Here is a 57,671-nt window from a genome sequence, read left to right as displayed (position 1 = left end):
TGCATATGATTTACTGGAATTGCGTGCCAGCATTGAGCCGCGCTATGAACTGAAAGAACTGGTACATTGGTGGGCAGAATTTCAACAGTCAACGCCTCCCCAACAACGCTCAATGATCTCAGAGCTGGGCAATGAAATCATGCGCCGCAGAACACGTCCCCGCCGTGTTGGACGCATTCGCCAGAATAGGAACAATAGCTAATATGACGCGTGTTTATATCGCTATTGGCAGCAATATGTCCTCTCCTTTGCAGCAAGTCGATAACGCTCTTGCTGCTCTGACAATGATCCCTGACACTACTTTTGTTGCTCGATCATCTTATTATCGAACTAAACCAATGGGACCACAGGATCAACCAGATTTCCTCAACCTTGCCGTCGCACTGGATACTCAATTACCGGCAGAAACATTGCTTGATCACACTCAGGCAATCGAACTGGCACAGGGCCGGGTTCGCAAAGATGAGCGTTGGGGACCAAGAACACTCGATCTGGATATCATGTTGTTTGGTGACTATATAATCAATACTGAACGCCTGATTATTCCCCATTATGGTTTAAAACAGCGTGAATTTATGCTTTATCCACTCGCAGAAATTGCTCCAGACCTTGTATTCCCCGATGGAGAAATATTGGCAGAACGATTAAAGCAAGTTCCGGAAAATGGCCTGACTTTTTGGGTGGATACCCAATAAATTTCGAATAGCGGCACAACCAACAACAAAGTAACAACTTGAAAAATAATGGGGATAACTATTTATGGGGTAACTATTTAGAGGATAACTACTCAGAGGGTAACTATTCAGGGGATAACCACTCAGGAGAATGTAATGAAACCAACAACCCTGGCTGACCTGCGCCAGCTAAAAAAAGAAAAACACAAGTTTGCGACTATCACCGCTTACGATGCCAGTTTCGCCCAGCTTTTTGCCGAACAGGGTATTAATGTCATGCTCATTGGTGATTCACTCGGTATGACCGTACAAGGATTTGACTCTACCTTGCCTGTCACCGTTGAAAATATCTCTTACCATACCCGAAGCGTTCGCGCTGGTGTCTCTCACGCTTTTCTTATCGCAGATATGCCCTTCATGAGTTATGCCACCCCAGAACAAAGTTTTGACAATGCGGCAGTATTAATGCGGGCAGGAGCCAATATGGTCAAAATTGAGGGTGGAGACTGGCTGTGTGATACCGTTAAGATGCTGACCGAGCGTGCCGTTCCCGTCTGTGGACACTTGGGGCTGACACCACAATCGGTCAATGTACTTGGTGGTTATAAAGTTCAGGGACGCAGTGACGATTCTGCCCAGAAATTACTTAATGATGCTATTGCATTGGAAAAAGCGGGTATACAGTTACTCGTACTGGAATGCGTTCCGACCGAATTGGCAAGACGTGTTACCGAAGCGCTGGAAATTCCGGTCATTGGCATTGGGGCCGGTAACCTGACTGACGGACAAATTTTAGTTATGCACGATGCTCTGGGTATCACTGCAAGATCACCTAAATTTGCCAAAGATTTCCTCAAAGAAACGGGTAATATACGGGATGCCATCCGTCTGTATATCGAACAGGTAGAAAGCGGTATCTATCCCAGCGAAGAACACTCATTCAAATAATTATCCCCAGCATGACTGCTAATTAAAGGAGTAGAGCAATGCTGATTATAGAAACCATCCCTCTTTTGCGTCGTGAAATCCGCCGTTGGCATCAGGCAGGCAAACGTATAGCCTTTGTTCCTACTATGGGTAATCTGCATGATGGCCACATGGCACTGGTTGATACCGCCAAAGCACAAGCCGATGTCGTTATTGTCAGTATCTTCGTCAATCCGATGCAATTTGACCGAAAAGACGATCTGGTTAATTATCCACGAACTTTGCAGGAAGATTGCGAAAAATTGAACCTTCGCAAGGTTGAACTTGTTTTCGCTCCCGGTGCCAGTGAAATGTATCCCAATGAATCAAATGACAGCCAGACTTTTGTCGAAGTACCGGAGCTTTCTTATATGCTCGAAGGTATCAACCGCCCGGGTCATTTCCGCGGTGTCACCACGGTTGTTAGTAAATTGTTTAATCTGATCCAACCTGATCTCGTTTATTTCGGTGAAAAAGACTTTCAGCAATTAAAAATTATCCACCAAATGATTGCAGATATGGCTTACGACATTACGCTGGTTCCCGTGCCTATTGTCCGTGATAAAAACGGATTGGCATTGAGTTCACGTAATAATCTCCTGTCTGATGAGGAGAAAAAAATTGCACCTTTGCTGAATAAAATTATGCGGTTTATCGCAGAAAAATTGCAGCATGGTGAACAAAATACAGAACAATTAATTGAATTGGCATCTGTACACCTGCGGGAAGCAGGTTTTATGCCGGATGAGTTGTTTATCCGCGATGCAAAAAATCTGGCTCCACTGACAACACAAAGTAAAAAAGCCGTGATCCTGATGGCCGCATGGTTAGGGCAAACACGATTGATTGATAATCAGCAAGTTGATTTGACTATCTGATTTTTCATGGTGGAATATGTATATACCCAATGGATTTCGGGATATAACGCGACGGTAAGAGAGCGACAAATTCGTCGGGAACGAATTTGCCCAGCCAAAGGCTGGCCTCTGGTGAGAGGCAGGAGCCTCTTATTAATTCCCAGTCAAATAGCTAACTATGTGACTGGGGTGGACGGAATATTACATTTTTATTGTTAAGTTCTCAAACCCCGGCCAGATTCAATTAAATACCAAGCCAACCCATAGAATCCGATAATAAATGCACCCAGCATGCCTAACGTCATCCCCAGTGAAACATCAGCAATACCGAGAAAACCATAACGAAAGCCACTGACCATATAGACTATCGGGTTCAGCTTCGATACAACCTGCCAAAAGGCAGGCAACAGTGTAAGTGAATAAAATACACCACCCAAGTAAGTCAGAGGAGTCAGAACAAAGGTGGGGATAATGCTGATATCATCGAAGGTCTTCGCAAAAATAGCATTTAACAACCCAGCCAACGAAAATAGAATGGATGTTGCCAACAAGGTAATGACAACCATTCCCCATGAATGCATCTGTAGTGGTATAAACAATAGAGAAACCAGTGTCACCAATATTCCAACAAAAATACCACGCGCCACTCCGCCACCAACAAACCCAACAATAATAATATGGGTTGGAACCGGCGCAACCAGCACTTCTTCAATACTGCGCTGAAACTTAGCACCAAAGAACGAAGAAGAGACATTTGAGTAGGAGTTGGTGATCACTGACATCATAATCAACCCTGGCACAATAAACTGCATATAATCAACCCCACCCATTTCACCAATCCGGGAACCAACCAAATTACCGAAGATGACAAAATAAAGGGACATGGTGATCACAGGCGGCAACAATGTCTGTACCCAGATACGCCCAAAGCGGGTGACTTCTTTAATCCAGATGGTTTTCAGGGCCACCCAATACAGTTGGATCATGATCTCTCTCCTTGATTATTATTGGTCAAACCAACAAACAGTTCTTCCAGGCGGTTCACCTTATTACGCATACTGCTGATTTGAATACCCTGCGTATTCAGTTGGGAGAAAATATCATTCAACCCCTGCTCACGTTTTACATCCACTTCCAGTGTTGCGGTATCGACCAGACGATAATCGTAACCTTCAATGACAGGTATTGCTCCTTTCTCTGCTAAATCGAACAAGAATGTCTCCACTTCGAGTTGGCTGAGCAGATCTTTCATGCTGGTATTCTCGACCAATTCACCATGCTGAATAATGCCGATATTTCGGCACAGCATTTCGGCTTCTTCCAGATAATGAGTCGTCAGAATAATAGTAGTTCCCTGCGCATTCAGATCTTTCAAATACTCCCACATAGATCTGCGCAGTTCGATATCGACCCCCGCCGTAGGTTCATCAAGGATCAGCAACTTCGGTTGGTGCATAAGAGCACGGGCAATCATCAGGCGCCGTTTCATGCCGCCAGACAAACGGATGGCCCGTACGTTACGCTTCTCCCATAAATCCAGTTGAGTAAGATAAGTTTTAGCCCGATCCTGCGCCACATGACGCGGAACGCCATAATATCCCGCCTGATTCAGTACAATTTGAATCACTGTCTCGAATGGATTGAAATTAAATTCTTGTGGAACAAGACCAAGTTGCCGTTTGGCATTAACGAGATTTGTATCAATATCGTAGCCAAATACTTTGGCCTGACCGCTGCTCTTATTAACCAATGAACTGATAATACCAATTGTGGTGGATTTCCCAGCGCCATTTGGCCCCAAGAGCGCGTAGAAATCTCCCTCTTCGACACGCAAATCAATTCCCCGCAGTGCTTTCACCCCCCCTTCATAGGTCTTCGTGAGCTGCGTTAATTCCAGTGCATAAACCATAAGTAAAAGACACCTTTATTCTTTACTATTTTTGAGTGTAAGATGGAAATTATGCCATTATTTTTCCTGTATTTCTTTGCAATGACAGGGATCAAATAAAAAACATTCTTCAATTAAATATTAAATTCTCAATTAATGTTGTATATGATTCTATCTCAAAACCGTTGCCAGGCTATTAGTTATGATGAGAAAAATTGAAGATTTGTTTGCCAGGAACAAACAGTGGTCACAATCCGTAAATAAAGAAAATCCTCATTTTTTTAAGGAATTATCAAAAGTACAAAAACCTCATTTTCTATGGATAGGCTGTTCTGATAGCCGAGTTCCTGCTGAAAAATTGATAGATGCCGCACCTGGTGATCTTTTTGTTCACCGAAATGTCGCTAATCTGGTTATCCATACCGATTTAAACTGCTTATCAGTTGTACAATATGCTGTTGATGCTTTACAGGTTGAACACATCATTATTTGTGGTCACTATGGCTGCGGTGGAATTGAAGCTGCTGTGAATGGCACTGAATTAGGTTTAATCAATAACTGGCTGCTTCACATTCGTGATTTATGGTACAAGCATAGCTCTATGCTTGGTGAACTATCACCCAACGAACGATTGAATCGCTTGTGCGAATTAAATGTGATTGAACAAGTTTATAACCTCGGTCACTCAACCATTATGCAATCTGCGTGGAAACGTGGGCAGAAGGTAATGATTCACGGGTGGGTATATGGTTTAAAAGATGGCGAGCTGCATGATCTGGATATTACAGCTGACAGCCGTGAAAAACTGGAGCTCAATTACCGTCAGGCTATTTCCAAACTTTCTCAAATCAAATGACAACCTGTACCCTTCATCTTTCAGGTTGCAATTCAAAATCCCTTGGTTATGGAATAGTAGGTTAGTTTAAAAAACAGATGGCAGCTCTCCGCTGCCATTTGCTCACCACTTTAAAAATGATGTCTTCTACCTTCTACTACAAAATCAATCTTCCAGCAGAGTAACGTGCCCAATATAAGGCAGATGACGGTAATGCTGTGCATAATCAATACCGTAACCGATTACAAACTTATCTTCAATCGAATAACCAACCCACTCAACTGGAACATCGACTTCACGACGGGATGGTTTATTCAGCAAAGTACAAATTGCCAGTGAGTTTGGCCCACGCAGTTTCAAAATCTCACGGATTTTTTTCAGTGTATTGCCTGAATCGATAATATCTTCAACAATCAACACATCTTTACCACGAATATCTTCATCCAAATCTTTGAGGATTTTCACATCGCGGGTAGAACTCATCTCATTGCCATAGCTGGATGCAGTCATAAAATCCACTTCGTGAGGAACCTGTATTTCACGGCATAAATCTGCCATAAAGATAAACGATCCCCTCAACAGGCCAACCAGAACGAGTTCACGATCGCTATTGCGATAGTGTTCTGTAATTTGTTGTCCCAGCTCAGCAATACGCTGCTTAATCTCCTGTTCGGAGATCATAACTTCTACAATATGTTTCTTCATCAAGATAACCAGTTGATTTATTTTTGAATAATTACAAATTAAATCATAAATATATGTAATTATTTACACACCGCTCAATACCATAAGCTCATCAAACGCATAAAATAACATTCTATGCTATCAGAACAAACCCCATTCATTAATGCACCGTTAAATTTTTTAATGACATAAAAAATGGTAATTTTCCCAAAACTAAGGAAATAAAGCTTAGCTAACTGAGATATTAATATGTTAATTTAGGCAAAACAGTAGAAAATCAGTATATACCCAATGGATTTCAAGATGCAGCACGACGGCAAGGGAATGAACCCCCAGGAGCATAGCTAACTATGTGACTGGGGGTGAGTGAGCGCAGCCAACAAAGCTGCAACTTGAAAGACGACGGGTATAATAGAAATTATGCAAAAAATTGCCTTACTCACATACATTCTGGTTTTGTTTGGTTTCGCGCAACCCGCACATGCCCTAACCGAAAATGAAGCTGAAGATCTAGCGGATCTGACGGCGGTCTATATGTACCTGAAATATGACTGTGGCTATAGCCAAATCCCAGATCGTGAGATCAGACGCACAATTATCTATTTTGCCCAACGTAACAAGCTGGATCTCAGTAATTATGATGGCCAGTTAATGGAGAAACTGAATCAATCAGGATACAACGACTTGAAAGGAATAAATCTGCCCCATGAGGTTAAATGTCGTTCACTTGCACGGCATTCTCTTAGTCTACTCGCCTATGTAAAATAGTTCCCTTTTAAGGGCATTCATTTCATGCAGGAAGTTTTTCCGCCAGTGCTTCGACAACTTCAGCATCCCATGTTCCCTCTAAGGCATATTTTCCCCAAATATCTATTTCCCGATCATTTCAACTCATTACTAAACCCTGTAGAATCATCTACACTTTCTGGGTATGTCACACCGCAAAAAGACCATTAATTTCACTTCTAATAATAGGTTTTCACAATGCATCAGTCTGATGTTGTTGATCGCTCGCTTTTTTCATTAAGCTGGCCAATTTTCATTGATATCTTTCTGCATATGGCGACGTTATTGATCAATACATATATGGTCAGCCATATTTCTTCTTCTTATCTCGCTGCAATGGGTGTAGGTAATCATGTTTTTGATCTCTTTATTACTATTTTCAACTTTATTAGCGTGGGTTGCAGTGTTGTCATTGCACAATATCTGGGCTCAGGAAAACGTGATAAAGCCAGTCAGGCAATTCATATTTCCATTGCGTTTAATTTTGTGCTGGGTTTCAGTTGTGCGCTGATCACGGTTTTTTTCGGTTATAAGATCCTGCATATCATGAATCTGCCGGAAAATCTGAGAGAAGATGGATTCGCGTATTTGCATATTCTCGGTATCTGCCTGATACCTGAAGCTATTTCGATTATTCTGGCGGCCTGTTTACGGGTTTATGGCAAGTCAAAAACAGCCATGTATGTCACGTTAATTGCCAACTTGCTCACTATTGTCGGCAATATAATCGTTCTATATGGATTCTTCGGATTACCTCAATATGGGCTGGAAGGCGTGGCATGGTCTACGGTATTTGGTCGTACTGTTGCGGTTATTTTACTTTGCGGGTTACTGTTCTACGGCCTGGGAATCAAACTAGAGTTCAAATTGCTTATATACTGGTCTAGAAATATACTGAACAAAATCCTGCATATCGGTTTGCCTGCCGCTGGTGAAAACCTGGTGTGGATACTGCAATATATGACTGCACAGGCATTTATCGGTTTGATGGGAGAAACTTCTCTGGCAGCGCAAACGCTATATTTTCAGCTATCGCTGTTTATTATGCTGTTTGGTATTTCAACCAGTATCGGCAATGAAATTATGGTTGGTCACCTTGTCGGAGCAAAACGCTTCGAGGATGCTTATATTAGAGGACTAAAAAGCCTGCGGATAGGTGTTATTGTTACCGTTGGTGTTGTTCTGGCGTTCTGGATTTTCAGGGAGCCTCTCCTTGAGATCATGACGGAAGACAGGAAGATTATCGAGCTTCTGCTGCCACTGTTCCTGCTTTCCGTCTTTCTGGAGCCGGGGCGTACTTTCAATATTGTGATGGTCAATGCCTTGCGTGCTTCTGGCGATGCCCGTTTCCCACTCTATACCGCGATGATTTTTATGTGGGGTATCTCTATTCCTGTCGGTTATTTTCTCGGAATTACGATGGGCATGGGAATCTTGGGGATCTGGATCGGATTTTTCTGCGATGAATGGATTCGAGGATTAGTTAACGCCTGGCGCTGGAAATCTAAAAAATGGCAAACCAAGCGATTGGATGTTTGATTTAAACACCATAGTAAAATCCACCTGCATAGCAGATGGTTTTGACACTGCCCCCTAAAAGGGGGCTTACTGATGACTATTCCAGCCCTGGCTGATATTGTCTTTCCGATTCCTCTTTCGATACCTTATTTTGATTATGACGATATCATCCAGGAGGTAGTTCTTCGTTATTGAAGAGGTTGTTCTCTCAAAAGTCGTATCAGATGGAATGGTGAGGGGAATTTTTTCTCCTCAGCATATTTCCTATCAACACACGATAATTTCATTACTAAAAAAATGGTTATTGAGCGTTTACGTGCTGTATTTCTCCCTGTATCTATTCAATACCTATTACAACACCAAAGATGTAAACAAGAGCTATTATGAAAACAGCAAAAAAAAACAATGATGTCACCCCCCGCTTATCTCTGGCTGCCAAACGAGCCAATTTGACAGAAGACGAATGGAGAAAAGCGATACTATTCGATCGTATCGATATGGGCTGGGTCATCATGAGTATTGGCATGGCTATCGGGGCTGGAATTGTTTTCCTGCCTGTCCAGGTTGGGTTGATGGGATTGTGGGTTTTCCTGCTCTCTTCCGTTATTGGTTACCCCTCCATGTATCTTTTTCAGCGACTTTTCATCAACACCCTCGCAGAGTCACCGGAATGCAAGGATTATCCCAGTGTTATCAGTGGGTATCTCGGTAAAAATTGGGGCATTTTATTGGGAGTGCTCTATTTTGTTATGCTGGTGATCTGGATGTTTGTTTATTCCATCGCCATAACTAATGATAGTGCGTCTTATCTGCAAACATTTGGCGTTACCGATGAATTAATGTCTAAAAATCCATTTTATGGGTTGGTGTTAATCTGTGTTTTAGTCGCTATTTCCTCTCGAGGTGAACAATTACTGTTCAAGATATCCAGCCTGATGGTGATGACAAAATTATTTGTTGTCGCATCATTGGGATTATCCATGACAGGCATGTGGCATTTATATAATATCGGGGCATTCCCCCCTCTCGGGCTATTGATAAAACAAGCCATTATTACATTACCTTTTACACTTACCTCCATTCTGTTCATTCAAACGTTAAGTCCGATGGTGATTTCTTATCGCAATCGTGAACAAAATCGCGAAGTTGCCCGCCACAAAGCACTGAGAGCGATGAATATTGCCTTTGGTGTCCTGTTTTGTACCGTGTTTTTCTATGCAGTCTCTTTTACGCTGGCAATGGGGCATGATGAAGCCCTCAAAGCCTATGAGCAAAATATTTCTGCACTGGCGATTGCGGCTCAATTCTTTCCTGATGGCTGGGTCATTGGCGTTAGTGTCATGCTTAATATCTTCGCTGTGATGACAGCTTTCTTTGGTGTTTATCTCGGTTTCCGCGAGGCCAGTCAGGGCATCGTCATGAATATTCTTAGCCGCCTGATGCCTGTCGAAAAAATCAATGAAAAATGGGTGCAAAAAGGCATCATGATTTTTGCCATCTTGTTGGCATGGTGTGCCATTATCCTGAATGCGCCAGTGTTGAGCTTTACTTCCATTTGTAGCCCAATATTTGGCATCGTTGGCTGCCTAATTCCTACCTATTTGGTCTACAAAATCCCTGGTCTTCATCACTACAAAGGGGTATCACTCATCTTGATCATCTTTACCGGGATCTTATTATGCATCTCCCCTTTTCTGGCCTTTTCCTGATACAGGACAGCTTCATATATAAGAAGGTAAATGTCTGAAAAAACCAATTACGATCAGTTTTTTATTAAGGTTTATTTATGTGATTCAGAAACAGAACACACGGTTGTGGAGTCATTTTATCCGTGCAATAAACTGATATACAAATCATCGAAATTACGGTGCACAAGGTAATTTTTACTGAAGTAATCTGATAAGGCCAAAAAATTTTCTGTTTGTGGATTTTTTGGCCTTATCCCTGCCATATTCTGCAACACTTAATTCAACAAATAATCATTATAATAATGAAATTATATTTAATTAATCATGGCAGTAATCTATTGAATTAAACTTGGTTAATTCAATAAAAAAACGATACAAATTTAACTTAAATTAAGCACCTTACGATAATCCATTTTCCAGCATTTCTCTTAAATTACCTAAGACTCTTTCTTTGATTATGCGTTCACCTCATGGCATTTAGAATAAAAACCCATTTAATGATTGAAAACTAAAATATTACACTAAAAACAATATAAGAAAGATATCTTTCAATCAAATGTAGCGTGTTATCTAAACAACTTAGATAAATCATTTACTTTTTTAGCTAAATGCAGTAAAAATACAAACTCAATACACCTAAAAGGAACTTTTAGAGAATAAAAAACTAAAAACAAAATCAACCTGAACAATTAGTTGTAAAGTTCAATAGATAAGTTTTTTTATGTGGAATTATATTTATGATTGTCCCATTCTGTACATCAAGGATTACATATCACGCATTTATACAAACTTAATTAGTATGTTCATTTTAAAATAATGACAAACAGAAGCAGCAAATTTTTATTTGCAGTATTTCAATTAAATTAATCTGGTATTTTGCCAATCATATTCAAAGAACACTGATGGATTATTGTATTCAGTTGGTTTAAATACCTTGCTATTTACAATTAATCTAATTTGATGTCATAGGAATGATAATTTCATGAAGCAACGTAAATTTTTAACCCGATACGAAATAGACGCAATTTTGGCAGAAACAAAACAAGGGCGTCACGCAGAAAGGGACTACTGCATGCTATTAATGTGTTTTATTCATGGATTTAGGGTAAGTGAGCTGTGTAATCTGCGTTTATCTGATCTCGATCTAAACTCAGCGATTATTCATATCAGACGATTAAAAGGTGGTCTTTCAACCACACATCCTTTGATTCCAGAAGAAATTGAAGCATTAAAGAAATGGCTTAATATTCGCCAAAAATGGCGGGAAGCGGATTCTCCTTGGGTATTCCTCTCGCAAAAATCCGGGCCAGTTTCACGGCAGCAAGTTTATGGATTACTAAAACGTTATGGAAAAAAGGCTTCAGTCAGTGTCTCTCCACATCCTCATATGTTAAGACATGCTTGTGGCTATGCATTAGCAGATCTCGGGCGGGATACACGTTTGATTCAGGATTATCTTGGGCATCGCAACATTTCACATACTGTGATTTACACCGCCAGTAATGTGAAGCGTTTCTCCAGAATTTGGGAGACTCAATCTAAATAAATATTTATTTTTCTCTACTTCTTTTACTAACATGACTTGTTATTGCAACAATCTCCACTTATTACTCTGTGGAGATTGCAGGTGGATACAATAGACTATTTCACCATGACCTAACGTGAGTCAGTATTTTATACTTATGATAAATTTAGTTTATGGATAGGTTTTATTTTTATTGCTTTATATTTGTTAAAATACCCGTTGGATTTTTACATAAAATTAAACCTAATAACTAGAATATATAATATAAGTTTCTATTTAAACACGAGCAGCGAATTTATACAGGCTATTTCACTGCTCAATAAATGAATAAAAAATGAGCAATTATAATTTGGTAATCAATGATCTACACATCATTATTCTACAAACAACTCCGCAAATTTTTCACGAATTTTCTGTTCAGGCAGCTCCATGCCAATAAAAACCAATACACTCTCACGGACTTCATCAGTACGCCATTCCCTGTCCCAATCTGCACTATACAGGCGTTGCACCCCCTGGAACAGTAATCGGCGAGACTCATCTTTGATGGCAAGTATGCCTTTGTAACGCAGTAAATTGTCCGCGAAGCTCAGTAACAACTCTTCCATCAAGTCCGAAATGTCGGATAACTCAACTGGGTTAGGCAAGTTAACAATAATTGACCGAATAATGTTTTGCTGTTCAGGTACAAATCGGTATACCGGTGTCGAAACAGTCAGCTTATCATTCAGTATGAAGCCTTCAATATCGAACAGTATGTTTAGATCTGCATCACCTTGAATGACTTTATGAATAGGTGCTCTGGCGTTGATTCTCTGCAAACGTTCAATTAAGGCATCATGGGCTGGAGCAATATCTGTTTTCGTCAGAATAACCCTGTCGGCGTATCCTACCTGAGCTTGCGTAATGGAGAAGCGATCTAATTGTTGTTCTGCATGGGCTGCATCCACCAATGTGATAACTCCATCCAATAAAAAACGCTGGCACAGTACTTCATGGGAAAAAAAAGTTTGGGTAATCGGGCCGGGATCAGCCATACCGGTACATTCAATCATCAGACGGTCAAAGTAGATTTGCCCTTTATCCATGCTATCCAGTAAATCCAGCAGGGCATCTTCCAATTCACTTGAACGACTACAACAAATACACCCATTGCTTAATGTTTTGATCTGGGTTGCTCGATTGCCAATCAACTCATTATCGATAGGAACTTCACCAAATTCATTTTCAATAACGGCGATTTTATAACCATGATTGGCATTGAGAATATGACGCAGTAGCGTCGTTTTGCCTGAACCCAAAAAACCGGTCAGGATTGTAACTGATATTGGTTGCATTGTAGTTTCCCACTGGTTATTCGTTTTTCTTTTTGTTCATGGCACTATCCGTGTTTATTAACAACAGCGCATACCCCCCTTCCCATCACCGCCATAGCGGGCATTCTGACGTTCACGGAAAAATTCCTCATAGGTCATATAAGGTTGATCAGGATGATTTTCCTTCATATGCTGTACATAAGTGTCGTAATCAGGGACGCCCACCAACATGCGGGCAGCCTGCCCCAAATATTTGCCAGCCCGGCCAAGATTACCAAACATAATCACTCTCCAAAAAAATACCCCACATAATACAAAGCTGATTATGCGGGGTACATACCCTTCGTCTTTCAAACTGTAGCTTTGTTGGCTGCAACCCGAAACTCATTAGGTATAACTATTACTGATTCACTTGGTCAGAATCAACTTAAGTATCAAATCAGTGCGCAGAAGAAACTTTTACTCCACCTTCTGGAATGGGAATATAAGGAGTTTCGTTATCAGTGCGCTCTGGATTTTTACTCGCTTTTATCGCAGTTTTGATACCATAAATAATGATGCTATACACTACCACAAAGAACAGGATACTTAAGCCCGCATTAGTATAGTTGTTCACAACAATATGGTTCATGTTACTGATTTGCTGAGCAGTCAATTCTGCGCCACCTTCTGCAATCCGTTGCTTATACTCCTTCGCCAGAAATAAGAAACCTTCGAGCCGTGGGTCATCGCTGAATAATTTCAGCCCCAATGCCCATGTTGTACAAATCAGCAGCCAGACCGCAGGGATCACAGTTACCCAAATGTATTTAGTGCGTTTCATCTTGATCAGTACAACAGTTCCCAACACCAGCGCAACGGCTGCCAACATCTGGTTAGAGATACCAAACAGAGGCCACAGGCTCTTAACGCCGCCCAATGGATCAACGACACCTTGATACAGCAAGTACCCCCAAAGCCCCACACAACCTGCGGTACCGATAATACCGGCAATCAGGGAATCAGTTTTTTTCAGGAATGGTACAAAGTTACCCAAAAGATCCTGCAACATGAAACGACCAGAACGTGTACCTGCATCCAGAGCTGTCAGAATAAACAGCGCTTCAAACAGAATACCAAAGTGATACCAGAATCCCATATCCGCTGCCGGGATAATCTGGTGGAAGACGTGTGCGATACCCACCGCCAAAGTTGGTGCGCCTCCTGCACGGTTCAGAACAGAGGGTTCACCAATGTCTTTTGCCGTTTGCAGAATTTGCTCAGGTGAAATAACAAAACCCCAAGAACTTACAGTCGCTGCCGCATGGGTTGTTACTTCTTTCAAAGATTCCATGATCATCGGAGCTTCTGCTGTGCCCAAATTATGCAGATCAGGCATGGTGATACCCAACGCTGCCGGAGGTGTATTCATGGCAAAGTACAGACCCGGCTCGATGATAGATGCAGCAATCAATGCCATGATCGCAACAAATGATTCCATCAACATCGCACCATAACCAATGAAACGTGCATCTTTTTCGTTTGCCAGCAATTTAGGTGTCGTTCCCGAAGAAATCAGAGCATGGAAACCAGATACCGCACCGCAGGCAATGGTAATGAACAGGAATGGGAACAGTGTGCCTTTCCAGACTGGCCCTGTACCATCAATGTATTGTGTTACGGCAGGCATTTTCAGCTCAGGGTTCAGGATAACAATCCCGATCGCAAGGCCAACAATCACCCCAATTTTCAGGAACGTCGCCAGATAGTCACGCGGTGCCAAAATTAACCATACTGGCAACAATGCAGAGATAAACGCATAACCAATCAACGCATAAGTAATGGTAGTATCTTTGAAAGTCAGCGCAGGCCCCCAATAAGGGTCAGCCGCAACAACACCACCAAACCAAATAGCAGCAACCAGCATGATAATGCCAATCACGGAGACTTCACCCACACGCCCCGGACGGATATATCGCATGTAGATCCCCATGAAAAGCGCGATCGGTACCGTTGAGCAAACGGTAAATACGCCCCATGGGCTTTCCGCTAATGCTTTCACGACAATCAAGGCCAGCACTGCCAAAATGATGATCATAATTAAGAAGCAGCCAAACAAGGCTATTGTACCCGGTACACGCCCCATTTCTTCTTTGATGATCTCACCCAATGATGCACCATTGCGGCGGGAAGAGATAAACAGCACCATAAAGTCCTGTACCGCGCCGGCAAGCACCACGCCAGCCAATAGCCACAAGGTTCCCGGCAGATATCCCACCTGTGCCGCCAATACAGGCCCTACCAACGGCCCCGCACCTGCAATGGCTGCAAAGTGATGACCAAACAAGACATTTTTATTGGTGGGAACGTAGTTCAATCCATCATTATTAACGACAGCAGGGGTTGCCCGTGTGGCATCCAGCTTCATCACTTTGGTTGCGATATAAAGGCTGTAATACCGATAAGCAACCAAATAAACCGCTACGGAAGCAACAATGATCCATAAGGCACTAACGTGTTCCCCCCGACGGAGCGCAACAACGCCAAGACAAAATGCGCCAATTATCCCCAATATCATCCAGGGGATATGTTTTAACAATTTATTATTGTTCATAACACTTCCTTTCCAAGGTAAGACGAACAGCAAGTCATCATTTAATTTTTACTTCCTTTTCCATAAACCGACTATCTGATAGCCGGAAGGAAGCCATCCCCATGAAGGGCATATACTCCTCGCCACATTGCACCATGATATAAAACTCTCCCTGCAATTATAGAAAGGATCTGAGCCAGCGGTTGAATACTCTATTAAACGGTCAGAATCCTTCTATTAGTGGTTCTTGCAGTGGTTCTTGCTGAGGAAAAACGAATCAGATTTTGTGAGATAACTCACTGTCTATAAACCGGGATCAATCCTTGGTTAGAAAGCCAGTAAGTTTCAAATCCCACTTTTTTAGCCAGTGAAATGATACTGTTATTCAATTGAGTTTCATTTACTGTACTGATTGCCAAAGAATTCGTCAGTGATAAGATAGTGTTTTCGCCCAGGATGAGATTTATTAGTGTGCCATCCTTAGCTGATTATACCCAATGGATTTCAAGATGCAGCGCGACGGCAAGGGAATGACAAATTCGTCGGGAACGAATTTGCCCAGCCAAAGGCTGGCCTCCGGTGAAAGGCAGGAGCCTTTCATTAATCCCCAGGAGCATAGCTAACTATGTGACTGGGGTGAGTGAGCGCAGCCAACAAAGCTGCAACTTGAAAGACGACGGGTATATATTTAAGTTTTGTCATTTAGATGGGTTGACTGAGCATTGATGGCCCAACGGAGTCAACAGGAATAGTAAAATTGAATCAAATCAATATGAAAGGATCACCAGCAAAGGATTTAGATAGCCATACTCCCATGATGCAGCAGTATCTGCGCCTGAAAGCACAGCACCCGGATATCCTGCTGTTTTATCGAATGGGGGATTTTTATGAGTTATTCTATGACGATGCCAAAAAGGCCGCGAAGTTATTGGATATTTCCCTAACCAAACGTGGGCAATCGGCAGGTCAGCCCATTCCTATGGCGGGCGTTCCTTATCATGCGATTGAAAACTATTTGGCAAAGTTGGTACAGCTGGGTGAATCGGCGGCGATCTGTGAACAGGTCGGAGATCCTGCCAGCAGTAAAGGCCCTGTTGAACGTAAAGTTGTCCGTATTGTAACACCCGGCACAGTAACTGATGAAGCCTTGCTACAGGAGCGACAGGATAATCTTCTGGCTGCTATCTGGCATGATAATCAAGGTTTTGGTTATGCGACTCTGGATATCACTTCTGGTCGCTTCCAGATTTCCGAAATGGCTGACCAAGATACTATTGCCGCAGAATTGCAACGTACCCGTCCCGCAGAACTGCTCTATCCCGAAACGTTTGGTCATATGACGCTGATTGAACGCTGTCATGGGCTGCGTCGACGCCCAATGTGGGAATTTGAACTGGATACGGCAAGACAGCAACTGAATTTACAGTTTGGTACTCGTGACCTGATTGGCTTTGGCGTGGAAAAAGCGACGCTTGCCCTGCGTGCAGCTGGCTGTTTACTGCAATATGTAAAAGACACCCAGCGCACCAGCCTGCCCCATATCCGCAGTATTACGATGGAGCGTCCGCAGGAAACAGTCATTATGGATGCCGCAACCCGCCGTAATCTGGAATTGACGCAAAATCTATCAGGCGGCATCGAAAATACTCTGGCATCTGTACTCGATCAGTGTGTGACTCCGATGGGCAGCCGTATGCTAAAACGTTGGTTGCATACGCCAATTCGCAATAAAGATATACTGGAAAATCGCCAGCAAGCCATTTCTGCATTACAAGATATTGGTTATGAATTGCAGCCGTTTTTGCGTCAAGTTGGTGACTTAGAGCGTGTACTCGCCCGTCTTGCACTCCGTTCGGCCCGTCCCCGTGATCTGGCCAGAATGCGTCACTCTTTCCAGCAATTGCCAGATATTCACCAAATCATGGAGTCCTCTGAGTCCCCTTATATTCAGGCGCTACAGCAACGCGTGGGGAATTTTGATGAGTTACAGGTGCTATTGGAAAAAGCAGTTGTCGAAACACCGCCTGTTCTGGTGCGTGACGGGGGCGTGATTGCTACTGGCTATAATGCTGAGCTGGATGAGTGGCGGGCACTGGCAGATGGTGCCACCGATTATCTGGATCGACTGGAGATCCGCGAGCGTGAAAAACTTGGCATTGATACTTTGAAAGTCGGCTTCAATGCCATACATGGTTACTATATCCAAGTCAGCCGCGGACAAAGTCATTTAGTGCCAATGCATTATGTCCGCCGTCAAACACTGAAAAATGCAGAACGCTATATTATTCCTGAGTTAAAGGAATATGAAGATAAGGTTCTGACCTCCAAAGGCAAAGCGCTTGCTATTGAGAAAGCCCTGTATGAAGAACTGTTTGATTTGTTACTGCCGCATCTGGCCGAATTACAAACCAGTGCTGAAGCGCTGGCAGAACTCGATGTGCTGTCAAACCTTGCCGAACGCGCAGAAACCCTGAATTACACCTGCCCAACCCTGACAGATAAAGTCGGTATTCAAATCACTGGCGGTCGTCACCCCGTTGTTGAACAAGTGTTGAGTGAACCCTTTATTTCTAACCCATTGATGCTCGCGTCACAACGTCGCTTGCTTATCATCACGGGGCCAAATATGGGGGGTAAAAGTACTTATATGCGTCAGGCAGCTTTAATTACGTTACTGACATATATCGGGAGTTTTGTACCAGCCGAGAAAGCGGTTATCGGCCCGGTAGATCGTATCTTCACCCGTGTGGGCGCTTCCGATGATCTGGCATCAGGCCGTTCTACGTTTATGGTGGAGATGACTGAAACCGCCAATATTTTGCACAACGCTACCGAATACAGTCTGGTTCTGATGGATGAGATCGGGCGTGGTACTTCAACTTATGATGGCTTATCGCTTGCCTGGGCTTGTGCCGAAAGTCTGTCTAACCGCATCAAGGCAATGACTCTGTTTGCGACCCACTATTTTGAACTGACAATGTTGCCGGAAAAACTGGAAGGCGTCGTCAATATTCATCTGGATGCCGTTGAGCATGGTGACACAATTGCTTTCATGCACAGTGTACAAGAAGGTGCTGCCAGCAAAAGTTATGGACTGGCAGTAGCTTCTTTGGCAGGTGTTCCCCGTGATGTGATTAAGCGCGCGCGGCAGAAACTAAAAGAGCTGGAATCACTCTCCAATCATGCAACGGCAAACCATGTCGATACACCACAATTAACCTTGCTGGCAGAAGATACATCTCCGGCAGTTGAAGCATTGGAAAACCTGAATCCAGATACACTAACCCCACGTCAGGCACTGGAATGGATTTATCGTCTGAAGGATATGGTGTAGCCTTGGAAGGCATAGCAAGGGATGGGGTAACGCTAAAACTTGATAGTAACCTGTTAGCGCCCATTTATCAGTTTCTACAAGAGTGAATTATTTCGGCCGTATTGAAGCAGAACTTATTCAATCCCCTGATCATGATTTTAAATTTCATAACGGTATTCCCATTAATTACTATTAATGGGAATGGATAAATAAAAGGTGAGTCTAATGTTGCCAAAAAAAGCACAAGAACTGGCTACACGGCTGACTGATAATTTTCAGCTTTTAAAATCTGCATCTTCAAGTTAATTGCGTATATACCATAATAAACACCTAGAGTTTCCTTAAATTAATCAGAGGATTTTTAGCAAAAACTATCCATAAATTGCTCGGTACAATACCCAAAAAACTTCTCTCAGTAGGATTTTGGATACAGAATGAATTTCTTTCTCACCTTAAATAATCTTTTTGCAATAGACTGAAATAGAACTATTAATTACCAAGCGCTGCATCAATTGTGATATGTGAACCCGAATGCCCTAATCAGGCCATCACAATTTTAGCTTTCCAATATCACCGTTGCACAAGCATAACGACGCTCATCCGCCAAAGTGACATGCATGGATCTTACATTCAATTTGTTAGCTAATATGCCAGCTTCCCCATGAAGTTTTAATGTGGGTTTTCCCAGTTGATCATTAATCACTTCAAATTGATTAAAGGCCAGACCATTGCGAATGCCTGTACCAAGCGCTTTAGCTGCCGCTTCCTTGACAGCAAACCGTTTTGCAAGGAAGCGGATTGACTGGTTATGTTGTTTATATTGAGACCATTCCCCATCGCTCAAAATTCGTCTTGCCAGACGTTCTCCAGAACGCCCGACAATCTCCTCAATACGGGATATTTCAACAATATCAGTACCTAATCCAATAATAGCCATTAACGGTGTGCTTCCCGCAGCAACGTTTTCATGTCAGCTACAGCCGCAGATAAGCCGCTGAATACAGCACGGCCTATGATGGCATGACCAATATTCAATTCATAAATCTCAGGTAAGGCGGCAATACGCTGTACATTATGATAGGTTAAACCGTGACCTGCATTGACCTTAAGGCCTTTTCCTGCCGCGTACGTTACCGCTTCTTTAATGCGCCGGAATTCTTTTTCCTGCTGTATCTCATCCTCGGCATCGGCATATGCACCAGTATGGATTTCAATAAATGGTGCTCCGACTTCAACAGCAGCATCAATTTGCTGCGGATCTGCATCAATAAACAGAGAAACCAGAATGCCTGCTTCTGATAAGATCTTTACTGCCTCAGCAATGTGCTCTTTTTGTCCAAGCACGTCCAATCCTCCTTCTGTTGTTACTTCCTGACGTTTTTCAGGAACCAAGCAACAAAAAGCAGGTTTGATTTGAGTCGCAATACCAACCATCTCGTCGGTTACTGCCATTTCGAGATTCATGCGAGTTTGAATCGTTTTTTTTAATAATTGAACATCTCTATCAGTTATATGGCGGCGATCTTCGCGCAGGTGAATCGTTATACCATCAGCTCCCGCCTGTTCTGCTATAAATGCAGCCTGAACGGGATCGGGATATTTTGTCCCACGGGCATTACGTAAGGTCGCAATGTGATCAATGTTGATACCTAGCAATACCTCAGCCATTTTTATCTCCTGCAATAGTATAAGATTAAGTAAAGTTTATATTCTTCATTACCGAGAAGTGACTTACTTTAATTTTCGTTTTTTTTGTTGGGATTATCAGTTTTTTTACGCACGAATTGACGAAATAGTTCACGGCTTTTTAACGGTTTTCCCCCCAAATAAGGCTTCAATGCAATGCGGGTAAAACGTTTAGCCGATTTCAATGTAGCATAGTCAGGAAACTCACCGACTGATAACGCTTTTAGTTCATAACCAGTAAAGCTGTAGTTATCAATAATCAGACTAGCAATAAACCCTTTTTCTTCACGATAACGATAAGTCATGGTATCTGTTACAGGCTCACTACTGCCTGCGCAGTGAAGATAATCAACACCGTATCCCATATTGGTAAGTAAAGCTAATTCAAAGCGGCGTAAAGCATACTCTGGCGTGTATTCACTCGCCGCGAGCACTTGTAAGCATTGGAGATAATCGAAAAAAAGTGCAGGATACGCTGTTCCTTGTTCAAGAACTCTGGACAAAAGTTCATTCACATACAATCCACTGTAAAGCACGCTTCCCGTCAAGGGAAGAGCTAGCGAAATAGGCTCTGCATCTCTTAGCGTTTTGACTTCACCCCGTCCGCTCCAACGGATGAGTAACGGGGTAAAAGGTTGTAAACAACCTTTTAGGTGGGAACGACGGCTGCGTGCTCCTTTTGCTAAGACACATATCCGACCCTCGTTTTCAGTAAAAAAATCCAACAGCAAACTGGTTTCACTGTAAGGGCGTCCATGAAGCACAAAGGCTCTCTGCCAGCCGTCCACAAATCAGCCTTATAAGTCGTCAATGTAACCGAGGCTGCGAAGCGCTCGTTCATCATCAGCCCAACCAGCTCTAACTTTTACCCACAATTCCAAATGGACTTTGGTATCAAACAGCTTTTCCATATCTTGACGGGCTTCTGTACCAATTGTCTTGATTTTACTGCCTTTATTACCAATAACCATTTTCTTCTGGCCATCACGTTCGACCAGAATCAAACCGTTTATCGTATAACCACCACGTTCATTGGCAGCAAATTGTTCAATTTCCACAGTCACGGAATACGGCAGTTCTTCACCCAAAAAACGCATCAATTTTTCACGGATAATTTCTGACGCCATGAAACGCTGTGAGCGATCAGTGACGTAGTCTTCGGGAAAATGGTGTTCTGCCTGTGGTATATAATCACGCACGATTTTGGCAATCGTATCAACATTCATGCCTTTTTCTGCGCTGATTGGTACAACATCAATGAAATTCATCTGCTGACTAAGAAAACCAATGTGTGGCAGAAGAATAGTTTTATCTGTCACGTTGTCCACTTTATTGATGGCAAGCAAAACAGGACAACGCAAATGACGCAACTTATTCACCACCATTTCATCATCTGGTGTCCAGTGCGTACCTTCTACAACAAAAATAACCAGTTCGACATCACCAATAGAGCTGCTCGCCGCACGGTTCATTAAACGGTTAATCGCTCGTTTTTCTTCAATATGAAGACCCGGTGTATCTACATAGATAATTTGGTAAGCCCCTTCCGTATGAATCCCCATGATGCGATGCCGCGTCGTTTGAGGTTTACGGGAGGTAATGGATACTTTCTGGCCCAATAATTGGTTCAATAAAGTCGATTTACCAACGTTAGGGCGCCCGACTATTGCAACAAATCCGCAATAGTTTTTTTCTTCGCTCATTCAAGCTCCAGTTGTTTTAATGCTTGTTCCGCTGCCGCCTGTTCTGCCTTGCGGCGGCTGGAACCTACTCCTCTGACTGGTTGTTCAAATCCACTGACCTGACAATGAATTGTAAATTCCTGATCGTGAGCTTCCCCACGAACTTGAACAACCAAATATGTTGGCAACGGCAAATGACGCCCTTGCAAATATTCTTGTAAACGTGTTTTGGGATCTTTTTGCTTATCACCAGGGCTAATTTCATTCAAACGAGCTTCATACCAATTCAAAATAATTTGCTCGATTGTCTGAATATTGCTATCAAGGAAGATAGCGCCAATTAAAGCCTCAACACTATCCGCTAAAATGGATTCTCGGCTGTGTCCGCCACTTTTTAACTCCCCCGGCCCCAGACGCAGGCATTCACCTAACTCAAATTCTCTGGCCAATTCCGCTAGTGTATTACCACGAACCAATGTTGCACGCATACGGCTCATGTCCCCTTCATCAACACGGGGGAAACGGTGATAAAGCGCATTTGCAATGACAAAACTCAGAATAGAGTCGCCGAGAAATTCCAGACGTTCGTTATGTTTACTGCTAGCGCTGCGGTGAGTCAACGCTTGGAGCAATAAATCGTGCTGTGTAAAAGTGTACCCGAGCTTATGTTGTAACCGGTGCGTTAGTATGGCGTTCATGTGCTACCAATTCAGTTAGAATTTATCAAATAAAAGCACACGCAACAGACCTGTGAAGCTAATCTTAGATTGTGAAACTATCCTAGATTATATGCCTTACAAAACTGTTGCGTTTGCACTAGCTCCCTAAAATATCATCATTAGGGAGCCAGTCATCTCGTTTGAAAGAATATTCTACATTGTGAGATAAATTAATGCTTCGCTAATATATAAATATTAGTGAATTCCACCAATTCGCTCCAAACGAACACCAGTAGGCCACTCACCTTCCTGCTTTTCAAAACTCATCCAGATAGCAGTGGCGCGGCCTACCAGATTTTTCTCCGGCACGAATCCCCATTCACGGCTATCGGCACTATTATCACGATTATCACCCATCATAAAATATTGGCCTTCAGGAACAACCCAGGTACCAAGCGGCAAGCCTTCTTGGCGGAAATGTGGTGTAGATATAAACGGAGGTATGGTCAAAATATGATGTGACACATTACCTAAATTTTCTATCCGCTCGCCTTGACGAATAGTATATGGTCCCAATAGTTCATCGAGAGGAACTTGGTAAACACCTTTTAAACGAATTCCCTCTGGTGTTATATCTTCTTTAATGGACCATTCACTTGGGAATATATCCCGATAGACGACGGGTAAAGCGCCTTTACATTCTGTGTTCCAACCACAGCCAGGGAAAACCTGAAGCTCTTTTTGGGCATAATCATAAATAATCTTATCCCCGGGCAAGCCAATAACCCGTTTTACAAAATCCAGGCTTGTATCAAGCGGATATTTGAAAACAGCAATATCACCGCGCTTAGGCTCACCTGTTTTAATTAAAGTGGTTTGCGTAATCGGGTCTTTCAAGCCATAGGCAAATTTTTCTACCAGAATGAAATCCCCAATCAACAATGTTGGCATCATTGAGCCGGAAGGGATCTGAAAAGGTTCATAAATAAAAGAACGTAAGACCAAGACAATGGCTAACACCGGGAAAACAGATGCAAGTGTATCAACCCATGCCGATGAAGGTTTGTTAATTTCTTTAGCCACAGCTTCTTGAGCTTCTGCGCCTGTTACCTGTTCCTGAATTTGAGCAAGTTTTTTCTTGCGTTCAGGAGCGAGTTTGAACCGATCTACACACCAAATAATACCGGTGATTAACGTTGCTAACGTTAAGATCAAGGCAAAAGTGTTAGCCATTTAAACTCCTTACAACCTTGTTAGTTATCTTTTCCAACATGCAGAATTGCTAAGAAAGCTTCCTGAGGTAGTTCAACATTTCCTACCTGCTTCATGCGTTTTTTACCTTCTTTCTGCTTCTGCAATAGCTTTTTCTTACGGCTGACATCACCACCATAACATTTTGCCAGTACGTTTTTACGTAACTGTTTTATAGTAGAACGAGCAATAATGTGAGTTCCTATGGCTGCCTGAATTGCAATATCGAATTGCTGACGTGGGATCAATTCTTTCATTTTTTCCACCAGCTCACGCCCACGATATTGTGAATTCTCACGATGAGTAATCAATGCCAATGCATCCACACGTTCACTATTAATCAAAACATCCACACGTACCATGTCTGAATTTTGGAAGCGGGTAAAATTATAATCCAGAGACGCATAACCACGAGAGGTTGATTTCAAGCGATCAAAGAAATCTAAAACAACCTCAGCCATCGGAATTTCATAAGTCAGTGCAACCTGATTACCGTGATAAATCATATTAGTCTGTACGCCACGTTTTTCCACGCAGAGTGTAATAACATTACCAAGATATTCCTTAGGCAACAACATATGACATTCCGCAATAGGTTCACGCAATTCCTGAATATTATTTAATGCCGGTAGCTTAGATGGACTATCGACGTAAATAATATCCCCATCGGTTGTCTCAACTTCATAAACAACTGTGGGTGCCGTTGTAATTAAATCGAGATCATACTCACGCTCCAGACGTTCCTGAATAATTTCCATATGCAGTAAGCCAAGGAAACCACAACGGAAACCAAAACCCAATGCAGTAGAACTTTCTGGTTCATAGAATAATGAAGCATCATTTAGGCTCAATTTACCCAACGCATCGCGGAATGCTTCATAGTCATCAGAACTGATCGGGAACAGACCCGCATAGACCTGTGGTTTAACCTTTTTAAAACCCGGTAGTGCTCTTTCTGCTGGTTGACGCGCAGTTGTCAGGGTATCCCCTACTGGGGCTCCCAAAATATCTTTGATAGCACAAACCAACCAACCCACTTCACCGCAATTCAGCACATTACGATCGATACGCTTAGGTGTGAAAATACCCAGACGGTCAGCGTTATATACCTGCCCTGTGCTCATTACTTTGACTTTATCACCCTTACGCAATGTACCGTTTTTAATACGGACAAGTGAAACAACGCCGAGGTAATTGTCAAACCATGAGTCAATAATCAAAGCCTGTAATGGTGCATTAGGATCACCTTTCGGTGGCGGGATCTCTTTCACCAGACGCTCAATGACATCCTGTACACCTACACCAGTTTTTGCTGAACAACGAACAGCGTCTGTTGCATCAATGCCAACAATGTCTTCAATTTCTTCTGCGACACGTTCTGGTTCAGCAGCAGGAAGGTCTATTTTGTTCAGAACTGGAACGACTTCCAGATCCATTTCGATGGCGGTATAGCAGTTAGCCAATGTCTGTGCTTCAACACCCTGACCTGCATCAACAACTAACAAAGCACCTTCACAAGCAGCCAATGAGCGGGAAACTTCATAAGAGAAGTCAACATGCCCCGGGGTATCGATAAAGTTTAATTGATAGATTTGCCCGTCATACGACTTGTAATCAAGAGTCACACTTTGTGCCTTGATAGTGATACCACGTTCACGCTCAAGATCCATTGAATCCAGTACCTGCGCCGCCATTTCGCGATCTGACAGTCCCCCACAAATTTGAATAATTCGGTCAGATAGTGTGGACTTACCGTGGTCAATGTGGGCGATAATGGAGAAATTTCGTATTTGCTTCATTATTAAATCTTTTTTGCCTTAATATTTCTGAATCATTCGCCTATGGACACACTGATGGACATAAAGCGACAGTTTATTAGTTCGGCCACTGGCCTGAGGGGTCGTATTCTACATGCCAAGCCTATAAAAACCTAGTCATGCCTGTGGTTTTAGGTGCGACTCGATAGTTTTCAGTATGAAAAATAACATTGAAGCACGTATGGTAAAACAGATTATTCTTACTGCAGAACCTTAATCGTATCAGGAGGTAAACCAATTTGTAACACAACTGGTTGATAAGCCTGTAAGGCATCCCAGTATACAGCAATTTTGCGGGCTATTAAGAAACCAGCAAACCCGCCGCCAATTCCGCTTAAACATACCCATAATTGGTCAGATGTCCAAAATTGGAAGAGGGCACTTCCCAAAAATAATCCCAACAATGGTGTTAAATAAACCAACATTGCTGAACGTAACAAACTGCTCTCAGGAATACCCACTTCAACTTTTTGACCTGGCTGAAGAGGCTGGGAAATTTCCAATTCCAACTGATGGATGCTTTCGGGTCCTATTTTCTCCAGCAAATAAGAACCACAGGTAGCTTTAGCCCGACAGCTACTACAACCTGAAGATGAGCCATAGCGCAGTAACGCGCGGCCTTTTTGCCAGCGGACAACCGTTGCCCATTCCTTAACCATCATTTCTCTCCTGTAAACATCACGCTTGCCGCAATTCGCTTGGCTGTTGCGAAAGGCAGCTCACCAATGACAGTGATACTATTTTTACTTCTGGCTAAAGTATAAACCGTTCGTCGGCCTTGTCGAAATGGTTGTTTATCAACAGACTTTTTGCCTGAATTCACGACATTTACAGAAAAGTTAAATAGACCATCGCTGTACATGATGGATTCTAACCATTCCGTTTCTGACAACTTACGACTGTTACGGGAGATTTCTTGAAAACCTTCAGGCATCGTGCCAACCTGCCAATTAAACTTCAATTTTTCAGAAGGAGGAATTAGCAGCATAGGTGGTAATTTTAAATCAGTAATAGCTCGTAGCTCTTTCTTAACATAATCACCAACAATTAATGTTACGATTCGGGATTGCTCAATTACTGTAATATTATCTCTGTCCAATAATTCAATCAGCAGTGGGAGATGGGTTTTCTCATCGATCAAAAGGTTATAGTTATAGCGGGATTCATCCTTCGATATGATACGTACAAAGCTCGTTGGATGATCACCAACATGGGTGCTCCCTACATAAATAAAGCGATAGAATTCCTGCAATTGAGTAAAATCTGCAAAAATGATCGGTGGAAAATAATCCACAATATGATTGCCATGTAAACTGAATGAATCTAAACCTGGCTCATAATAACTGATCTGATCACCGCGCTGAATAATTTCTCGGCGTGAACCATCCATTTGTATAATTTGAGCAATCGGTTGACCATCAATAATGGCATGGCGGTAACGTAGAGGAATGAGGAATTGCTGCGCTAAGTTAATGAAACCAAGCTCATAATTAAGCGTTTGTACAGCGCTGTTCATATCTTGCAGCAAAGCTTCGACGCTGCTTTGCTGTGCCGAAGCTTTGAAAGGGTTTAACAGACCACCCACCAATAAGAAAATGAAAAACCAAATACGTTTCATTACTGTTGTTGTGCCTGCACTCCAAGAGGCTGATTGATCTGAGTAGCTTTATGATTTTTTTCAGAGTGAATACGTCGCTCAAGCTCATACTGCTGTAACATCGCATCAATTCGTTTATTACTTTCACGAACTTGCATACCAAAATCCCCGCCGAAGGCTTCGTCATCGACTGGGGCTGCTAAACCAACAGGTGAGGCTGATCCTATAACAGGCAATGTATTGAAAGCCGGGACATCAGATTGAGTCTCTACATCAACACTATTCCCGCCATTATATTGTTGGACACCAATAATTACGGCCAGAGATACGCATGCAGCCATGCCGACTTGTGTAATCTGACTCGCCCATGGCCGAATTTTCCCCCAGAACGGCATCTTTTCCCATATTTCAGGTTTTGGCTGAGGTTCTAAAACAACCTCTGGCTTAATATGAACAGGCTCGTCCTCAATTGCCTGTGCCACTTGACTCGCGATGTCCAAATGTAGCACTTCTCCTACATCACCACGCATAACATCACGGACAAGATGATATCTTTCCCACTGTTTCTGCATGGTTGCATCTTCAGAAACCAAATGAACTACTTCACTATCAAGAGCTTCTCCATCCATTAATGCGGAAAGTTTCTCTCTTTGCATGCCAAAGTACCCTTAAATAATTGTTTTGTCCCACTACTGCTGGATTAGCGGTTGAACTTTATTATCAATGGCTTCCCTTGCCCGGAAAATTCTTGAACGCACCGTACCTACAGGACATTCCATGATGTCGGCTATCTCTTCATAGCTCAACCCATCCAACTCCCTGAGTGTAATTGCTACCCTCAAATCTTCCGGAAGCGATTCAATTGTTCGGAAAACCACTTCCTTCAATTCCTCAGACAACATTAAGTTCTCAGGGTTCGAAATTTCTTTTAATGAACTTGATGAATCATAAATTTCCACATCATTAGCATCCAAATCGTTGGATGGCGGTCGGCGTCCCTGAGCGACTAAATAATTTTTCGCAGTATTAACGGCGATACGATACAACCAAGTATAAAAAGCACTATCACCTCGGAAAGAAGAGAGCGCACGATAAGTCTTAATGAAAACCTCTTGGGCAACATCAGGAACATCGCTTTGAGGTACATAACGAGCAATCAAGCTCGCCACTTTATGCTGATATCTTATTACCAGCAAATTAAATGCCTTTTGGTCGCCTTTCTGGACCTGCTTGACCAGCATTTGGTCCGTTAACTGCTCGCTCATCCGAGGTTCACTCTCCTGAGATAAAACTCTACATTCATACTAATTTAAACTGAAATGATGTCTTGCTTTCTCGAACAAGCATGACTTTGAGTATCAATTTACTGTGAAGTTCAATTTTGACTATAATTTTATATTACATCCACCTGTCATTTCGCATCAAAGATGCTATATCAAATTGATATTAAAAATTATTTATATTTATGGCATTCATGTATCACTACGCAGAAATTAAAAATTTATCGAGTGAATATAATACAAATCATAGCCTCTATTTCATAGGACACGAGATTTTAATCCAAGAAAAAAGAAAGCACTGTTCTATTTATTACTAACTGCGCAGGGAAATTAATTTTATTGACTCAATAGTGCTAACGTTATCAATAATAAAGATAAAAATCTGTTATTATCTGACGAAACTCATCTGAATATGTACCATCCAGGGCACGAATCGTTAACTCAGATAATTCGGTTTCCTGCTGTTGTAGGGATAATCCCAATAACAGACGGTGCAACGGTTTATTCTGTCTGTCACGAATATTGACACGATGATGGGTAAACCATCCTAGTTCTGACGCCATTTTTTCAAAACATTCACCAATGTCATAAGGTAACACAACACAAAATAACCCTGTTGATGTGATCAACTTTCGCACACATGCCAATAGCCCCTGATGAGTCAATGATTCCGTATAACGGGCCTGATTGCGTGCTTCATTCCGGCATGCGATGGCAGGCTCAAAATACGGCGGATTACTGACAATTAAATCATACTGAGTACTGCTTTTCCGTAATTCATTTTGTTGCACATTCTGCTGCGCAAAGTCATTAATATCCTGCTGGTGTACCTTAATTCGGGAGGGCCATGGCGATTGTTGCACATTGTCAGCCGCCTGCATTGCTGCAAGAGCATCCAGTTCGACTGCATCAATAACCGTATTCTCCTTTGTACGTTGAGCAATCATCAAGGAAATCAGGCCACTACCACATCCAATATCCAGACATCGCTTCCTGTTATATACTGGTGCACAGGCTCCCAATAGCACACCATCCGTCCCGACTTTCATCGCACATTTATCATGTCCAACAAAAAACTGTTTAAATGTAAAGCCACCGTGGCGAAAAGTGGGTTTATGTATTGATGCCATGAGTCATATCGCTGAGATAAAATTTGTCATAGCATAAATCTTATGGCCCGCGGATAAAAGCAACCTGCTCATTGGATGCTTTTATAGGATGAAGAATGTTCCCAACCTGTTTATAATCGGCGGCCCAAACAGAGGTATATGATGACTGCTACAAACTTTTCCGAATTCGAACTTGATGAATCCCTGCTTGATGCATTGAATGACAAAGGCTACGAACGCCCGACAGCAATTCAGGCAGCAGCAATTCCTGCTGCTATGGATGGGCGCGATGTACTTGGTTCAGCGCCGACCGGTACAGGCAAGACGGCTGCTTACCTATTGCCAGTGCTACAACACCTGCTAGACTTTCCTCGTAAAAAATCGGGGCCTCCGCGCATCCTGATTTTAACGCCTACTCGTGAGCTGGCAATGCAGGTTGCAGAACAAGCAAAAGCGTTAGCGGCCCACACCCATCTGGATATCACCACTATTACCGGTGGTGTTGCCTACATGAATCACGCAGAAGTATTCAGTGAGAATCAGGATATTGTTGTCGCAACGACCGGGCGTTTGCTGCAATACATTAAAGAAGAAAATTTCGACTGCCGTGCAGTGGAAACGTTGATCCTTGATGAAGCTGACCGCATGTTGGATATGGGATTCGCTAATGATGTCGAAACCATTGCAGGTGAAACTCGTTGGCGCAAACAAACACTGTTATTTTCCGCAACGCTGGAAGGCGAATCCATTCGTGATTTTGCCCAGCGTTTGTTAACCGATCCTGTTGAGATCGATGCTGAACCTTCTCGCCGTGAACGTAAAAAAATTCAGCAGTTTTATTATCGTGCCGATACGTTAGAACATAAAACAGCCTTGCTGTGTAACCTTCTTCAGCAACCTGACGTGACAAAATCCATTGTTTTCGTACGTAAGCGTGAGCGCGTACGTGAAGTTGTTGATTGGTTGAGCCAAGCTGGAATCCGAGCAGGTTTCCTTGAAGGAGAAATGGCTCAGGCCAAGCGTACAGATGCCGTGAAACGCCTTAATGAAGGTAAAGTTAAAGTTCTGGTTGCGACAGATGTTGCTTCCCGTGGGTTGGATATTGAAAACGTCAGCCACGTCTTCAACTTCGATTTACCTCGTACTGCCGATGTTTACCTGCATCGGATTGGTCGCACTGCCCGAGCAGGTCGCAAAGGAACAGCTATTGCTCTGGTTGAATCCCACGATCATCCTCTGCTGGGTAAAATTAGCCGCTATCTCAACGAGCCTCTAAAAATTCGGATTGTTGATGAACTCCGTCCACAAACGAAAGCACCAAGTGAGAAAAAGAGCTATAAACCTTCCAAGAAAGTATTGGAAAAGCGTAAAGAGAAGAGAAAAATAGAAGAAACGAAGACAAAACGGGTGAAAGTACGTCATCGCGATAGCAAAAATATCGGTAAACGCCGAACACCTTCTGATAACCCTAAACCGGAAATCACTGAATCCGACAACAATTAATTATCAGAATTTAATCAGAAAAATAGAGGCGAAGCCATTAAATGACTTCGCTTCATTCATCATTTCTCACTCGATAATCACTTCACTCCAGACACCGTGCTATCTGGTACTGTTCACTCCTTTTCGATGTAATTTGCTGATAGGTTTCCGTAAGTTCCTCTCTAACAGCAGAGTCATCCATATCCATTACTAATGCTTACAAAGAGGAGTTTCACAAAGGAAACATGCCCCCATTCATCGTATCAGTTGACACCAGCATTGTTTCACGATTATTCAGCCAAGGCTGTTGCTCCGTCATTAACTCCAGAACAGCTTCCAGAAAATGAGCTTTAAATGAGTGCAATCCATATCGATGTGGCAAAAAATCCCAAATACTGCTCCATTCATACTCATATTCAAGATCTATTGTATTTCCCATAGGTTGAGGGATAGGCAATTTTTTTTGCAGGTTCCCCAGCCAATCGTGCTGGACGGAATAGTGACGAACCAAACCACTATCCGCCATTTCATGGGCGACTTGAGGTGATATACCCATACGTTCTAATGTAGCATCTGAGATACCAACGGAATTATAAATAACGGCGGGTTTCCCTGTTGTGAATGCAGCTACAGTCGCCAAACCTCCCCCCAATGAGTGACCAGTAAAAATGATATTTTCACCAAATATCTTTAACGCTTTATGCGCCAATTCCACAGCTTGGTTATATTGTTTTGTATTGTAACCAAGGCTCTGACGAATGCTTACCATAAAATCCTGCAATTCATTCGAGCCAGTGAAAGAAACAATATATAACCCGTTATATTTATACACTCCAGCTTGAAATCCTGTTGAATAATCATTCAATGTATCAGGATCAATACCTGCCTTTGATAGCTCATCATCAGACACCCGCTCATAACTTGGAATTCCTAAACTTTGCTCCCGATAAACATCGCGGGTAACCAATGTTAGCTCGTAGTCGATTCGCTTAGATTGTTTTCCTGCAATATCATTGGCATTCAATCCGGGAGAGACCATTTCACTGACATTAAGATCATTGATCAATGATTGGTAAACCGCATTGGCTTGCTTAGTACTTTCTGAAAGGGAAATGTTTGAAGCGGTAATACTGTCAACTTTATCTGACTGTGGTGAAACTTGAGAGCTAGCTTGAGATTGTAGAGAATTTCCTTGTAACGAATACATCCCTAATTCACTAAAAATATTGGTATTTATTGATAAAGTCATAAAATTCTCCTACAGATTATTCAGGTTAGACATAACTAAAAACCCCAAATTATCTATCGGCAAAACCATTAACACTATTAACACGAATTTAATTATTAATTAACAAAATTAATATCCATAAGTAATAAAAGGGTTTAGTCAATCTGTTATTTCATCAACCATCATTCTTGACTTCCTGTTATAAATTTTAAAAATAATTTATAAAATCAATTTTTCATCCTATAAACTAAACTTGGATTAAGATCAGAGGGTTCCCCTATTCACTTGGAATCGGTAAGCTTAAGTCCATCTGATAATCATCTAGAAAGGGATTGGCTATGTCTGTACCTCTCACATGGCACGATGTCATCGGCAATGAAAAGAAGCAGCCATATTTTGTTGATACATTGGCTTATGTTGCTAATGAACGTAATGCTGGCAAAACCATTTATCCGCCACAACCGGATGTTTTTAACGCATTCCGCTATACCGAATTAGCCGATGTAAAAGTAGTGATTTTGGGACAAGATCCTTACCACGGCCCAAACCAAGCTCATGGGCTGGCATTCTCTGTACAACCGGGCATTCCTGCCCCACCTTCTCTGGTCAATATGTATAAAGAATTGGAGTCGGATATTACTGGATTTACCCGTCCCAATCACGGTTGTTTGATTAGTTGGGCAAAGCAGGGAGTATTATTACTCAATACCGTGTTAACCGTTGAACGAGGCAACGCTCATTCCCACGCTAATTTGGGATGGGAAACCTTCACTGATAAGGTCATTGCATCAATTAATGAACATCGCAGTGGGGTTATTTTCCTGCTTTGGGGTTCTCACGCTCAGAAAAAAGGCCGTTTTATTGATATCCAACGCCATCATGTGTTGAAAGCACCTCATCCGTCACCTTTATCAGCTCATCGAGGTTTTTTAGGCTGCAAGCATTTTTCTCAAGCTAATACCCTGCTGGAAAAGCAAGGATTATCATCAATAGATTGGACACCTCAATTACCTCAGTAACCAATCACTGACCACAAAAATGCCGCCCTCTGAACGGCGGCATTACAATCACGAAATCCGTAATTTTATTTAGAAACAGCAACCATTGCAGGACGTAATAAACGGCCATTCAAGGTATAACCTTTCTGCATTACCAACATAACATGATTAGGTTCATGCTGTTCAGACTCCATCATAGTCACTGCTTGGTGAACCTCAGGATTGAAAGGCACGCTAGTGTCATCCACAACTTCAATGCCAAATTTACCTACTGCATCGATAAAGGATTTCAGGGTTAATTCAATACCTTCAATCATCGGTTGCAGGGATTCATTAGTACGATCTGCCGCCTCTAATGCCCGTTCCAAATTATCGATAACAGGCAAGAGTTCATTGGCAAATTTTTCCAATGCAAATTTATGGGCCTTTTCTACATCCTGCTCAGTACGACGACGAATATTTTCTATTTCAGCACGGGCACGCAATATAGCATCACGTTCGTTAGTTTGAGCCTGTTTCAGTTGTTCTTCTAGCTCAGCAACACGCGGATCGACAACATTTTCAGTCTCTGCCGCGTCTGCCTTTTCTTCTGCATCCATTTGTTGCTCTAATACATCTGCTGTATTTTCTGGGACTTGCTCGTCAGGTACTTTTTGGTCTTTACTACTCATGAATATCTCCGCGTATTTTGTATTATCTTCGCCATTCTCGCTTATTATGGGGATCAAAACGCGGGATTCAAGGGAACACATCATATTGTGAGGGCAAAACCATATGCTAAAGGAAATAACAGCAATGAATAATGAATTCAAATGCATCGGTATTGTCGGTCGTCCACGTCACCCTGAGGCACTGGCCACCCATGAAATGCTTTACTATTGGCTGGTATCTAAAGGTTATTGCGTCATTGTGGATAGACAAGTTGCGAAAGACATTGATTTAAAAGATGCCCAAACTGGAGGGTTGACTGAAATCGGTAAAATTGCCGATCTCGTCATTGTTGTAGGTGGAGATGGCAATATGCTCGGTGCCGCCAGAGTATTATCCCGCTATGATATCAAAGTCGTCGGTATCAACCGCGGTAATTTAGGCTTTCTGACTGATTTAGATCCCGATAACGCCTTACAGCAACTCTCTGAAGTTCTGGATGGTGAATATCGGGACGAAAAACGTTTTCTGCTCGAAGCTCAAGTCACGAAAAAAGGGCAAAAATCGCGACGGAGTACTGCTTTGAACGAAGTGGTACTACATCCAGGTAAAGTTGCTCATATGATCGAATTCGAAGTTTATATTGATGAACGTTTTGCTTTTTCCCAGCGTTCAGATGGCCTGATCATAGCAACCCCTACGGGTTCCACAGCCTATTCTCTATCTGCCGGCGGGCCAATATTAACACCAAACTTGAATGCTATCGTGCTGGTACCGATGTTTCCACACACCCTCTCTGCCCGTCCTCTCGTTATCAGCAGCGAAAGCAGCATTCGCCTAAAATTTTCCCGAAACAGCAATGACTATGAAGTAAGCTGCGATAGCCAAATCGTCCTGCCAATACAGGATGGTGAACAAGTGATTATCAAGCGTAGTGAATATAATCTGCATTTGATTCATCCGAAAGATTATAATTACTTCAACACACTGAGTACAAAATTAGGCTGGTCGAAAAAAATGTTCTAAAAACAAGCCCTCCTACTTTACTGTATAAAAAACCAGTTTATACTGTATGAAAGCACAGACATGTTTTTATACACAGCGACATGTTTTTATACACAGTAAAAAGCAGGAGGGGCATGATGCTGACTCAGTTAACCATCAGTAATTTTGCTATTGTTCGTGAACTTGAAATTGATTTCCGCTCAGGAATGACAGCAATAACTGGCGAAACCGGGGCCGGTAAATCTATTGCGATTGATGCATTGGGTTTATGCCTCGGCAATCGCGGCGAAGCTAATATGGTTCGGGCAGATGCTTCACGTACTGATCTTTGTGCCCGTTTTTCATTGGCTGATGCCCCTTCAGCACGTAAATGGCTCGAAATTCACCAGCTTGATGGCAATTTTGATGATGATAATGAGTGCCTACTGCGCCGAACAATTACCTCTGATGGGCGCTCTCGCGGCTTTATCAATGGCACAGCCGTACCTCTTTCTCAACTGCGTGAATTGGGTTCACATCTGATTCAAATCCACGGGCAACATGTTCATCAATTGTTGCTGGAAAATCGTCACCAAAGGCGTTTACTGGATATTTACACGGGCGATTTTGAACTCCAACATGAAATGAAGCTGGCTTACCAACAATGGCAACAAAGTTGTCAGGCTCTTTCTCAATTTCAACAACAAGCCCTCGAACGTCGTTCGCGCCAGCAATTATTGGAATATCACCTGAAAGAACTCAATGAATTGTCACCACAATTAGGCGATTATCAGGAACAGGATAGCGAATATAAACGTCTGGCAAATTGTGGGCAATTCTTGTCCGTCAGTCAAAATGTTCTCCAAATCCTAAACGATAACGATGAGCAGAACATCGTCAGCCTTCTCAACTATGCGCGAAGTGAATTAACAGAACTTGCCAGCATGGATCATAAGCTCAGCAATTTACTGAATATGTTGGAAGAAGCGGCTATTCAGATTAATGAAGTCAGTGATGAATTGCGTCACTACAGTGATCAACTGGAATTAGATCCTAATCGGTTATTCGAGCTGGAACAGAAAATATCCCAACAGATAAGCATTGCACGCAAACATCACGTGGCCCCAGAAGAACTGCCAGCTTTGCATCAACAATTGCTGGAAGAACAACACCAATTATCCCGGCAAGAAGATGATTGTGCCCATCTTAGCGAACTTGTCAGCCAACACTACCAACAAGCCCTGAATGTGGCAGAAAGACTGCACCATATTCGTCAGAAATATGCGGTGGAATTAAGCCAGCTGATAACAAACAGCATGCACCAACTTTCCATGCCACATGGTCGCTTTACCATTGATATTACTTTTGAGCCAGAACACCTAAATATTGATGGTGCCAGTAAAGTTGAATTCAAAGTAACAACCAACCCCGGTCAGCCTCACCAATCACTGGCAAAAGTAGCATCAGGTGGGGAACTTTCCCGTATTGCTTTAGCAATTCAGGTGATTACAGCTAAGAAAATGGAAACACCTGCACTCATCTTCGATGAAGTTGATGTAGGCATCAGTGGCCCGACAGCAGCGATTGTTGGGCGTCTATTGCGTGAATTGGGAGAATCAACCCAAGTCATGTGTGTCACTCATTTACCTCAAGTCGCCGGATGTGGTCACCAACACTTTTATGTCAGTAAGCAAACTGATGGGGAAAAAACTGAGACCCAAATGCAACTGTTGGACAAAAAAGCACGACTTCAAGAGATTGCAAGGCTTCTGGCAGGCAACGAAGTAACAAAAAACACACTGGCTAATGCAAAAGAACTGTTAGCGGCATAAATTAATACAACTTTTTTGTATACTTGAAGTCATAGGTAAACGTGTAGAGGTTTTCAATCTCTTCAATGTTTATTATTATCGACGGCTTAACTCCTAAAGGAATGTAATTACTATGCGCTGTAAATTGTTGACTGCCGCTACTGTATCACTTGTTATGCTGACTGCGGGTTGCTCCATGTTTGAGCGAATTGTTTATCGTCCTTATATTAATCAAGGGAATTACCTGACGTCGGCTGCGGTATCAAAAATCCAGAAGGGAATGACCCAACAGCAAGTTGCTTATACTTTGGGAACACCAATGCTGACCGATCCGTTCGGAAGCCAAACTTGGTATTACATATTCCGCCTGCAACCTGGGCATGGAAAAGTCTTTCAGGAATCCCTGATACTTACCTTTGATAACGCAGGCATACTGACCGACATCAAAAATGAAAAATTACTGCCAGAGAAACAGTAATGTTTGGATTTTATTTATTCGCCAGTAGTTGCTCTGGCGAATAAATACGCATCATTGAGCATTATTTTTAGCTCGTTCTGCTCGCTTACGTCGCATTTCTTTTGGATCAGCAATCAGAGGGCGATAAATTTCTACACGATCCCCCTCTTCTAACATATCAGTCAATTTGGCAGGGCGGCTATAAATACCAATTTTATTCTTGGTCAAATCGATATCTTTGCGTAATGTCAAAAGACCTGATGCAACAATTGCCTGCTCGACAGTTGCTCCCTGAGGTAATTTCACATTACACAGATATTGCCGTTCAGGCAGAGCATAAACGACTTCGATATTGATCTTAGACACGGTAAACCTCACGTGCCCGTTGAGTAAACGCCTGAACCATATTGCCTGCCAATTCCTTGAATAATTTACCAAAAGCCAATTCAATCAACTTGTTAGTAAATTCAAAATCGAGATGTAACTCAACTTTACAGGCATCCTCACTCAGCGGAGTAAAATTCCATCCACCCATCAATTTACGAAAAGGCCCATCAACAAGCTGCATATTAATGCTTTTGTTATCGAATAACGTATTACGCGTCACGAAAATCTTACTTATTCCAGCCTTGGAGACCTCAACAGAAGCTGTTATTTCATTATTACTGCTGCTGATTACTCGACTCCCCACGCATCCCGGTAAAAAATCCGGATAAGACGTTACATCATTGACCAATTTATACATTTGTTCCACGCTGTAAGGCACTAACGCAGAGCGATTAATCTGTGGCATATCATTTCCTGTTAAACGTAACAGCGCTGAATAGTATCACTTAAATGTGGTTACATAAAAACCTGGTGACATTTGGAACAATAAATAACAATAAATGCGTACTTGTCGCTAAATATCATACAGAAGAGATTTCTTTCATCAACGCATACAGTATAATACAACGCATTATGACAAAGAAAAAAGTACACAAACCCGGTTCGGCAACAATTGCCATGAATAAGCGAGCCCGCCACGAATACTTCATTGAAGAAGAATTCGAAGCAGGTTTATCCCTACAAGGTTGGGAAGTCAAATCACTGCGCGCTGGCAAGGCTAACATCAGTGAGAGTTATGTTTTGCTCAAAGATGGTGATGCTTATCTTTTTGGTGCCACAATCACACCATTGAATGTTGCTTCTTCCCATGTAGTTTGTGATCCAACGAGATTGCGCAAATTACTCCTTAACAAGCGTGAACTTGATTCTCTGTATGGTCGGGTTAATCGCGAAGGTTATACCATCGTTGCGCTTTCCATGTATTGGAAAAATGCCTGGAGCAAAATCAAAATTGGCGTTGCAAAAGGTAAAAAAGCGCATGATAAACGTTCAGACATCAAAGAACGTGAATGGAAATTAGACAGAGCGAGAATTATGAAGAATTCAGGGCGTTAATAGCTAGCATTATCTCCCAATATTCTGATATACTTGCGTTTAACATACTTGGGGCTGATTCTGGATTCGACGGGATTCGCGAAACCCAAGGTGCATGCCGAGGGGCGGTTGGCCTCGTTAAAAGCCGCAAAATAATAGTCGCAAACGACGAAAACTACGCACTGGCAGCTTAATAACCTGCGCAGAGCCCTCTCTCCCTAGCCTCAGCTCTTAGGACGGGGATCAAGAGAGGTCAAACCAAAAAGAGATCGCGTGGATGCCCTGCCTGGGGTTGAAGCGTTAAATCCAATCAGGCTAGTTTGTTAGTGGCGTGTCTGTCCGCAGCTGACAAGTGAATGTGAAGACTAGACTAAGCATGTAGTACCGAGGATGTAGGAATTTCGGACGCGGGTTCAACTCCCGCCAGCTCCACCAAATTTGGCAGGACAGTATCAGGACAACAACTTGAAAAACAGCAAGTTAGCAAAGTTGGTTGGTCACTGTCATGACAGTAAAAGGCCTTAAAAAGATACGCAAAAGATACGCAAAAGATACGCAAAAGATACGTGGCTCTTTTTCTAAACACCTCAGACTCCTCCTCTGAGGTGTTTTTATTTATAGTTAATGTGTTTCTAATTGTAAAAAAAATGTAACAAGAATACACGCCATTTTTGCCCGTTTTGAGTCTCACTTACCCCTCCGATCACCTTCCCCAAAAGCGATATTGAAGAACGGTCATTATAATAAAATCTGAAAAATCCACGGCTGAAATTCATATCAGAACCATCCTCTATCTGTACATATAAACAGTAGTTTTAAATGTTCAAATTTTTTGATGATATTTGGCAATCAGGTGTAACTTTGTCAAAGAAATGGAAGCTAGTTCAAAGGCAAGGATGGGAAGGAAGAATAATCACCATCAGGCAGTCCATTTAACATATGGAATTATCCGTATCTAAACCTGCACCATACGGAAATTAAGAGAAATCAAAGCGTTAAAGGTGAGAAATCCACCTTATCCCATAGTTTTATCAGTGAGATATGGATTTTATTAATTTCCAAACAGCCATTCAGTGCCATCCTAATCAGAAGCTCTCTCCGGTATTAATGAACCTATTTTATTGATGTTCACAGGCGGAGAAGTAGACCGCTTTCATGTTATTTAGCAATACATATTGTTGATTAAATAAGGGAATAAATATGAGCATTCAAGATAAAAAGCCTGATGTACTAGTCTCAGAAGATGGTGATCTTGTTGTCGTTTCAACCCCTAAAGATGGTTATTTTGTTGCTGTTCCAACCCCTGAATATGTCAAAAAAGCTATTGAAGAGCACGCCCTAAGCCGCAATCATCCAAATGCAACACTGCAAGATAAGGGATTTGTTATCTTGAGCAATGATGTCGGTAGTAATAGCGAAACTATGGCAGCAACGCCAAAGGCAGTAAAAGCAGCATATGATTTAGCCAGTACCGCTAACCAAAACGCCACAAAACCTCAAACTAAAGGCTCTATAAAATCAGTCATTGGATCTTGGAATGTGAACTCAACCATTTCTATTCCTGCTGATTTACGTGGACAAGTAATCACTTTTATCAGATTGAGCGGGTTAAATGCACGGCATCAAGCACTACCAGTTCCTCTTGTTGATGGCATAACTGAACAAAGATTAGCTGGCCCTAATAATTACTGGGTGTGGTTAGAATTCAAATTCTCTGACAATTCGACACATATTACTGTAATAAATGGCCGTGGTGCTAATTTTATTCAGATTTTTTATCGAGAATAACGAAAATACGCACTAACCTTCAGGGGCATACCGCCCCTGTTTTCACCCCACTACCCGCTAATCTCCTCTATTGGCTATTTATTGACGGCTGACGTGGCACTATGTGCCTGCTGAGGATCAGGCACCAATACCTGTTCCTGATTCCACACCGAATCCTCCGGCATCTGGACACGGACGTCTAGTGCTACAGTCATAAAGTTCATAAAATCAATGTGTTGCCCAGTAAGCAATAAGCAGCGGGTTTGCATGATTTCAATCTGTTATATGAAGTAAGTTCCTCATCAGAATGATCAGTACGTCTGTAGTACTAGGCGATAACCTTCGGGAATTATAGATGAGTTCCAGCCCGTTGTTATTCTTCGGGGAAGAGATGCCGCCATGTAACACCCCAAGCCAATAACCCCCTGTGTCAGCAGACATCGTAGTAGTGCTAATTAACTGATAGCACGAAGGACTGAACCTATCACGAGTGGCAAGTCACATGTGTTCTCTGAGCGAGTTGTAGGCATAAGCTATGTGAATAACATAGGCCTGAATAATAAAGCAAGAAAGAACGGAAGTTTGGAAGGCTTATTGAGGTGCTTAGATTACGCGGACAACACAATGAACGAAACAGACTCATGTATTGAAATTGAAATAATTTTTAATGCAGATAGGAACCGCCGTATACGGAACCGCACGTACGGTGGTGTGAGAGGACGACGGGAGTGATCCCGTCTCCTACTCGATTAAAATTAACAGCTTTGATTGTTAATTGTTCTCCATTGTCTTTCAGACAGACTTCTTTTGCAGCAACGTTGCGTTAATTCTGCGTTATTATTATCCAAAATATTATTTTACCGTTGTGTGAGTTTTTTGTGCGTATAAGATTGAAATCAATCATGGCTATGTCATATTAGTTAAATCGAATGGAGGAAGATGTATAGTGGAGGTAAGCTTGGCAATAAAAAGCTATGCGAGAAAGTTGTATGAAAGGAAACTTATAAACACAAGGCGCGCGAAAAAAAATTATGCCATGCGATATTCTGCGGGGCAGACAGCGGAGCATGTTTTTCCCACTTCCAGGAAATTATTAGAGGAGGCAGCGTTACCACATGGAGAACCAATTCTTGCTGATAATAGTGAGCTTTCTGTCGCTATTTGGAATATTTACAAGCAGCAACGCCCATTATGGAAAAGTGTTCTGACTTCACTGATTGAGAAGAGCGACCTTATTTTATTGCAAGAAGCACAAACCAGCCCAGAGTTATTAAAATTTCTTTCAATCAGCGGATTAATCGCAGATCAAGTTCCAGCGTTTGCCATACCTCAGCATCCATCAGGCGTAATGACATTAGCGTCATCTGCACCGATTTACTGTTGCCCACTTCGTGAAAAAGAGCCGATACTCAGGTTATCTAAATCATCATTAATCACTATTTATTTATTACCAGATAAACGCCAGCTAATGGTAATCAACGTGCATGCCATTAACTTTAGCCTCGGTGTTGATGTTTATAGCCGACAATTGAATAACATCGGTATCTATATAAGCTTACATCATGGCCCTGTGATTTTTGCTGGGGATTTTAATGCGTGGAGCCGACAGAGATTAAAAATCTTGGAGCATTTTGCATATCGAATGCAACTAAAAGAAGTGTATTTTAATGACGATCATAGAACGATCGTCTTTGGCAAACCGTTGGATTTTGTTTTTTATCGGGAATTAAAAGTGTCGCGGGCGACAGTTGTAATGACGGGGGCTTCTGATCATAATCCGCTGATGGTGAATTTTTCTTTGTGATACTATCTCATAGACAAAAAAATTCATTGATCTTGCAGTAAAAAAATAAAAAAAGCGCCAGTTAATTCCGACGCTTTTTGAAACATGAGTCATTTACTGATTAGAGCCGATCTATTGATAGTTTTCTCTTCACACTACAGAAATAAGCCAGGGTTAGAACGAATACCCAACCTAGACCGACATATAACGCATCTCTTGTTTGTTCAAAATAACCCAGCAATACGATGACACTGATCATAAAGAAGATTGTCATTATAGGAGCTATTGGCCACATCGGTACAGGGAACTTCAATTTCTTGGTTTCTTCAGCACTTATTTGGCGGCGCATGGCAACGTGGGAAACTAAGATCATCAACCATACCCAGACAGTTGCAAATGTAGCGACAGATGCAATAAGGACGAATATTTCCTTAGGGATCAAGTAATTTAAAACCACGCCAAACAGCAAAACTATAATCATGACGAGGACAGTCATCCACGGCACACCGTTGCGGGTTAGTTTTTTAAATGACTCGGGTGCCTGCCTTTCCTGAGCCATGCCATACATCATTCTACCAGCACCAAAAATATCACTGTTAATAGCGGAAATAGCCGCTGTAATTACCACGACATTCAGGATATTCGCGGCGAAGTTAATTCCCAGGTTGGAGAAAATCTGTACGAATGGGCTTCCATCTTGACCAATTTGATTCCACGGATAGATACACATCAGGATACACAGCGTCATGACATAGAAAATCAAGATACGAAATGGGACAGCATTGATTGCCTGAGGGATCGTTTTTTCTGGATTTTTAGCTTCACTGGCAGTAATACCAATAACTTCTATACCACCAAAAGCGAACATAACAATAGCGAGCGAAGCTATTACTCCAGTGATGCCATTTGGCATGAAACCGCCATGTTCCCATAAATTGGACAGACCAGTAGTATGTTCAGTGGATTGCCCGAAACCATAAAACATAATGGCAAGCCCGCCGATAATCATGGCAATGATGGCAGTAACTTTAATGATAGAAAGCCAGAACTCCATTTCGCCAAAAATTTTTACGTGGCATAAATTCAGGGCACCAATAAGGCATACAATACCCAGAACCCAAATCCATTGATCAACATGAGGGAACCAAAGTTTCATATACATGCCGAATGCAGTAATATCAGCTAAGCAAACAAACAGCATTTCAAGAACATAGATCCAACCAGTCAGGAAACCAGCTAAAGGCCCCAGATAATGACTGGCATATTGTGAAAAAGAACCGGAAACGGGATGGTGAACAGCCATTTCGCCAAGTGCTCTCATCACAATAAATACGGCAGCACCGCCGATTAAATAGGCTAGCAATACAGCGGGACCAGCTTGCTGAATTGCTGCTGCTGAGCCATAAAACAGCCCTGTGCCTATCGCAGAGCCTAAAGCCATAAAGCGGATATGCCGCCCGCTCAGGCCCTGTTTAAGCTGATTTTCATTATTTTGCATTCGTTATTCCCATCTATCCTTTCATGCCAGAGAGTATTTCAGGCATACGAAGCTCTGTCTGGCATCAGATGCCAGTAAAAGCAACCTCGTACCTTACCATAAAGAAGGATGTTCGCGGGATAGATATCTGTAATAATAACGGGTAGTTTAGTAAAACCAGAGTTTTTTTATGATTTACCCAATAAATGAAATCTTTCAAACTTTACAGGGAGAAGGCGTGTTTACCGGTGTTCCTTCGGTTTTCATTCGCTTACAGGGATGTCCGGTAGGGTGTAGTTGGTGCGATACCAAACATACGTGGGAAAAAGAAGCTGATAAACAGCAGCCGATGCAAAACATTTTACTGAAAACGCAAGACAGTGATCTGTGGGGAGTGGCTACAGCAAGACAGCTAATTAATATTTTCACTCGTCAAGGCTACAGTGCGCGCCATATTGTCATTACCGGGGGAGAACCGTGTTTATATGATTTGCGTCCTTTAACCGAAACATTAGAAAGTGAAGGCTATCAATGTCAAATAGAAACAAGTGGTACACATACCATCCTGTGTTCTGACAAAACATGGGTAACCATTTCACCAAAAGTGAAAATGCGTGGTGGATGTCAGGTCTTGCCTGAAGCCATGAAGCGAGCAGATGAAATCAAACATCCTGTCGGACGGGAACGCGATATCGAAGCTTTGGATGAATTACTAACGATGCTTGATGGAAATCCTGTTCCGATTATTGCTTTGCAACCCATCAGCCAGAAAGAAGAAGCGACCCGCCTGTGCATAGAAACTTGTATTGCCCGTAATTGGCGTTTTTCTATGCAGACCCATAAATATTTAAATATCGCTTAAAACTCATTCAGCACCAAGTTTTGGTGCTGAATTCTTACTCACCACGATAAATGCAACCCGCGCTACATGTTTCTTTGACCATCACAGCACTGAGTTGGGATAATGTTGGCTTTAACTGCCCCCATATCCACTTGGCCAAGACTTCGCTGGTTGGATTTTCAAGTCCAGGAATTTCATTGAGATAGTGGTGATCGAGCCGTTCCCAAATAGGTTTAAATGCAGCTTTTACATCGGCGAAATCCATGATCCAGCCAGTAAAAGGGTCGACGTCCCCAGTGATTTCCAGGCGTACCATAAATGAATGTCCGTGCAGACGCCCACACTTATGTCCTTCAGGAACATGTGGCAGGTGGTGAGCTGCTTCAAATTGAAAATCTTTAAAGATAGTTGTATTCATGATGCTTTTCCCTGAATTCAAAAGGCCGGCTATTCTACATGAACTTTGTCAGCTTAACGCGATTTTTCTGGAGGAATAAGACACAACACTTAACGACTTTATCGATATATTAAATCTGTAAATAAAGTTAGGCGTTTTGGTTATGAGATATTGCAATCCTTTCTTTAAATACTCACCCTGATCTGGGATAACCTGATAAGCACTCCATGTTTATGATTACTACACTTTTTAATGAACTTTTACAGCATGGAACTGGCTATAAGCATAGGGTACTGGACAATGACCGCTAAACCACCTTCAACTCCATTTTTACCTGTTCCTTCAGAAGAATTATCACGTCTGCAAACCGCAATCAGTGATTTTTCTCCACACCAATTAGCTTGGTTATCTGGCTATTTTTGGGGAATGGTAAACCACCAGCCGCAAACTGAGATAACTACATCTGTCGTTCCTGTGCAGGAAACAGTGACTTTGCTTTCTGCATCACAAACAGGCAATGCCCGTCGTTTAGCTGCACAACTTAGAGATTCGCTAAAGGCTGCGAATCTCAGTGTAAATTTGGTGAATGCAGGTGATTATAAGTTTAAGCAAATTTCCCAAGAACGGGTATTGATTATTATTGCTTCAACACAAGGTGAAGGTGAACCAGCCGAAGAAGCGATAGCACTCTATAAATATCTCTATTCTAAAAAAGCTCCATCAATGAAAGAGATTGTTTATGCTGTATTTGGTCTGGGAGATACTTCGTATGAAAATTTCTGTCAGGCAGGAAAAGATTTTGACAACAAACTGAATGAACTGGGTGCGCAACGCTTACTGGATCGTGTTGATGCTGATGTGGAATATCAAGAGCAAGCTGAACAATGGTGCCAGAAAATTACGGATATTTTGAAACAACGCTTATCAGTACAGGTGAAATCTCCTGTTTCTGGTCAACCCGTTGTTTCAACTGAGCAATTGAACTCAGTGAATGAAAGCGCATTGAAGGAGATATATACCAAAGAAAAACCTCTGATAGCATCACTGCTGACTAACCAAAAAATCACAGGATGCGGATCTGACAAAGATGTGCGTCATATTGAAATTGATCTGGGAGATTCTGGTCTGAGTTATCAGGCGGGGGATGCCCTTGGGGTTTGGTATGAAAACGATCCTATCTTGGTGGATGAATTAATTGCATTACTTTGGTTAGACGGTTCAGAACAGGTCAATGTACATAACCAGTTATTCACATTGCGTGAAGCACTGATCGGTTGTGTAGAACTGACTCAAAATACAGGAGTGATTGTTGAGAAATACGCAGCATTAGCAAAAGATGAAAAATTACTGGGATTAGTGGCTGACAAACAGGCATTGCAGCAATATGCCCAGCAAAAACCCATCGTGGATATGGTCAGGGAATTTGCTTCACACCCAGAAGCACAGCAATTTATTGATTTGTTGCGTCCACTGACACCACGCCTCTATTCCATCTCTTCTTCACAAGCTGAAGTCGAAAACGAAGTCCACATTACTGTGGGAGTTGTTCGCTATGATATTGAAGGGCGGGTTCGTACTGGCGGTGCATCAGGTTATCTGGCTGATCGGTTGCAGGAAGACGACAATATCAGAATTTTTATTGAGCAGAATAACAATTTTCGCTTACCCCCCGATCCTAATACACCCGTCATCATGATTGGTCCGGGGACGGGAATTGCTCCTTTCCGTGCATTCTTGCAACAGCGTGACAGTCAGGGCGCTGAAGGTAAGAACTGGCTGTTTTTTGGTAATCCACATTTTGTTGAAGATTTTCTTTATCAGGTTGAATTCCAGCGCTACGTGAAAGATGGCTTGCTGACTCGCATTGATCTGGCATGGTCACGAGATCAGCAACATAAAGTGTATGTACAAGACAAACTGCATGAACAGGGCGCCGAAATTTGGCGCTGGCTCAAAGATGGTGCACATCTGTATGTTTGTGGTGATGCGAATCGTATGGCAAAAGACGTAGAGCAAACACTCTTGGACATTATTTCACAACAAGGTGGTATGGATGCTGAGCAGGCTGATGAATTCTTGAGTGAGTTGCGCCTTGAGCGCCGCTATCAGAGGGATGTTTACTAATATGAGCAATGTGAATAATGAAAACAATGAAAAGATAGTTCCTTTGATCGTTGAAGGTAAACTCGCAGACAGTGAACGCATGAAATTAGAGAGTAATTATCTGCGGGGAACGATCAGTGAAGATTTGAAAAATGGGCTGACAGGCGGGTTTGAGGGGGATAATTTTCTCCTCATCCGCTTTCACGGTATGTATCAGCAAGATGATCGTGACATCAGGGCTGAGCGCGCAGAACAAAAACTTGAACCACGCCATGCAATGATGCTGCGGTGCCGCTTGCCGGGGGGCATTATTACCCCGAGCCAATGGCTGGGCATTGATCGATTTGCGACAGAAAATACGTTATACGGAAGCATTCGATTGACCAACCGACAGACGTTTCAGTTTCATGGTATTTTGAAGGACAATCTGAAACCTGCGCATCAATTATTGGCACAAATAGGGCTGGATTCATTGGCAACTGCCAATGATGTCAACCGTAACGTCCTGTGCACATCCAATCCGGTGCAATCTGTCTTACACCAACAGGCTTATGAATGGGCAAAAAAGATATCAGAACATCTGTTACCGCGCACCAGCGCATATGCTGAAATCTGGCTGGATAAAGAAAAAATCGTAACAACTGACGAAGAGCCTATTCTTGGCGCAACCTATTTGCCACGTAAATTCAAGACATCGGTAGTTATTCCGCCGCAAAATGATGTGGATTTGCATGCTAATGATATGAACTTTGTCGCCATCGCGGAAAATGACCAATTAATTGGTTTTAACGTGCTGGTGGGCGGGGGGTTAGCCATGACTCATGGTGACAAAAAAACCTTTCCGCGGTTGGCGAGTGAATTTGGCTTCATTGCACTGGAACACACACTGGCAATTGCGGAGGCAATAGTCACAACTCAACGTGATTGGGGTAATCGAACTGACCGCAAAAACGCCAAAACCAAATATACCCTTGAGCGCGTAGGCGTTGAAACTTTCAGACAAGAAGTTGAAAAGCGTGCTGGCGTGAAATTTGAAACAGTCCGACCGTATGAATTCACTGGCCGGGGTGATCAAATTGGTTGGTTAAAAGGTATTGATGATCAATGGCATTTAACCCTGTTTATTGAGAATGGCCGTTTATTGGATTATCCCGGTAATCCGTTGAAAACGGGGATCGCAGAAATTGCGAAAATCCATCAAGGAGATTTTCGGCTAACCGCCAACCAAAACCTGATTGTAGCGGGGATACCGGAAAGTGAAAAAACGCGGATTGAAGAAATAGCCCGCGCTCATGGCCTGATTGATGATAGCGTGACAACCTTACGGCATCATTCTATGGCTTGCGTCTCGTTTCCTACTTGCCCATTGGCAATGGCTGAAGCAGAGCGTTTCTTGCCGGCTTTTATCGACCGTGTTGATGCGTTAATGGAAAAACATGGTGTTGGTGACGAAGAGATCATATTACGTGTGACAGGTTGTCCGAATGGATGTGGCAGAGCGATGCTGGCAGAAGTTGGTCTGGTGGGTAAAGCCCTTGACCGCTACAACTTGCATTTGGGTGGAAACCGAATTGGCAGCCGAATCCCTCGTATGTACAAGGAAAATATCACATCATTAGCGATCATGGAGATACTGGACGAATTAATTGGTCGCTGGGCACAAGAACGTAGTGTCGATGAATGTTTTGGTGATTTTCTGATCCGAACTGATATTATCAAGCCGGTACTGAATTCAGCGGTCGATTTTTACGATTGGCAGGAGGCCGTATGAGCCGTTTGAATCTATCAGAGCTGATACTGTTGACAAAGGAGCAGCAAACCTCATTGCTGGCTGAAACTAATCAACAACTGGAATTTCTGAATGCCCGTGAGCGTGTTCGTTGGGCATTGGAACATATATCCGGCGAATTTGTACTTTCTTCCAGCTTTGGTATTCAGGCGGCAGTTTGCTTGCATCTGGTGACACAGGAATATCCTGATATTCCTGTGATCCTCACTGATACAGGGTATTTATTCCCTGAAACCTATCAATTTATCGATAAACTAACCGAAAAGCTTAAATTGAACTTAAAGATTTTTCGTGCAGAACATTCCCCTGTCTGGCAAGAAGCACGTTATGGCAAATTATGGGAGCAAGGAACAGAAGGCATTGAACGTTATAACCAGATCAACAAAGTCGAGCCGATGAACCGTGCATTGAACACGCTGCAAGCACAAAGTTGGTTCGCTGGTTTGCGTCGTCAGCAATCAGAAAGCCGCGCTAATTTGCCAGTATTGGCAATTCAGCGAGGGGTTTTCAAAATTCTGCCAATTATTGACTGGGATAACCAGCGAGTGCATCAATACCTGACACAACATGGCCTTGAATACCATCCACTATGGGAGCAGGGTTACCTTTCTGTAGGGGATACTCATACAACCCAAAAATGGGAATTGGGCATGAGCGAAGAACAAACCCGGTTTTTCGGTTTAAAGCGTGAATGTGGCTTGCACGAAAGCTAAAAAACTAAATTACTTAATTGACTTTATGACGAGTTAGAAAATTTACCTTATGCGATTCAGGAACAAATAATTCCTTTTTGACATTTCATAACCTGATCGCAGCCTCATATATTTAAGTTTCATATCTTTATACACAATGGATTTCAAGTTGCTTCGTGACGGCAAGAGAGCAAATCCCCGGGAGCATAGATAACTATGTGACCGGGGTGAGCGAGTGCAGCCAACAAAGAGGCAGTTTGAAAGACGAAGTGTATATTATCTGGCAATCATAATAATTAAGAGCTTATGTATGATATTAGCTCTAATACTGGATGATCTCATTGTGGACTATTTACCCTTATTTGTTGAGCTTAAAGCTCGATCTGTACTGCTGGTGGGGGGAGGGGAAATTGCTTCCCGCAAGGCGGGCTTATTGTTGAGTACAGGGGCAGCATTAACGATTGTTGCCCCTGAATTACATGTTGAACTACAGCAACGTTATCAAAAGGGGGAATTTGAGTGGCGGGAAGGAACATTTAAAACAGAATATCTTGATGGTGTGTTTTTAGTGATTGCAGCCACTGATGATCACGAACTCAACCAGCATATTTTTGCGGAAGCCAACAGTCGCGCTATTTTAGTCAATGTTGTTGATAACCAACCTCTTTGTTCAGCAATCTTTCCATCAATCATCGATCGCTCTCCGGTAATCGTAGCAATTTCATCGGCAGGAAAATCCCCGGTATTGACAAAATTACTGCGAGAAAAACTGGAAACCTTACTGCCATTTCATCTTGGCACAATGGCAAAAATTGCAGGAAACTGGCGTGAACGGGTGAAACAGCGGTTTGCTGCCATCCGTCAGCGGCGCCACTTTTGGGAAAAGGCGTTTAATGGACGCTTTTCCACACTGATAGCCAATGGGCAATTACAACAAGCCGAAGAGCAACTCGAACAGCAATTGGTGCAAACTCAGATTCAGACACAAGGAGAACTGGCTTTGGTCGGCGCAGGGCCGGGAGACCCGGGATTACTGACGTTAAAAGGTCTGCAAGTCATCCAGCAAGCTGACGTTGTACTTTATGACCATCTGGTGAGTGCAGAAATTCTGGAGTTAGTGCGCCGCGACGCAGATAAAATCTGTGTTGGCAAAAGAGCAGGAAACCATGCCGTTCCACAAGAAGAAACTAATGCGCTTATCATAAAATTAGCGAATCAGGGGAAAAAAGTGGTTCGCCTGAAAGGTGGTGATCCGTTTATTTTTGGTCGAGGAGGAGAAGAGCTACTCGTTGCAGCAGAGGCAGGGATACCTTTTCATGTTGTTCCCGGAATTACTGCGGCGGTAGGTGCTTCGGCTTATGCCGGCATTCCATTGACCCACAGGGAACATTCACAAAGCGTCACTTTTATTACAGGACATTGCCGTGAAAATGGCAATGAACTGGATTGGCCTGCACTCGCGCGGGGCAACCAAACTCTGGCAATTTACATGGGCATCATGAAATCTGCTTTGATCAGCCAGAAATTGATTTTACATGGCCGAGATCCCAATGCTCCCGTTGCCGTGATTGGTTGTGGTACCCGCCCTGAACAGCAAGTGTTAACCGGAACGTTATCTGAACTGGAACGGTTGGCGCAGAAAGCACCATCGCCTGCTTTGCTTGTGGTAGGAGAGGTGGTTCAACTCCACCACCAGATAGCATGGTTTAGGCAGCAGTCCGTTGATCAAATTCAACTGATTGATCAAGAAAACGCTGGAGTTCAAGTAAGTCGCCCAGCTGTTATTGATTTCGTATAAGGAACAGTCAATGGACGAAAAAAGATTGACTCATCTACAGCAACTTGAAGCTGAAAGCATTCATATCATTCGGGAAGTGGCGGCTGAATTTGCTAATCCTGTGATGCTATATTCGATTGGAAAAGATTCCTCAGTGATGTTGCATCTCGCGCGCAAGGCATTCTACCCGGGAAAATTGCCTTTTCCTTTATTGCACGTGGATACCGGCTGGAAATTTCGGGATATGTATGACTTCCGCGATCGCACTGCGGAAAAATATGGTTTTGAATTACTGACTTACCGTAATCCGCAAGGAGAAGCGCTGGGGATTAACCCTTTTATTCATGGCAGTGCAAAACATACTGACATTATGAAAACAGAAGGGCTGAAACAGGCACTGGATAAATACGGATTTGATGCCGCATTCGGTGGAGCACGGCGAGATGAAGAAAAATCGCGGGCTAAAGAACGTATTTATTCGTTTCGTGACCGTTCCCACCGCTGGGATCCCAAAAACCAGCGTCCGGAGCTTTGGCGTAACTATAACGGTCAGATCAACAAAGGGGAAAGCATTCGCGTATTCCCGCTATCCAACTGGACTGAGCTGGACATCTGGCAATATATCTATCTGGAACAGATAGATATCGTTCCCCTCTATTTCGCCAAACCTCGTCCGGTTGTACAGCGCGAAGGAGCGTTGATTATGGTTGACGATGAGCGCATAGATTTAAAATCTGGAGAAGTCATCAGCCAGCGTAAAGTACGTTTCAGAACACTTGGCTGCTGGCCGCTGACAGGCGCTGTGGAATCGGAAGCAGAAACATTGCCAGAAATCATAGAAGAAATGTTGATATCGACAACCAGTGAACGACAGGGGCGATTGATTGACAGTGATCAGTCCGGATCGATGGAGCTGAAAAAGCGTCAGGGTTATTTTTAAGGAGTTCAAATATGCCAGCAGTTGCACACAACGAAATCATCGCCAGCCAGATTAAAAAGCAAGGCGGTGTTGAAGCTTACCTGCATGCACAGCAGGATAAAGGATTGCTGCGCTTTTTAACCTGCGGCAGCGTTGATGATGGAAAAAGCACATTGATTGGCCGTTTGCTGCATGACACCCGCCAAATTTATGAAGATCAGCTTGCGACGCTACAAAGTGACAGCAAGCGGATCGGAACTCAGGGCGAAAAACTGGATTTGGCATTATTGGTTGATGGGTTAGCCGCTGAGCGGGAACAAGGCATCACCATTGACGTGGCATACCGTTATTTCTCCACGGAAACGCGTAAATTCATCATTGCGGATACACCGGGGCATGAACAATATACCCGTAATATGGCGACAGGTGCTTCAACTAGTGATCTCTCCATTTTGCTGATTGATGCGCGAAAAGGGGTTCAGGAACAAACTCGCCGCCACAGTTTTATCAGCACCTTGCTGGGTATCCGCCATCTGGTTGTGGCGGTGAATAAAATGGATTTGCTGGGCTATCGACAAGAGATATTTGAGCAGATCAAACAGGATTACTTGAATTTTGCCGCTCAATTACCCGCTAACCTAAGTATTTATTTTGTTCCAATTTCGGCATTGGAAGGAGATAACATTGTTACTCGCAGCGAAAAGATGGCATGGCATACCGGGGAAACTTTACTGGATATCCTTGAGAGCGTGGATGTACAGATAAAATTGGCAGAACAACCCCTGCGTTTTCCTGTGCAATATGTTAACCGTCCGGATCTCGATTTTCGTGGATACAGCGGTACCTTATCATCAGGAGTTTTACGTCAAGGCCAAAAAATCAAAGTCATGCCATCAGGTTCAGTTTCTACGGTGGAAAGAATAGTCACTTTTAGTGGTGATTTGCCATTTGCTGTACCTGGAGAAGCGATCACCGTTGTATTAAAAGATGAAATTGATATCAGTCGTGGAGATCTGTTGATTGCCTTTGAAGATCAAATGAAGACCAGCCGCCATGCTTTGGTTGATGTTGTATGGATGTCAGAGCAGCCATTGATTCAGGGGCAAAGTCTGGATATCAAAGTTGCAGGCAGAAAGAGCCGAGGAAAAGTCGAGAATGTCCAATATCAGGTAGATATTAACAACCTGACGCAGAAGGTTGCAGTTGAATTGCCGCTGAACGCGATTGGGCTGGTGGAATTCTCATTTAATGAACCACTATTGCTCGACAGCTATGCACAAAATGAGGATATCGGCGGCATTATACTTATTGACCGCTTGACTAACGTCACTGTCGGTGCCGGATTAGTACGTGAAGTTCAAACCGATGTTTACGAAGAATCCAGGGAATACAGTGAATTTGAACTGGAGTTCAACCGATTAGTCCGCCGTCATTTTCCACATTGGGGCGCTCATGACTTACTGGGGGGAAAATAAGTGTCTCAGGATAAAACACCCGTTTCACCTGTTGCTTCGGATATCGTTTCCCCTGATATTGTCTGGCATTCACACGCCTTGGATCGGAAACAACGGGAAACTGCGAATGGGCATCCAGCATTTGTAATTTGGTTCACCGGGCTATCCGGTTCTGGGAAATCCACCCTTGCGGGAGCACTGGAACAGACCTTGTTTTTGCAGGGGATCAAAACTTACCTGCTGGATGGTGACAATGTACGTCATGGCCTGTGTAGTGATTTGGGGTTTTCCGAAGCGGATAGACGGGAGAATATCCGACGTGTCGGAGAAGTCTCTAAATTGATGGTTGATGCTGGATTGGTTGTATTGACAGCATTTATTTCCCCCAATAGAGCAGAAAGGCAAAAAGTACGTGAACTCATGCAAGCGGGGCAATTTATTGAAGTGTATGTCGATACACCATTAGAAGTGTGCGAAGCCCGTGATCCCAAAGGGCTATATAAAAAAGCACGAGCAGGAGAACTGCGTAACTTCACGGGCATTGATGCTGTTTATGAAGCACCTGAACAGCCTGATATTTATTTGGATGGTTCACAGCCAGTGGAGACATTGATCGAAAAATTGCTTTTTATACTGAAAAGCGATGGTATTTTGCCTGCTTAATTCTCTCCCCTGAACAAATCATCATGAAACACATTATTATTGAGAGTGGAATAATGTGTTTCTATACACTTCGTCTTTCAAACTGCCTCTTTGTTGGCGGCGCTCACTCACCCCGGTCACATAGTTATCTATGCTCCCGGGAATTTGCTCTCTTGCCGTCGCGATGCAACTTGAAATCCATTGTGTATATACCCAATGAATTTCGAGTTTCAGCAACAAAGTTATTAATTGGAAGACAAAGGGTACACAGACATTTAATTCCATCAATTTCCATTACATCTTATTACCATGTCTTTCGAGCATGTTTTATAAGCAGTTTTGGATAGTGAGTGGCGTCATGCTTTCAGTTGTGGGATGATTAGCGGGTTTTCAGGGGGGGAGATGGGCAAACTAACGCTACTATTGCTGCTTATACTTGGTTGGTTACAGTATTCGCTGTGGTTCGGTAAAAATGGTATTCACGATTATGTGCGGGTTAAGTCTGAGGTCGATAAGCAAGAGGTCAATAACCTTAAGCTTAAGGCCCGCAATGATCAGCTATTTGCTGAAATCAAAGATCTTAAAGGAGGGCAAGAAGCGATTGAAGAGCGTGCCCGTAATGAATTAGGCATGATTAAGCCGGGAGAATCCTTTTACCGTATGGTGCCGGATACCTCGAGACAAAGTGCACAATAGTCTTTGAATCAGAAAAATAAATTAATTGCAATGAATAATTCAACGTATCATTCTCCTGCTGATAGCTCTTTTGCTGATAGTTCTCTTGCCGACAATGCTTTTTCTGAAATAGTTGCATTGATCCCGGCTGCGGGCATTGGTAGCCGGATGAAATCAGATTGCCCAAAACAGTATCTCAAGGTTGCCGGCAAAACTATCCTTGAACATACTTTGGCTGCATTGCTTGAACATCCCCGTATTAAGAGCATCATTGTTGCTCTTAATCCTGCTGATACACAATTCGAACAACTGAGTATCGCTTCAGATCCACGCATTACCACAGTGAAGGGCGGAGAGGAACGAGCAGATTCCGTATTGTCTGGGTTGGATTACTTATCTGGTTTGCCGACAGACAGACAAATCTGGGTTTTAGTACACGATGCAGCCCGTCCCTGCCTCCATAGAAGTGACCTTGATAACTTGCTACGGTTGATTGATCAAAGCGAAGAGTTTCCTGATGTGTGTGGTGGCCTTCTGGCATCACCGGTGAGGGATACCATGAAGCGCATGATGCCGCCATCAGAAGAAGAATTACCCACAAATTACCATTCCGCCATTGACTATACTGTTGACCGCAATGGGCTTTGGCATGCCCTGACCCCACAGCTATTCCCTTTGCAGCTATTACGGGATTGCCTGATCAAATCACTTGCAGAAAATGCCTGTATCACCGATGAATCTTCGGCACTGGAGTATTGCGGTTATCATCCTGTATTAATTAATGGACGAGCAGACAATATTAAAGTCACTCAACCTGAAGATTTGGCATTGGCTGAGTTTTACCTATCCCGAAAATTTAAGGAATCTATTGTATGAGAATTGGACACGGTTTTGATGTGCATAAATTTGGCGGAGAAGGGCCGTTGGTTATTGGGGGTGTTCGTATTCCTTATGAGCAAGGACTCATTGCCCATTCAGACGGTGACGTTGCTTTACATGCTGCCACTGACGCCCTGTTGGGCGCGGCCGCGCTGGGTGATATTGGTAAATTGTTTCCTGATACCGATCCTGTCTTTAAAGGGGCAGATAGTCGTGAACTGCTGAAAGAAGCTTACCACCGTATCCGTGCAAAAGGTTACCGGATTGGGAATCTGGATATCACCATTATTGCACAGGCCCCGAAAATGCTGCCTCATATTCCCCAGATGCGAGTCAATCTGGCAGAAGATCTTGAATGCCTTATGGATGATATTAACGTTAAAGCAACAACCACAGAAAAACTGGGATTTATTGGTCGTAAAGAAGGTATTGCCTGTGAAGCAGTGGCTTTGCTGGTAAAGGAATAAGCATGATATTAAGTGAATTACATTGGCTTTATGGCCAACCGCAAGCGACTGGTGTTGTCAAGGCCTCACCAGAAGATTTTATTGTTCGTGAAGATCTGGGATTTTCTCCTGATGGAGAAGGTGAACACTTGATGGTACATATCCGCAAGACGGGATGTAACACCCAGTTTGTAGCTGATCACCTTGCCCGCTTTGCAAAAATCCCGGCTCGTTCTGTGAGTTATGCAGGATTAAAAGATCGCAATGCGGTTACAGAACAGTGGTTCTGTCTGCACTTACCGGGAAAACAAGATCCGGATTTAACTGCATTCCAGCTTGAAGGTTGTGAAGTACTGGCTACTTCCCGCCAGAAACGAAAATTACGGATTGGCGCATTGAAAGGTAATGATTTTACTCTGGTGTTAAGAGCAATTTCAGACCGGCAATCTGTGGAAAAACGTTTGCAGCAAATATCACAGGGTGGTGTTCCAAATTATTTTGGCGAGCAGCGTTTTGGACGTGATGGACAAAATCTCGTACAGGCTCAGCGCTGGGCTGCTAATGAAATTCAGGTCAAAGAACGTAATTGGCGTAGTTTTTACCTCTCTGCCTGCCGCAGCGCTATGTTTAATGCCATTGCCAGTACACGTATCGAATTGGATGAACACCGACAGGTAAAAAATGGTGACGCTTTGCAACTAACCGGACGTGGTAGCTGGTTTGTGGCTGATGAGCCTGAATCGGCAGTATTACAGCAGCGGGTTATGGATGGAGAATTACAAATAACTGCACCTTTACCGGGTGACAAGGAGTTGGGAACACAGGATCAGGGTCTGGGTTTTGAACAGCAGTGTTTATTGGGCTATGAGTCATTTTGGGCGCTGGTTAAACGTGAACGTGTAGAGAGTACCCGCAGGGCAATTCTGGTAAAACCACAAAACCTGAAGTGGGAATGGTTGGATGAACACACTGTTACTCTCCATTTTTCACTGCCATCCGGTAGCTTTGCAACCAGTGTTGTCAGGGAATTGATCAATCAGGATCAAAATAACGTTGCCGATATTGCGGAGTAATACCTTGTGGTGCATAGCCACAGTGAAGCTGAAAGCAAAGCGCTCTACAAAACTGATAGCATCATGCTAACATCAGACGATTTTTCAACAGATTTAATATTGTCTGAATGATTGTCTGAACGCAGATATACTAAATAATTTGGACAATATATAAGGTAAGTAACAGTATCAATTTATGTTTTATTTAATAAAATCAACGAGATAATTCAATGTTGCGGATATTG

General features: G+C 42.8%; 54 protein-coding genes, 1 other RNA gene and 2 pseudogenes (2 of these 57 cut by a window edge). 33 read left to right on the top strand and 24 right to left on the bottom strand.

The genetic code is table 11. From position 1 onward, the window contains the following. The 4 genes from pcnB to panC all read left to right on the top strand — a co-directional run. On the top strand, nt 1–202 hold the end of the coding sequence (pcnB, locus tag BM329_RS00530) for a polynucleotide adenylyltransferase PcnB (protein WP_245758981.1). The gene continues 1,157 nt to the left of window position 1, outside the view; 202 of the gene's 1,359 nt are visible here — the last part of the coding sequence; the start codon falls outside the window, past its left edge; the stop codon is at nt 200–202. A 1-nt stretch (nt 203) separates the two neighbouring features. Next, nucleotides 204–695, top strand: coding sequence for a 2-amino-4-hydroxy-6-hydroxymethyldihydropteridine diphosphokinase (gene folK / locus BM329_RS00525; RefSeq protein WP_092547356.1), 492 nt, complete (start codon nt 204–206; stop codon nt 693–695). Between the two features lie 135 nt (nt 696–830). After that, a complete protein-coding gene (panB, locus tag BM329_RS00520) occupies nt 831–1,622 on the top strand; it encodes a 3-methyl-2-oxobutanoate hydroxymethyltransferase (RefSeq protein WP_092547354.1) in 792 nt (263 codons plus the stop codon). Nucleotides 1,623–1,660: 38 nt separating this feature from the next. Continuing rightward, nucleotides 1,661–2,518, top strand: a complete 858-nt coding sequence (gene panC, locus BM329_RS00515) for a pantoate--beta-alanine ligase (protein WP_092547352.1) — start codon at nt 1,661–1,663, stop codon at nt 2,516–2,518. Between the two features lie 194 nt (nt 2,519–2,712). On the opposite strand, the gene BM329_RS00510 is transcribed toward panC, so the two are convergent. Both BM329_RS00510 and BM329_RS00505 read right to left on the bottom strand, forming a co-directional pair. After that, on the bottom strand, nt 2,713–3,483 hold the full coding sequence (locus BM329_RS00510) for an ABC transporter permease (protein ID WP_092547350.1): 771 nt from the start codon (nt 3,481–3,483) through the stop codon (nt 2,713–2,715). After that, complete coding sequence (locus tag BM329_RS00505; RefSeq protein WP_092547348.1) at nt 3,480–4,406, bottom strand: ABC transporter ATP-binding protein; 927 nt, start codon at nt 4,404–4,406, stop codon at nt 3,480–3,482. Before BM329_RS00505 ends, BM329_RS00510 begins: the two co-directional genes overlap by 4 nt. 181 nt (nt 4,407–4,587) lie before the next feature. On the opposite strand from BM329_RS00505, the gene can reads away from it, so the two are divergent. Continuing rightward, on the top strand, nt 4,588–5,241 hold the full coding sequence (can, locus tag BM329_RS00500; protein WP_092547346.1) for a carbonate dehydratase: 654 nt from the start codon (nt 4,588–4,590) through the stop codon (nt 5,239–5,241). A 144-nt stretch (nt 5,242–5,385) separates the two neighbouring features. Here can and hpt read toward each other — a convergent pair whose 3' ends face one another. Continuing rightward, nucleotides 5,386–5,925, bottom strand: coding sequence for a hypoxanthine phosphoribosyltransferase (gene hpt, locus BM329_RS00495; RefSeq protein ID WP_092547344.1), 540 nt, complete (start codon nt 5,923–5,925; stop codon nt 5,386–5,388). Between the two features lie 399 nt (nt 5,926–6,324). Between hpt and BM329_RS00490 the strand changes: the two genes are divergently transcribed. The 4 genes and pseudogenes from BM329_RS00490 to BM329_RS00475 form a co-directional block, all read left to right on the top strand. Beyond that, nucleotides 6,325–6,672: a YacC family pilotin-like protein gene (locus BM329_RS00490; RefSeq protein WP_092547342.1), complete on the top strand. Its 348-nt coding sequence runs from the start codon at nt 6,325–6,327 to the stop codon at nt 6,670–6,672. 216 nt (nt 6,673–6,888) lie between these two features. After that, nucleotides 6,889–8,229, top strand: coding sequence for an MATE family efflux transporter (locus BM329_RS00485; protein ID WP_092547340.1), 1,341 nt, complete (start codon nt 6,889–6,891; stop codon nt 8,227–8,229). Between the two features lie 362 nt (nt 8,230–8,591). Next, nucleotides 8,592–9,917 (top strand): SLC5/6 family protein, encoded by a 1,326-nt coding sequence (locus BM329_RS00480; RefSeq protein WP_092547338.1) that lies wholly within the window; start codon nt 8,592–8,594, stop codon nt 9,915–9,917. 958 nt (nt 9,918–10,875) lie between these two features. Then, a pseudogene (locus BM329_RS00475) lies at nt 10,876–11,442 on the top strand (tyrosine-type DNA invertase); the annotation flags it as partial. A gap of 353 nt (nt 11,443–11,795) precedes the next feature. On the opposite strand, the gene yjiA reads toward BM329_RS00475, so the two are convergent. The 3 genes from yjiA to BM329_RS00460 all read right to left on the bottom strand — a co-directional run bounded on the left by yjiA (nt 11,796) and on the right by BM329_RS00460 (nt 15,330). Next, a complete protein-coding gene (gene yjiA, locus BM329_RS00470) occupies nt 11,796–12,758 on the bottom strand; it encodes a GTPase (protein ID WP_092547334.1) in 963 nt (320 codons plus the stop codon). Between the two features lie 57 nt (nt 12,759–12,815). Next, nucleotides 12,816–13,019, bottom strand: coding sequence for a YbdD/YjiX family protein (locus BM329_RS00465; RefSeq protein WP_092513662.1), 204 nt, complete (start codon nt 13,017–13,019; stop codon nt 12,816–12,818). Between the two features lie 157 nt (nt 13,020–13,176). Further along, nucleotides 13,177–15,330, bottom strand: coding sequence for a carbon starvation CstA family protein (locus BM329_RS00460; protein WP_092547332.1), 2,154 nt, complete (start codon nt 15,328–15,330; stop codon nt 13,177–13,179). A 751-nt stretch (nt 15,331–16,081) separates the two neighbouring features. Between BM329_RS00460 and mutS the strand changes: the two genes are divergently transcribed. Continuing rightward, nucleotides 16,082–18,643, top strand: coding sequence for a DNA mismatch repair protein MutS (mutS, locus tag BM329_RS00455; RefSeq protein ID WP_092547470.1), 2,562 nt, complete (start codon nt 16,082–16,084; stop codon nt 18,641–18,643). Nucleotides 18,644–18,713: 70 nt separating this feature from the next. Beyond that, nucleotides 18,714–18,818, top strand: a pseudogene (locus BM329_RS14275) (tRNA-(ms[2]io[6]A)-hydroxylase); the annotation flags it as partial. A 360-nt stretch (nt 18,819–19,178) separates the two neighbouring features. On the opposite strand, the gene acpS reads toward BM329_RS14275, so the two are convergent. The 12 genes from acpS to trmN form a co-directional block, all read right to left on the bottom strand. Further along, on the bottom strand, nt 19,179–19,559 hold the full coding sequence (acpS, locus tag BM329_RS00450) for a holo-ACP synthase (protein ID WP_092547330.1): 381 nt from the start codon (nt 19,557–19,559) through the stop codon (nt 19,179–19,181). Then, entirely contained in the window at nt 19,559–20,290 is a 732-nt protein-coding gene (gene pdxJ / locus BM329_RS00445) for a pyridoxine 5'-phosphate synthase (protein ID WP_092547328.1), read from the bottom strand. Before pdxJ ends, acpS begins: the two co-directional genes overlap by 1 nt. Nucleotides 20,291–20,358: 68 nt before the next feature. Further along, entirely contained in the window at nt 20,359–21,096 is a 738-nt protein-coding gene (recO, locus tag BM329_RS00440; protein WP_092547326.1) for a DNA repair protein RecO, read from the bottom strand. A gap of 9 nt (nt 21,097–21,105) precedes the next feature. Next, complete coding sequence (era, locus tag BM329_RS00435; RefSeq protein WP_092547324.1) at nt 21,106–22,011, bottom strand: GTPase Era; 906 nt, start codon at nt 22,009–22,011, stop codon at nt 21,106–21,108. Next, entirely contained in the window at nt 22,008–22,688 is a 681-nt protein-coding gene (gene rnc / locus BM329_RS00430) for a ribonuclease III (protein WP_092547322.1), read from the bottom strand. Before rnc ends, era begins: the two co-directional genes overlap by 4 nt. Nucleotides 22,689–22,904: 216 nt before the next feature. After that, complete coding sequence (gene lepB / locus BM329_RS00425; protein ID WP_092547320.1) at nt 22,905–23,882, bottom strand: signal peptidase I; 978 nt, start codon at nt 23,880–23,882, stop codon at nt 22,905–22,907. A 20-nt stretch (nt 23,883–23,902) separates the two neighbouring features. Continuing rightward, complete coding sequence (gene lepA, locus BM329_RS00420) at nt 23,903–25,699, bottom strand: translation elongation factor 4 (protein WP_092547318.1); 1,797 nt, start codon at nt 25,697–25,699, stop codon at nt 23,903–23,905. A gap of 218 nt (nt 25,700–25,917) precedes the next feature. After that, a complete protein-coding gene (rseC, locus tag BM329_RS00415; RefSeq protein ID WP_092547316.1) occupies nt 25,918–26,376 on the bottom strand; it encodes a SoxR-reducing system protein RseC in 459 nt (152 codons plus the stop codon). Further along, entirely contained in the window at nt 26,376–27,335 is a 960-nt protein-coding gene (gene rseB / locus BM329_RS00410) for a sigma-E factor regulatory protein RseB (protein WP_092547315.1), read from the bottom strand. The genes rseC and rseB overlap by 1 nt, the downstream gene beginning before the upstream one ends. Next, nucleotides 27,335–27,970 (bottom strand): anti-sigma-E factor RseA, encoded by a 636-nt coding sequence (rseA, locus tag BM329_RS00405; protein WP_092547313.1) that lies wholly within the window; start codon nt 27,968–27,970, stop codon nt 27,335–27,337. Before rseA ends, rseB begins: the two co-directional genes overlap by 1 nt. Before the next feature lie 33 nt (nt 27,971–28,003). Further along, nucleotides 28,004–28,579, bottom strand: a complete 576-nt coding sequence (rpoE, locus tag BM329_RS00400) for an RNA polymerase sigma factor RpoE (RefSeq protein ID WP_092547311.1) — start codon at nt 28,577–28,579, stop codon at nt 28,004–28,006. A 377-nt stretch (nt 28,580–28,956) separates the two neighbouring features. Next, on the bottom strand, nt 28,957–29,724 hold the full coding sequence (gene trmN / locus BM329_RS00395) for a tRNA(1)(Val) (adenine(37)-N(6))-methyltransferase TrmN (protein WP_092547308.1): 768 nt from the start codon (nt 29,722–29,724) through the stop codon (nt 28,957–28,959). A gap of 141 nt (nt 29,725–29,865) precedes the next feature. On the opposite strand from trmN, the gene srmB reads away from it, so the two are divergent. Next, on the top strand, nt 29,866–31,206 hold the full coding sequence (srmB, locus tag BM329_RS00390) for an ATP-dependent RNA helicase SrmB (RefSeq protein WP_092547306.1): 1,341 nt from the start codon (nt 29,866–29,868) through the stop codon (nt 31,204–31,206). Nucleotides 31,207–31,417: 211 nt separating this feature from the next. Here the strand turns inward: srmB and BM329_RS00385 are convergent, their stop codons facing one another. Beyond that, a complete protein-coding gene (locus BM329_RS00385; protein WP_245758979.1) occupies nt 31,418–32,434 on the bottom strand; it encodes a Tle-like phospholipase domain-containing protein in 1,017 nt (338 codons plus the stop codon). A 317-nt stretch (nt 32,435–32,751) separates the two neighbouring features. Between BM329_RS00385 and ung the strand changes: the two genes are divergently transcribed. Then, the gene (gene ung, locus BM329_RS00380; RefSeq protein WP_092547304.1) at nt 32,752–33,432 is read left to right on the top strand and encodes a uracil-DNA glycosylase; all 681 of its coding nucleotides are present in this window, start codon (nt 32,752–32,754) and stop codon (nt 33,430–33,432) included. Nucleotides 33,433–33,497: 65 nt separating this feature from the next. On the opposite strand, the gene grpE is transcribed toward ung, so the two are convergent. After that, nucleotides 33,498–34,082 (bottom strand): nucleotide exchange factor GrpE, encoded by a 585-nt coding sequence (gene grpE, locus BM329_RS00375; RefSeq protein WP_092547302.1) that lies wholly within the window; start codon nt 34,080–34,082, stop codon nt 33,498–33,500. 124 nt (nt 34,083–34,206) lie between these two features. Between grpE and nadK the strand changes: the two genes are divergently transcribed. From nadK to bamE, 3 genes are all read left to right on the top strand, one after another. Further along, nucleotides 34,207–35,085 carry an NAD(+) kinase gene (gene nadK, locus BM329_RS00370; protein WP_143101187.1) on the top strand — a complete coding sequence of 293 codons (879 nt, stop codon included), beginning with the start codon at nt 34,207–34,209 and terminating at the stop codon, nt 35,083–35,085. Between the two features lie 116 nt (nt 35,086–35,201). Next, on the top strand, nt 35,202–36,875 hold the full coding sequence (gene recN, locus BM329_RS00365; protein WP_092547298.1) for a DNA repair protein RecN: 1,674 nt from the start codon (nt 35,202–35,204) through the stop codon (nt 36,873–36,875). Nucleotides 36,876–36,987: 112 nt separating this feature from the next. Then, nucleotides 36,988–37,332 (top strand): outer membrane protein assembly factor BamE, encoded by a 345-nt coding sequence (bamE, locus tag BM329_RS00360; RefSeq protein WP_092547296.1) that lies wholly within the window; start codon nt 36,988–36,990, stop codon nt 37,330–37,332. A 51-nt stretch (nt 37,333–37,383) separates the two neighbouring features. Here the strand turns inward: bamE and BM329_RS00355 are convergent, their stop codons facing one another. Together BM329_RS00355 and BM329_RS00350 are read right to left on the bottom strand one after the other, a co-directional pair. Next, nucleotides 37,384–37,677 (bottom strand): RnfH family protein, encoded by a 294-nt coding sequence (locus tag BM329_RS00355; RefSeq protein WP_092547294.1) that lies wholly within the window; start codon nt 37,675–37,677, stop codon nt 37,384–37,386. Continuing rightward, a complete protein-coding gene (locus BM329_RS00350; RefSeq protein ID WP_092547292.1) occupies nt 37,670–38,104 on the bottom strand; it encodes a type II toxin-antitoxin system RatA family toxin in 435 nt (144 codons plus the stop codon). The genes BM329_RS00355 and BM329_RS00350 overlap by 8 nt, the downstream gene beginning before the upstream one ends. A 167-nt stretch (nt 38,105–38,271) precedes the next feature. On the opposite strand from BM329_RS00350, the gene smpB reads away from it, so the two are divergent. The 4 genes from smpB (at nt 38,272) to BM329_RS00325 (ending at nt 42,304) form a co-directional block, all read left to right on the top strand. Further along, nucleotides 38,272–38,754, top strand: a complete 483-nt coding sequence (smpB, locus tag BM329_RS00345; protein ID WP_092547469.1) for an SsrA-binding protein SmpB — start codon at nt 38,272–38,274, stop codon at nt 38,752–38,754. 50 nt (nt 38,755–38,804) lie between these two features. After that, nucleotides 38,805–39,168, top strand: a transfer-messenger RNA (tmRNA) gene (ssrA, locus tag BM329_RS00340). A gap of 765 nt (nt 39,169–39,933) precedes the next feature. Then, complete coding sequence (locus BM329_RS14920) at nt 39,934–40,521, top strand: tail fiber protein (RefSeq protein ID WP_245758978.1); 588 nt, start codon at nt 39,934–39,936, stop codon at nt 40,519–40,521. Between the two features lie 1,015 nt (nt 40,522–41,536). After that, a complete protein-coding gene (locus tag BM329_RS00325; RefSeq protein ID WP_245758977.1) occupies nt 41,537–42,304 on the top strand; it encodes an endonuclease/exonuclease/phosphatase family protein in 768 nt (255 codons plus the stop codon). Between the two features lie 100 nt (nt 42,305–42,404). Here the strand turns inward: BM329_RS00325 and BM329_RS00320 are convergent, their stop codons facing one another. After that, entirely contained in the window at nt 42,405–43,781 is a 1,377-nt protein-coding gene (locus BM329_RS00320) for an amino acid permease (protein WP_092547290.1), read from the bottom strand. A gap of 169 nt (nt 43,782–43,950) precedes the next feature. Between BM329_RS00320 and queE the strand changes: the two genes are divergently transcribed. Next, nucleotides 43,951–44,622, top strand: a complete 672-nt coding sequence (queE, locus tag BM329_RS00315; protein ID WP_092547288.1) for a 7-carboxy-7-deazaguanine synthase QueE — start codon at nt 43,951–43,953, stop codon at nt 44,620–44,622. Between the two features lie 34 nt (nt 44,623–44,656). Here the strand turns inward: queE and queD are convergent, their stop codons facing one another. Continuing rightward, the gene (queD, locus tag BM329_RS00310; protein WP_218153247.1) at nt 44,657–45,022 is read right to left on the bottom strand and encodes a 6-carboxytetrahydropterin synthase QueD; all 366 of its coding nucleotides are present in this window, start codon (nt 45,020–45,022) and stop codon (nt 44,657–44,659) included. A 276-nt stretch (nt 45,023–45,298) separates the two neighbouring features. Here queD and cysJ point away from each other — a divergent pair, with 276 nt between their 5' ends. From cysJ to surE, 12 genes are all read left to right on the top strand, one after another. Next, nucleotides 45,299–47,122, top strand: coding sequence for an NADPH-dependent assimilatory sulfite reductase flavoprotein subunit (gene cysJ, locus BM329_RS00305; RefSeq protein WP_092547284.1), 1,824 nt, complete (start codon nt 45,299–45,301; stop codon nt 47,120–47,122). 1 nt (nt 47,123) lies between these two features. Then, nucleotides 47,124–48,872 (top strand): assimilatory sulfite reductase (NADPH) hemoprotein subunit, encoded by a 1,749-nt coding sequence (gene cysI / locus BM329_RS00300; protein ID WP_092547282.1) that lies wholly within the window; start codon nt 47,124–47,126, stop codon nt 48,870–48,872. Beyond that, the gene (locus BM329_RS00295; RefSeq protein WP_092547280.1) at nt 48,869–49,603 is read left to right on the top strand and encodes a phosphoadenylyl-sulfate reductase; all 735 of its coding nucleotides are present in this window, start codon (nt 48,869–48,871) and stop codon (nt 49,601–49,603) included. Before cysI ends, BM329_RS00295 begins: the two co-directional genes overlap by 4 nt. A 322-nt stretch (nt 49,604–49,925) precedes the next feature. After that, entirely contained in the window at nt 49,926–51,380 is a 1,455-nt protein-coding gene (gene cysG, locus BM329_RS00290; protein WP_092547455.1) for a siroheme synthase CysG, read from the top strand. A 10-nt stretch (nt 51,381–51,390) separates the two neighbouring features. Then, on the top strand, nt 51,391–52,299 hold the full coding sequence (gene cysD / locus BM329_RS00285) for a sulfate adenylyltransferase subunit CysD (RefSeq protein ID WP_092547278.1): 909 nt from the start codon (nt 51,391–51,393) through the stop codon (nt 52,297–52,299). Between the two features lie 11 nt (nt 52,300–52,310). Continuing rightward, nucleotides 52,311–53,753: a sulfate adenylyltransferase subunit CysN gene (gene cysN / locus BM329_RS00280; RefSeq protein ID WP_092547276.1), complete on the top strand. Its 1,443-nt coding sequence runs from the start codon at nt 52,311–52,313 to the stop codon at nt 53,751–53,753. After that, nucleotides 53,754–54,395, top strand: coding sequence for an adenylyl-sulfate kinase (cysC, locus tag BM329_RS00275; protein ID WP_092547274.1), 642 nt, complete (start codon nt 53,754–53,756; stop codon nt 54,393–54,395). 381 nt (nt 54,396–54,776) lie between these two features. Further along, nucleotides 54,777–55,070 carry a cell division protein FtsB gene (gene ftsB, locus BM329_RS00270; protein WP_092547271.1) on the top strand — a complete coding sequence of 98 codons (294 nt, stop codon included), beginning with the start codon at nt 54,777–54,779 and terminating at the stop codon, nt 55,068–55,070. Between the two features lie 30 nt (nt 55,071–55,100). After that, entirely contained in the window at nt 55,101–55,925 is an 825-nt protein-coding gene (ispD, locus tag BM329_RS00265) for a 2-C-methyl-D-erythritol 4-phosphate cytidylyltransferase (protein WP_092547453.1), read from the top strand. Continuing rightward, the gene (gene ispF, locus BM329_RS00260) at nt 55,922–56,395 is read left to right on the top strand and encodes a 2-C-methyl-D-erythritol 2,4-cyclodiphosphate synthase (RefSeq protein WP_092547269.1); all 474 of its coding nucleotides are present in this window, start codon (nt 55,922–55,924) and stop codon (nt 56,393–56,395) included. Before ispD ends, ispF begins: the two co-directional genes overlap by 4 nt. Before the next feature lie 2 nt (nt 56,396–56,397). Further along, nucleotides 56,398–57,447 (top strand): tRNA pseudouridine(13) synthase TruD, encoded by a 1,050-nt coding sequence (gene truD, locus BM329_RS00255; RefSeq protein ID WP_092547267.1) that lies wholly within the window; start codon nt 56,398–56,400, stop codon nt 57,445–57,447. Between the two features lie 209 nt (nt 57,448–57,656). Continuing rightward, a protein-coding gene (gene surE / locus BM329_RS00250) for a 5'/3'-nucleotidase SurE (protein ID WP_092547264.1) crosses the window boundary here: on the top strand, nt 57,657–57,671 show its start. The gene runs 750 nt beyond the window's last position; only the first 15 of its 765 coding nucleotides appear in the window; it begins with the start codon at nt 57,657–57,659; its stop codon lies beyond the right edge, outside the window.

This window comes from Xenorhabdus koppenhoeferi, from assembly GCF_900116635.1.
Classification (GTDB): Bacteria; Pseudomonadota; Gammaproteobacteria; order Enterobacterales; family Enterobacteriaceae; genus Xenorhabdus; species Xenorhabdus koppenhoeferi.
Note: the sequence above shows the minus strand (reverse complement) of the source record. Positions and strands in the feature narration are given on the sequence as shown.

Excerpts from the sequence above, each read along its gene's own strand:
- truD (WP_092547267.1), top strand. The coding sequence starts at position 56,398 with ATGATATTAAGTGAATTACATTGGCTTTATGGCCAACCGCAAGCGACT.
- ispD (WP_092547453.1), top strand. The coding sequence starts at position 55,101 with ATGAATAATTCAACGTATCATTCTCCTGCTGATAGCTCTTTTGCTGAT.
- queE (WP_092547288.1), top strand. The coding sequence starts at position 43,951 with ATGATTTACCCAATAAATGAAATCTTTCAAACTTTACAGGGAGAAGGC.
- cysN (WP_092547276.1), top strand. The coding sequence starts at position 52,311 with ATGCCAGCAGTTGCACACAACGAAATCATCGCCAGCCAGATTAAAAAG.
- acpS (WP_092547330.1), bottom strand. The coding sequence starts at position 19,559 with ATGGCTATTATTGGATTAGGTACTGATATTGTTGAAATATCCCGTATT.
- cysJ (WP_092547284.1), top strand. The coding sequence starts at position 45,299 with ATGACCGCTAAACCACCTTCAACTCCATTTTTACCTGTTCCTTCAGAA.
- rseB (WP_092547315.1), bottom strand. The coding sequence starts at position 27,335 with ATGAAACGTATTTGGTTTTTCATTTTCTTATTGGTGGGTGGTCTGTTA.
- era (WP_092547324.1), bottom strand. The coding sequence starts at position 22,011 with ATGAGCGAAGAAAAAAACTATTGCGGATTTGTTGCAATAGTCGGGCGC.
- cysI (WP_092547282.1), top strand. The coding sequence starts at position 47,124 with ATGAGCAATGTGAATAATGAAAACAATGAAAAGATAGTTCCTTTGATC.
- srmB (WP_092547306.1), top strand. The coding sequence starts at position 29,866 with ATGACTGCTACAAACTTTTCCGAATTCGAACTTGATGAATCCCTGCTT.
- BM329_RS00295 (WP_092547280.1), top strand. The coding sequence starts at position 48,869 with ATGAGCCGTTTGAATCTATCAGAGCTGATACTGTTGACAAAGGAGCAG.
- BM329_RS00510 (WP_092547350.1), bottom strand. The coding sequence starts at position 3,483 with ATGATCCAACTGTATTGGGTGGCCCTGAAAACCATCTGGATTAAAGAA.
- hpt (WP_092547344.1), bottom strand. The coding sequence starts at position 5,925 with ATGAAGAAACATATTGTAGAAGTTATGATCTCCGAACAGGAGATTAAG.
- recN (WP_092547298.1), top strand. The coding sequence starts at position 35,202 with ATGCTGACTCAGTTAACCATCAGTAATTTTGCTATTGTTCGTGAACTT.
- BM329_RS00350 (WP_092547292.1), bottom strand. The coding sequence starts at position 38,104 with ATGCCACAGATTAATCGCTCTGCGTTAGTGCCTTACAGCGTGGAACAA.
- rseC (WP_092547316.1), bottom strand. The coding sequence starts at position 26,376 with ATGGTTAAGGAATGGGCAACGGTTGTCCGCTGGCAAAAAGGCCGCGCG.
- ung (WP_092547304.1), top strand. The coding sequence starts at position 32,752 with ATGTCTGTACCTCTCACATGGCACGATGTCATCGGCAATGAAAAGAAG.
- panC (WP_092547352.1), top strand. The coding sequence starts at position 1,661 with ATGCTGATTATAGAAACCATCCCTCTTTTGCGTCGTGAAATCCGCCGT.
- rnc (WP_092547322.1), bottom strand. The coding sequence starts at position 22,688 with ATGAACGCCATACTAACGCACCGGTTACAACATAAGCTCGGGTACACT.
- BM329_RS00485 (WP_092547340.1), top strand. The coding sequence starts at position 6,889 with ATGCATCAGTCTGATGTTGTTGATCGCTCGCTTTTTTCATTAAGCTGG.
- rseA (WP_092547313.1), bottom strand. The coding sequence starts at position 27,970 with ATGCAAAGAGAGAAACTTTCCGCATTAATGGATGGAGAAGCTCTTGAT.
- lepB (WP_092547320.1), bottom strand. The coding sequence starts at position 23,882 with ATGGCTAACACTTTTGCCTTGATCTTAACGTTAGCAACGTTAATCACC.
- BM329_RS14920 (WP_245758978.1), top strand. The coding sequence starts at position 39,934 with ATGAGCATTCAAGATAAAAAGCCTGATGTACTAGTCTCAGAAGATGGT.
- ispF (WP_092547269.1), top strand. The coding sequence starts at position 55,922 with ATGAGAATTGGACACGGTTTTGATGTGCATAAATTTGGCGGAGAAGGG.
- panB (WP_092547354.1), top strand. The coding sequence starts at position 831 with ATGAAACCAACAACCCTGGCTGACCTGCGCCAGCTAAAAAAAGAAAAA.
- BM329_RS00325 (WP_245758977.1), top strand. The coding sequence starts at position 41,537 with ATGCGATATTCTGCGGGGCAGACAGCGGAGCATGTTTTTCCCACTTCC.
- BM329_RS00460 (WP_092547332.1), bottom strand. The coding sequence starts at position 15,330 with ATGAACAATAATAAATTGTTAAAACATATCCCCTGGATGATATTGGGG.
- can (WP_092547346.1), top strand. The coding sequence starts at position 4,588 with ATGATGAGAAAAATTGAAGATTTGTTTGCCAGGAACAAACAGTGGTCA.
- BM329_RS00465 (WP_092513662.1), bottom strand. The coding sequence starts at position 13,019 with ATGTTTGGTAATCTTGGCCGGGCTGGCAAATATTTGGGGCAGGCTGCC.
- bamE (WP_092547296.1), top strand. The coding sequence starts at position 36,988 with ATGCGCTGTAAATTGTTGACTGCCGCTACTGTATCACTTGTTATGCTG.
- BM329_RS00320 (WP_092547290.1), bottom strand. The coding sequence starts at position 43,781 with ATGCAAAATAATGAAAATCAGCTTAAACAGGGCCTGAGCGGGCGGCAT.
- folK (WP_092547356.1), top strand. The coding sequence starts at position 204 with ATGACGCGTGTTTATATCGCTATTGGCAGCAATATGTCCTCTCCTTTG.
- BM329_RS00385 (WP_245758979.1), bottom strand. The coding sequence starts at position 32,434 with ATGACTTTATCAATAAATACCAATATTTTTAGTGAATTAGGGATGTAT.
- nadK (WP_143101187.1), top strand. The coding sequence starts at position 34,207 with ATGAATAATGAATTCAAATGCATCGGTATTGTCGGTCGTCCACGTCAC.
- BM329_RS00480 (WP_092547338.1), top strand. The coding sequence starts at position 8,592 with ATGAAAACAGCAAAAAAAAACAATGATGTCACCCCCCGCTTATCTCTG.
- rpoE (WP_092547311.1), bottom strand. The coding sequence starts at position 28,579 with ATGAGCGAGCAGTTAACGGACCAAATGCTGGTCAAGCAGGTCCAGAAA.
- mutS (WP_092547470.1), top strand. The coding sequence starts at position 16,082 with ATGAAAGGATCACCAGCAAAGGATTTAGATAGCCATACTCCCATGATG.
- yjiA (WP_092547334.1), bottom strand. The coding sequence starts at position 12,758 with ATGCAACCAATATCAGTTACAATCCTGACCGGTTTTTTGGGTTCAGGC.
- BM329_RS00490 (WP_092547342.1), top strand. The coding sequence starts at position 6,325 with ATGCAAAAAATTGCCTTACTCACATACATTCTGGTTTTGTTTGGTTTC.
- smpB (WP_092547469.1), top strand. The coding sequence starts at position 38,272 with ATGACAAAGAAAAAAGTACACAAACCCGGTTCGGCAACAATTGCCATG.
- cysD (WP_092547278.1), top strand. The coding sequence starts at position 51,391 with ATGGACGAAAAAAGATTGACTCATCTACAGCAACTTGAAGCTGAAAGC.
- ftsB (WP_092547271.1), top strand. The coding sequence starts at position 54,777 with ATGGGCAAACTAACGCTACTATTGCTGCTTATACTTGGTTGGTTACAG.
- grpE (WP_092547302.1), bottom strand. The coding sequence starts at position 34,082 with ATGAGTAGTAAAGACCAAAAAGTACCTGACGAGCAAGTCCCAGAAAAT.
- lepA (WP_092547318.1), bottom strand. The coding sequence starts at position 25,699 with ATGAAGCAAATACGAAATTTCTCCATTATCGCCCACATTGACCACGGT.
- pdxJ (WP_092547328.1), bottom strand. The coding sequence starts at position 20,290 with ATGGCTGAGGTATTGCTAGGTATCAACATTGATCACATTGCGACCTTA.
- trmN (WP_092547308.1), bottom strand. The coding sequence starts at position 29,724 with ATGGCATCAATACATAAACCCACTTTTCGCCACGGTGGCTTTACATTT.
- BM329_RS00505 (WP_092547348.1), bottom strand. The coding sequence starts at position 4,406 with ATGGTTTATGCACTGGAATTAACGCAGCTCACGAAGACCTATGAAGGG.